The organism is Marinobacter sp. C7 (genome assembly GCF_022343555.1).
Lineage (GTDB): Bacteria > Pseudomonadota > Gammaproteobacteria > Pseudomonadales > Oleiphilaceae > Marinobacter.
The window spans coordinates 402857-459361 of record NZ_JAKQZH010000002.1 but is presented as its reverse complement, the minus strand read 5'-3'; the positions used below and the strand labels follow the sequence as shown (position 1 = coordinate 459361).

The window sequence follows — 56505 nt, the reverse complement described above, 5'->3', positions numbered from 1 at the left end:
CTGCCCGAAGTCCCGGACCACCTCTTCCGCGTGAGCGTAGATGGCATCACGGTTGGACACATCCAGCAGATAGGTGCGAACGTCCTTGCCCTTGAGTTCGGCGACGGTGTCCGCCAGGCCGGATTCATTCACGTCCGAGAGGGCCAGTTTGCAGCCACGGGCCGCCAGGGCCCTGGCAAGGGAGCGGCCGATACCGGAGCCTGCCCCGGTGACAACGGCGACTTTGTTTTCGAGATCCTTCATGGCGGAAGCCTCTTCTGGTGGTTTTCCTTGTATAGCAGAACTGCTGTGGAAAACCACTTTAGGCGGCGGACACTGCCGAGCCTATGGCAGCATTTGCTCTCTGCCGCAGGCAATGGGGTCAGTCGCCCAGAAGGTTATCCAGGGGCTGGTCATAGCTGGGGGCGAAAACCTGCAGGAAATACTGCACTTCCGGCAACCCGTCCTGTTCAAGCCGTTGCCGGATCTGGCTGGCAGCCGGTCCGAACTCCTGGTTTCCCGCCCGGATCTCCGCCTGACACTTGAGCCAGGCCGACAGCCGGTCCGCCGCCTTGATCAGCTCCTTCTCTTCCCGGCCGAGCCGGGATTCCCGAAGGTAGGGCGCAAACGGTTCCTGCAGGTCTTCCGGCAGCAGAGCCAGCAACTCCGCCTCGGCCTTGTGTTCAATGTCGCCGAAGGCTTCGCGCATGACCCTGGAGTGATACTTCACCGGTGTCGGCATGTCGCCGGTGATGACCTCGGTAGCATCGTGATAGAGCGCCGCGGCGGCAATACGATCTGCATTGACGCTGCCGCCAAACCGGTGGTTGCGAAGGATCGCCAGGGCATGGGCGAGGGTAGCCACCTCCCAGGAGTGGGTGGCAACGTTCTCCTCGATGGCATTGCGCATCAGCCCCCAGCGCTTGATCCAGCGCAGGCGAGAAACATAGGCGAAGAAGTGGCTTACCATGGCTGCCATATGCCTGATCCTTTCTCTATCAAAATTTAATAATTCTTGAAACCGATTTCAGGTATCTGCGTGTTAGCTTTAGAGCCCATGAATGTATTGCGCCCGAAAGGTAGAGTATACGTGCCTCGAATCCGATGTCTTGGCAAGGCTGTGGTCCTCGCCCTGTTGTCACTGGCTTCCCTTCCAACCGCACTTGCCGGCACGGACATCGTTGTGGGTGTCTACGATTTTCCTCCCGTCGCCCGGATCACCGAAGGCCCAAAGGTCGAGGGCTTTCTGGGAGACCTGTTCAAAGAACTGGAAAGCGTTAATCCAGATGTCACTTTCCGGGTTTTTCACACGTCGCCGAAACGCCGTTACCTGGATTTCGACGCGCACCTGTATGACGTCATCTTCTTTGAGAGTCCGGCCTGGGAATGGCAGGACAAACAGGCGCTGATCAGTCCCCCGGTGCTTATGGACGAGGATCTTTACGTCGCCCTGAACAAGCCCGGACGGGATCGGACTTTCTTCGACAACCTCAGCCAGCGCAATATTGTTGCGCTCTCGGGCTACCATTACGGCTTTGCCGGGATGGAAACCAATCCGTTAGAGCTGGAAAAACGCTTCAATATCGAATTTTCAGACAGTGTCAGCCGGAACCTCAAGCTGATCAAGGCAGACCGCCCCTCGGTGGCAGAGGTGGCGATCGTCAACGACTCCTACCTGCAAATGCATCTGGCACAACATCCGGAGGACCGGGACAGGTTTCTGATTTCAGAACAGCCGGACCAGACCTACCAGCTCAGCATCATCACGCATCCGGAAGGTCCCGTCACCGCCGGAGACATGATGGACCTCCTGGAGCCCCTGCTCGAACGCGGGCGGTATCAGAGCCTGGTGAAGAAATGGGGGCTCGAGTTGCCACCCACCCTGGTCTCCAACTCCGGCGAAGACTGAAGTAATGCTCAACGGACATCCAGGGTAAAAGACACCACCACATTGCCTTCGGCACCGACCGTCGCATTCCGGGCGGGATCCAGCAGGAACAGCTGGTCGCCCGGAACCTCCTGGGTATCGGTCAGCAACTGGCGCACGGCCAGGCCGCGATCCCGGGCCAGGTTATTGAGAGCCTCCGGCGACAGCGACCGTTCACCCGAAAGATACGCCTCACGTGCGCGTGCCCAGGCCTCCTCGGAGAGTTCCTTCTGCCCGCCATCGGTGAGCTCCTCCCGCAACAGGGCCAGGCCGTCGGTTTCCGGTGATACCGCACCCCGCACATTCAGCAGTAATTCAGGGCGCTCGCGCAGGGCATCGGCCAGCGCCGACAGCTTGGCGGCCTCACCCTCTGCCAGCTTGACGCTGCCCGGTACAAAACTGACCTGGCCAAGATCTTCCCCGCTCAGGCCAGCCATCTCCGCGATCGAACCGAGCATACTGAACGGTGAAGCGGCGGCTTTCACCAACAGATTCACGAACGCACGCATGACCACCTGGCCGACGCTGAACTCCGGATCAGACAGATCGCCACTGATCGGAAGATCCACCTCGATGACACCGTCCCGATCCCGCAGCAGTGCGAGGCCCAGTTTGACCGGCGCATTGACGGCCTCATCGCTGGCTACCGCCTGGCCCAGCTCCAGCCGGTCCATAACGACCATATTGGAGGCGTCAATCCGGCTACCTGCAATCTCGTAATCGAGGTCCAGGTTCAGCTTGCCGCTGTCAACGCCGTAGCCGAGATAGCGGCCGAAGTAGGGCGACAGCTCCGGTAGGGAGAGGTTGTCCATCGCCAGGGTGAGATCGCTGACGTCATCGGTTCCCAGCGTGCCGAGGGTGCCCCGGAACTCCAGGTTGCCGACCCGGCCTACCCTCCCTTTGAGGGAAACCTTACCCTGTTGGGGCGGAATATTGCTGATTCCGATGACCGAGCCGGAAAGCTCGTCAAAGGATGTCGTGAACGCAGGGCTCAGGGTCCGGTCGGTATAGGCCACGGCTCCGTTCTCGATCGCCAGCTCTCCGATGCGGAAGATCAGGGCGGGCTGGCCGTTTCCGGAACCGGCTGGTTCGTCTGCTCCGGGGCCCGTTGGCGCCGCACCGGCAGACACCGGAATCCGCTCGACGTTGTGGATGGCATCAGAGCCGCGAACAATGTTGGCCACCGGCTGAACCACGCTGACCGTCCCGATTTCAAGGCGGGCCGGGCTGACATTGTACTCAATGGGGGCCAGGCGTAGCGTCTGCCAGGACAGCAACCGATCCTGCTGGCCGGTCAGTCGAAGATTAAGATTGCTGACCTCGGCAGTACCGCTGAAGGTCCCGGTCATGGGCTCCTGTTGGCTGTCCAGATCCAGATTGCCATCAAAGCCCAGCTGGCCGCTGACGACATTCAGATTCGCTCCCTGCTGCAGATAGGGCTCAAAGGCGGACAAGGCGACCTCCGATCCGGACACGGCTGCTTCGAAGGTGAAGGGGGCGGCGGTAACCTGGCCCTGGAGCGACAGGCGCCCACCGCTGGCCAGGCTGGCACTGACATCATAGCTGATCGGCTCTTCCAGCCGGTGACTCAGCGTTCCTGTGGAAAGCGATAGCTCCTGTAGCCGGAGGTCTGCCTCAGTGTCGGGCACGCGATCCTGCCAGCGCACCGCGGAGCGGGCCACGCGGATGCCATCGACCGACCACCGGAACGGCCGGGTGTCGGCCGCCGCCTCAGGCAACGGTTCGTCAGGGCCGTCGCCGGGCTCGTCACCTGCCAGCGGTGCAAGCCAGTCGATCACCCCCGCGGAATCGCGGGCGATGGCCAGATCCAGGTTATCGACAGTTACCTGCCCGATCCGGGCCTCCCGGGCCGTCAGGTCAAAACCGACCTGATCAACGCCGATGCGGTCGGTCGTGAGCCTGGCAGCCTCCGACTCCGGGTCAAGCGCTACAGCCAGGTCCGCAAGCGAGAGTTCGCCGTTCTCGGTAGCCAGGTAGAACACGTCACCGGCCTGGAACTCGTAGTCGGAACGAACAGTGACACTGCCACCGCGCAGGTCGTATGGCAGGTAAGGTGCCAGGAAATGTTCGAGGGTTTCATAACTGATATCGGCAATGCGCAGATTGCCCCGGGAATAGAGTGGCGTGACGCTCAGATCACCCTGCCACTCCACTGTCTGGCTGCCGATGGCCGCCAGCAGGTAGTAGTTGCTGTCACCCTCTTCTCTCGGCCAGGTAGCCAGCTCATTGAGCGAAAGGTCCAGGGGCGTAATCCGGAACTCGGCCGGCTCTGCCTGGCTGAAATCCCGGAACAGGAGTTCACCCCCATCGATGGCCAGCTGCTGGAAAAACAGTTTCGGAGGCGCGCTGTCCTGATCAGCCCCCCCGGCTTCGGGGTCAGCCGTCTGTTCCGATTCCGGATGGGCGGCCTGCCAGTCACGGGCAAAATTGACGCTGTAGTCCTCAAGCAGGTCAACCCGGATGTAGGGCTCCTGCAAGCGGATTTCCTGGAAACCGACAATGCCCCGGAACAGCTGGAAGAAACTGAGGTTCACAAACAAACGATCAAAACCAACGACTTTTTCGCCATCACCGTCGTTGGCAGAGAATTGAGTCGCTTCCACGGTCAGGGCAAACGGATTGATGGCCAGATCGGCCAACTCTGCCTGCCATCCCATCTGCTGATCCAGCTGCTCCGGAAGGGTGCGCTTGAGCCACCAGGGCAACAGGGCGAACCCGACGAGGGCATAGATGACAACCAGAACGAGGGCCACGATTGCGAGGTTCCTCGGTAGACGACTGCTTTGACGGCTCCGGGCCACGAAACTCTCCTTTGTGATCGGCGGGAAACCGGGGCTGTAACAGCCCCCTGCCTGACACAAGGATAGTCGGCCCGGCGTCCATTTGTCAGCTTGCGGTCGTCTGGCCCGGCAAAACGAGGTCCGGGTCGGCCTTCACGTTGTCGAATCGGCCGATTTGACTGACATCACGGGGCACCATTGCCGCCCGGATCAGCTTGCGACTGGAGTTGCCGGTATGCGGGAACACCGACTGGCCGGCTCGCCAGGTCACAGGCATGGCGGGCGTTCCGATACGCTGGTCCAACTCCCGCAACCGCTTGTACATGAAGCCGTATTCCGAATCGGAGTACTCCGGAACCATGAGGAAAAAGGTACTTGCGGAGTAACGGGCCAGGTAGACCGGCTCCGGGGCCAGTTGTTTCAGTGCCGCCGAGATCTCACGGAGCACACTGTTCATGGACTCTGCCCCGAGGCTTCCCGATAGCTCGCGGTAATTGGCGATATCCAGGTAGATCAGGGCGAAGGGGTGCTCCCGGGCATCCTCAAGGGCCAGAGTAGCCAGTAGCCGCTGTTCCAGGGCCGAGCGATTGGGCAGCCCGGTCGCTGCGTCCAGGAAGGCCATGCGGGCGACGCGCGCCTCTTTCTCGGCTTTCTGCTGGACCAGCTGCCGCTGTTGTTTGACGTCGAAAGCGGCGACAAACGCACTGACTGCCAGCAACGCAGCGCAGAACAGCGCCACCGGGATTCCCATCCAGTCTCCGCGCAGCCCGTTGTCAGCCGCCGGCAGTGCCCCCTCGGGGAAAGTCATGGCGAGCATCCCGGAGTAATGCATCCCGCAGATAGCCGCCGCCATGATCAGGGCAGCACCGAACCGGGCGGCAGACACCCGGCCGCCATGAAGATTACGGATTCTGCGGGACACCGCCAGAGCGGCAGCGGAGGCGGCCACCGCGATGAAAATCGAGATCGTCAGCCAGACGCCATCGATCAGCGGGGGCGCCGACATTCTCATGGCGTATATGCCCAGATAATGCATGATCACGATGCCCGCGGACATCATGACCACGGCGGCTGTGAACACGCCGGCACCGATCTTCTCACGACCAATGATGTGCAAAGCGATCCCCGAGGCGACAACCGCGGCCAGCCAGGACACCAGGGTCATCCCGGTATCATAGGTCACGGCGACCTCCATCGGCATCGCCCGCATGCCGACAAAATGCATGGTCCAGATACCGGTCCCCATCGCGAGGCCTCCGGTCAGCAGCCACTGCCGTCTTTTGCCCTGCTCGGCCGAACCAATCCTGGCCCCGAAGAAAAGTGCCGTGTAAGCAGCCAGTACAGCCACCACGTAAGAAGCAACCACAAGTGATAGATCATAATGCGTCATCATTGTCTGTACTCGTCTCTGTTCGTGTGTAAAGGCCGCCTGCAAGCCGGAGGATTTACGCGCAAACTGTGAACCGGCTCTCAAAAAAATGTATAGATATGTAACCAGACCCAACAGATCATCTCTTCGGAGGCGACTGACACGACCGCATTAACCCGTTATCCTCGAAGGCCGTACCCGTACATGGTTACGGCAGCGGTTGGGCAAGACGAGGAGAAGTGGATGGATATCGGCGACATGCGTCGTGATTTCGAAAGTGAGGGCCTGGACCGGGAGCATCTGGACGACAACCCTGTCCGGCAGTTCCAGCACTGGTTCGACGATGCCCGGGCAGCGGGGATACTGGAGCCGAACGCCATGTCTCTGGCGACCACCGGCACGGACGGCATGCCGGACCTGCGCACGGTCCTGCTCAAGTATTTCGATGAACAGGGATTTGTGTTCTATACCAATTACGGCAGTCGCAAGGCCCGGGAGATCGACGAAAATCCCCGCGCGGCCCTGCTGTTCCCGTGGATAGGCCTTAACCGGCAGGTACGGATCCAGGGCGCGGTGGAAAAGGTCAGCAAGGCCGAGTCCCTGCGCTACTTCGCCTCACGCCCCCGGGGTAGCCAGCTTGGCGCGTGGGTGTCGGAGCAGAGCAAGGCCATAACGTCCCGCGGTCTGCTGGAACAGAAGGTCGCCGAGATCAAACGCAAGTTTTCCGACGGTGAAGTCCCGCTGCCGAGTTTCTGGGGCGGTTATCGGGTGGTTCCGGAACGGATCGAATTCTGGCAGGGGCGCCCAAGCCGGCTTCATGATCGCTTCGAGTATGTGAGGGACGGCGATGGCTGGCTCATCCAAAGACTCCAACCGTGAACAGCTTTTGACCCCGATGCCGCAGATCTGGCTTTGCCACCAGACGCCGGGCGAAGACCCGGTGATTCCCGGATGGCTTACCGACTACGAACGGAAGACGGTCGCCAAGTTCGGCGGCCCCCGCAAACGGGAATACCTGACCAGCCGCTGGCTGATCAGGCAGGCCATCAGCCGGAGCAGTGGCGAACCACTCACCGGCTGCCGTCCGGTACCGGGCCGCCCGAACCGCTCCGAGCAGCCACCGGGCTTTTACCTGTCCCTGAGTCACAGCCATGGTCTCTCGGCCTGCGTGGCCAGCCCGGAGCCCGGTCTGGGGATCGACATCGAACCCTTGCAGCGGCACCCTCAATGGCACAAGGTGGTGAAACGCTGGTTTACACCGAGGGAACAGGATTGGCTGTTCCGGGCCGATGATCCACGCAACTTCCTGGTTACCTGGACCCTCAAGGAAGCCTGGCTGAAAGCCACTGGCCGCGGCATTGCCAACAACCTGCAGACCCTGGAGGTACTGGAGGGATTCGAACTGCAGGGTGACCAGAGCAAGGGCTACTGGTCGGCCAACTGTTACGAATGCGAGGGTTTCCTGGTGACACTGGTCTGGCAGCAATCCGAGGCAACCGATCTGCCCGTCTGGCCTGCCATCCAGCTGCTGCAACCGCCGGCCGAGGATTTCAGCCTGAGCGAGGCGAAAGGCCTGGACACCTCCTGGGAACCCCGGATCCGCCGCAACATTCATCCCCCAGTCGAGACCAGGTGAGAGGAGATATGACCGAATCCGGACGCTGCCCCTGGTGTGGAACCGACCCGCTCTATGTGCATTACCACGACACCGTCTGGGGCAGACCAGAATATGACGATCGGGCCCTGTTCGAGAAACTCTGTCTGGACGGCCAGCAGGCCGGTCTGAGCTGGATCACGATTCTGCGCAAACAGGACGGTTACCGCGCCGCCTATGACGGTTTCGACCCCGAACGGATTGTCCACTACGGCGAAGACAAAGTGGCGGAATTGCTGGCAGACCCCGGGATCATCCGCAATCGCCTGAAAGTGCAGTCGATCATCCGCAATGCCAGGGGGTATCTGGCACTGCGGGAACAGGGCCGGGATTTTGCCGATTTCCTGTGGTCATTTGTGGATGGTCAGCCCATCCAGAACCGGTGGCGCACGCTCGACGAAGTGCCCGTCACCACCCGCGAATCCGAGGCCATGTCGCGGGCTCTGAAAAAACAGGGGTTCACGTTCGTAGGTCCGACCATTGTCTACGCCTTCATGCAGGCAACCGGCATGGTCAACGACCACCTGACCGGCTGTCCGCAACATCACGAATGCGCGCGCCTGGCCCGATGATCCTGTCGCGCCGGGGGTGCGTAAATACCGGGGTAACACCAACTCCGGAGAGTCATTGTGAGAATCACGCTCGAAGAACTCAGGAACACCAACGGCCTGGTCATTGACCTGCTGGAAATTCTCTCGCTGGAAGGCCAGCAGTACATGGCCAGACTCGTGATCGGCGACCAGACCCTCCTGCTGTCCGATGCCAGGGCACAAACGGCCCTGTTCCGCAGTGCCTGGGAAATCCAGGACACCCTCGGATCGTTTCATATCCGGGAAACCCACGTGGTGCATCCGTCCGCCTACCACGAGATGGTTGGCATGCCATCGACCGGCATCGAACCCATGAGAATCAGGATCCAGAGGCAGCAGCAGTGATTTCTGTGGCACGTCTTGCGATACTGGTGGGGATCGCCGGGCTGATTCCCTTCATCGCCGGTACCACCGGTCTGTTCCTGATGCCCGGAAACAGCGTGGCGATCCTGGCCTATTTCTATCTCTACAGCGCCGGCATCCTTGCGTTCATGGCAGGCATCTACTGGCCCATCTCCATGCAACTGGAGAACCGCTGCTACCCGCTGTCGCCACCGGTTACCATGCTCCTGAGCCAGGCCTTTTTCGTGACGGCCGGCATTGGCCTCCTGCTACCGACGCCGGCGCAGGTGGTGCTTTACACCCTGACCTACCTGGCCCTCTATCTGGTGGACGCCCGCTGGATGAAGGTCTATTGGCCGGCGTGGTACCGGCGGATGCGGCTGGTGCTCACTCTGGTCGTTCTGGTGTGTCAGGTAACGGTGGGCGCCTGGTTCTTCCTTCTGCACGGCGCCTGAGTTCAGGCGCCCGCTTCCGTTTCGCCGGAACCAAACCGGCTTTGCAGCTTCCTCAGCGCAGCTTTCTCGATCTGGCGGACCCGCTCCCGGCTGATACCCAGAGCATCGGAAATCACCTGCAAGGTCTCCGGGTCGGGCAGACCGAGGCCGAATCGGCGCGTCAGTATCTCCCGCTCCCGTTCACTGAGCTCACTCAGCATCCTGCGCAGTTCACTGCGCCGGTCGCGCTGGAACATCGGATGATCCGGAGCCATCTGCTCTCCGGCCGGCAGTGCATCCGCCATGGTCGCCGAGCCATCCTCCAGGATCGGGATATCGGTGGACACCTCCCGGGACGCCAGAGCCCGCAACTCACCGATCCTCGACGGCGTCGCCTCCATCGCCCTGGCCAGCTCGGACTGTGACGGTGTGCGCCCGAGCTGCTGATGCAGACCGAGCGACACCTTCTGGAGTTGGCGGATTTCGTCCACGACATTTTCCGGCGTGTGAACCACCCGCGTTCCGCGCTGCAGACAGCGTTTCACTTCCTCGCTGATCCACCAATAGGCATAGGTAGAGAAACGAAAGCCTTTGGTGGGATCAAACCGTTCCACCGCCTTGATCAGCCCGACATTGGCATCCTGAATCAGGTCCGGCATGGGAATCCCGTGCTGGTTGTACCTTCGGGCGATATGCACGGCCAGGCGCAGGTTGCTCTGGATCAGCTTGCGACGGCAGGCCATCGCCAGATGGTAAGCCCGACGGCAACGGGTCGAGAAGGCGCAGGCATCGCCGAGACTGCCGATCACCTCGCGAAAGGTCTGCGGTGTGGATTCCGGCAACCCCAGTTCGGTGCTGACAACCCGGAAGCACAGGGACAGTTTTCGGGACAGTCGACGTTCCTGAACGTCTGACATGATCTGATAACGGGACGCATCCCTGAAGTACAGCCCGACCAGGGAATCCCTTTCACCATCGTTGGGCAGAGTCGGAGACGGTCCCAGCCTGTCATCTTTTCGCATGGCTATGGTACCGGTCTGGGTCAGAATGTTCGTCAGGAGATACGTTTTGCGCGGAATGGCGGATTGGCGCTGTAGGGGTAAATGCGGAATCCGGCAGTCAGTGGGGCCAGGGGGATGGGAAGTCAGACGGTGAAGGTGATCGGCCGCGCCCGGCCATGAGAACTCACCAGGGGTGAGCCGGCCGACCGGGCGCCCGATCTGGAGGCAAGACGTCCTCCATTACCTGCGAGCGGAGCGACCGGTTCCACCCGCGGGTAATCCTTTACTCGATGGATGCCGCCACAATGGCGTATTCGTGGTTGTGAGGCTCGATCAGGGCCGCGTGCAGGGCACTGATGGACTTCTTGTAGTCGTCCTCATCCACAACGAACTGTATATCCACCTGACGCATGCACTGGTGAATTGCCAGCACACTGATGTCCTCATCTGACAGCGACTTGACCGACCGGGCCAGGATGCCCGGAATCTTCATGTCGCTGCCGATCGCGGATACCAGCGCCACCTTGCGGGTATTGATCTCGGCATTGGGGAATTCTTCCTTCAATGCCTTGACCACACGCTTGACGTGCTTGAGCGTGCTGTCCACGTAGTGGGTGATGGTGTTGGCGTTGGTGTCCTTGGACATGAACCGCACCTTGAAGCGGCTAAGGACGTCCAGGATCTTCCGATCAGAACCCGGCTCACCCTGCATATCCTGGTCGAACACCTGGATAGCAAACACGCCCTTGGCCCCGGCAATGATTTCCACCTGCGGCGTTTCACTGATGTAATCACCGGTAATCAGGGTGCCGGTATGCTCCGGTTCGAACGTGTTCATCACCCTCAGCGGAATCTCGTTCTGGCGCAAGCCCTTGCCCGCTTTCGGGTGAATGGCTTCCATCCCGAGGTTGGCCAGCTGATCGGCCACATCGTAGTTGGTCCGCCCCAGGGGGACGACCTTGTCTTCGCCCACAATGTTCGGGTCGGCGGAGCTCAGGTGGTATTCCTTGTGAATGATGGCTTCACGGGCGTTGGTAATCACCGCCACCCGGCTGAAGGTCATCTCGCTGTAGCCGCGGTCGAAGGTCCGCATCAGGCCTTCCTTGCACTGGGCATAGCCGGTGCAGATCGGCAGCTCGCGGGTCAGGTCAACGGCATCAAAAGCCTGTTTGAGCTTCTCGTCCAGCGGCAGCAGCTCGCTGTCACGCCAGCCGGTCAGATCCACAAACCGGGCGTTGATGCCTTCCTGCTGGAGCTTCAGCGCGGTATTGAAGGCGCTGTGGGCCTCGCCGATACCCGCCAGCATCTCACGGACGGTCAGCAGGTGCTCCTCCAGCTGGAACTGGCCGTAGGAACACAACCGCTGCAGGTCGATCAGGCAGCCGCGAACACCCTCGATACGATCGGTGATGAACTGGTCCGCCTGTTGCTTGAGCATGGGGTCCTCAAAAAGCTCACCGTTGATATCGGTGAGGAACTTCACCAGTTTGGTGAGGTCATCGCCCCAGGCCCAGTCGGACTCCGCATCCGCAAACAGCGCATACACGCCCGGCTCGCCGGTCTTCTTGTGCTCGAGCAGCTCGTTGGTTACGCCACCGTAGGCGGACACCACGAAGATGCGCTGGTAGAGGTCGTCCTTGCTGCGATTGCCAATAATGATATTGTCGCGAACGGCCTCGTAGTTGCTCATGGAAGTACCGCCGATCTTTTCGACGGTATGTTGTGCAGATGTCATAGGTTTGCCTTCGCTATCGTGCAGAATGAATGTCCCGGAAGTGCGGGCGCCTTACGACGCCTCGCTGACTCCTTCCTGCATGATCTCGTCAACACTTTCCGCCAGCAGGGCAGCACCTTTTTTCAGGTCCTCCTCACTGGTAGTCAACGGCATCAGGCACTTGATGACTTCGTCGTTCGGGCCACTGGTCTCGATGATCAGGCCTCGTTCGAAGGCGCGCTTGGTGATCGGCCCCGTGAGATCCGCATCCTTCGCCTCGATACCACGCATCAGACCCCGGCCTTTCATCTTGAACTCACCCGGGTACTTGTCGCAGATAGCCTGCAGGGCATCACCAAGAACCTTGGACTTCGCTTTTACTTCCTTGGCAAAGGCGTCGTCTTTCCAGTAGGTCTCGACTGCGGTGCGAGCGGTGATGAACGCCATGTTGTTACCACGGAAAGTACCGTTGTGCTCGCCCGGATCCCAGACGTCCAGCTCCGGCTTGAACAGCACCAGCGCCATCGGCAGGCCGTAGCCGCTCAGGGACTTGGACACGGTCACGATGTCCGGCTTGATACCGGCAAACTCAAAGCTGAAGAACTCACCGGTCCGGCCGTTACCCGCCTGGATATCGTCCAGAATCAGCAGGATGTCGTGCTTCTTGCACAGCTCGGACAGACCTTTCAGCCATTCGGCACGGGCCGCATTCAGACCGCCTTCACCCTGGACCGCCTCAACGATCACGGCCGCCGGCAGCTCAACACCGGAGGAGCTGTCGGACAGCACCTTGTCCATGATTTCCAGGGTGTCCACGTCCTCGCCCAGGTAGCCGTCGTAGAACATGAAGTCGACGTTGCCGAGCGGGGTGCCAACACCACCACGGTGGTGAACGTTACCGGTCGCGGCCACCGCGCCCATGGTGACACCGTGGAAACCGTTGGTGAACGAAATGATGCCGGTGCGGCCTTTGACCTTACGAGCCAGCTTCATGGCCGCTTCCACACAGTTGGTACCGGTCGGACCGGTGAACTGCATCTTGTAGTCCAGGCCGCGGGGCTCAAGGATGTACTTCTTGTAGGACTCGATGAAGTCGTGCTTGGCGGTGGTGAACAGGTCCAGCCCCTGGCTCACGCCGTCCGCCTCGATGTACTCGAGCAGCGCTTTCTTGAGGATGTCGTTGTTGTGGCCGTAGTTCAGGGAACCGGCACCGGCCAGAAAATCCAGGTATTCCTTGCCATCCTCGGTGTACAGATGTGCGTTCTTGGCACGGTTAAAAATCACCGGAAAGGCACGGGAATAAACACGTACTTCAGATTCGGTCGACTTGAAAATTTCCATTGTCTTGCCTCTTAGCATTTCAGGTTCGAGGTAGATGCGCGGGGACCTGTCGGTTAATACATTTCGGTCGCGACAAGCCCACCGTGCGTTGGTTTAAGCCTTGGTGGCAGACCTACCTCGGGTGGTCTGCCGGCTAGTCCAATTCACAGTCAGTCATTCACGATGAGAGATCGTGAGACCGGGGCTCTCAGACAGGCTTCGTGAAAGGTCCGATGCGCAGCAGGAACTCGGAGTCGTGCTTGCCACCGAAGTGTTTCTCTTTCTCGAAGTGCTCGTGGTAGGTGAGCTCGGCTCCCATATCACGGGCGAACGAACGGAACAGCGCCCATGAGGCCTCGTTGTCCTCGGTGATGGTCGTCTCCATGTGGGTGACGTCTTTGCATGCATCACGGGAAACGATCTCTTTCAGCATCCGCTTGGCGAGGCCCTGTCCACGACCTTTCTCGTGAACCGCCACCTGCCAGACAAACACGGTCTCGGGCTGTTGGGGAGGGATGTATCCGGAGATAAAGCCGACCAGATCGCCTTCCTTCTCCGCGGCCACGCCGGTCTCGGCAAAGTGGCTGCACTGCAACAGGTTGCAGTAAATCGAGTTGGGGTCCAGCGGCGGGCACTCGGCCACCAGCTGGTGGAGCCTGTAGCCATCATCCTTCGTAGGTGTGCGAAGACTGATGGCGGTGGTATTCGAACCTTCTGATGTCATAACGTGATCAATTCGCTTCTAAAAGTTAGTGCTGAATTATATAGACCACAAAATATATTTCAAGTTGCGGCCAAATTGTCCACGACAAGACGCCCGTCCCGACGTTTTAAGAATAGACCGAATTGAAGCAATCGCCAGTGACAATCGGATTAAAAACCGGAAGGAAAAATGACATCCCCGGGCTCCAGGGCGGTGCCGTTGACAAGGCGATTCCGGTAGGACGCTTCCGCATCGGAACCGCGCGGCCAGAGCGTGTCAAACCGGGCCAGCCAGCCCGCCAGGTCAAAGGCAACGGGAAGTAATGAGAAGTGCAGCCCCCGCCGCTCCAGCGACGCCACTGGCTCAACGGAGGGCCTGACTGCGCTGATGCGGGTGATCAGCCCCCGGGAGTCGCCCTTCAGGTTCCCCATGCCGGCCGAGCCATTGTTGACCACCAGCCGCGCCTGCTTTTCCACCAGCCCCGACCAGAGTACCGGCAGGCAGGTGTGGGTGCAGACGATGGCGTCGGCACCACTGAGCTTGAACCATTCCGACAGAGTCGCTTCGTTTCCTTCAGCAAAAGCCTCGTGGGCCAAACCCCAACCCGCCAGCGATTCGGGATCTCCGTGCAGCACCAAAACCTTTAGGCCTCCAAAGATCAGGCAGCGATACCGGGGCAGATCAGCCAGCTGCCTCCGGATATCGGGGCAGGCTGAGGTCACCGCCCGGAGCCGTTCGATAATCCGGTTTGAGCGCTCGACCACACCCTGATCGACAAACTCCGGGTAGGCACAGCCGCAACCGGCTCCCGGGCTCGGGTTCGCCAGCTCATACTCCACATTGCCCAGGCTGGCCGTATACCCAAGCACCCGCTCGTTCACTTCCCGGAACAGCTCGTCACTGGCGTTGAACCAGTTGAAATCCCCGTTGAACACCAGTTGCACGCGACGGCCCTCTCGCTCTTCCGCGCGGGCCATGCGCTCAATCTCGTCCAGTGCGAGGACGTTGCCATAGAGCCCGCCGATCACATACAGCACATCCGCCGAACTCTCACCGGCTTGCCGGCAGAGGTCGGCGGGAGCGTACCGGTAAGCCAGGGGGCAACTGCGACCTTCCTCCGCCATGATTCAGGCCTCACCCGCGGCCAGCGAACGCCCAGCGAGGCGCCGCAACGCCAGTGGCACGAAGAACCCGGCGGAACAGATCAGGAAGCCCCAGGCGTTGACACCCAGCAGCATGGCGTATTTGCCTTCGCCGATGGCCCAGCTTGCCGGAATCAGGCCCATGGCAAGCAGCACACCCAACCCCAGTCCGGTCCAGAAGCTCAGGTGGAAACTCCAGGGCGACCAGCGGGTGAAACCGTAGAACAGGAAAACCGGCGCCAGGCCCATCACCATGGTGCCGGAGATCGTCGTGGCCTTCAGAATGTCGGTGCCGGCAAACATCGGCAGGTTACCAAGCAACGCAAAGACCACCATGACCACCGCGCCGACCCGCATGCTCGGCAGCCTGTCTCTGGTTCGCCGGGCCAGACGGGGCAGGTCCACCGCCAGGGATTTCGCCAACGAGGTGAACGTGGAATCCAGGGTAGAACCGGCCGAGGTCATCATTACCACGCTCATGAAGAACAGCGCCGCCAGCCCCAGTGACTGCCCCACGGCCGCCGGTGCATTGCCCAGGGCCTCGATACCGTTCAGCCGGGCGTGGACCCCCACCAGGCTGAAAATAAACACCGCCACAAAGCCCAGCAATCCGGCCACCACGAAGCTCCGGAGCATGGTCTTTTCCTTGTTCACGAAGCCCCGATCGGTGAGCACCGGATCATGGAAGGGGTAGCTGAACAGTTGCAGCAGGGCCACCAGAAGCAGGTCAAAACCCGCGTCAAGCCGGAATTCGCCATTACTCAGCAAGGCGCTGGTGTCGTTGGCCGGAATGATCAGGAACAGCACCGCCCCGACAAAGAACACGAAGACGAACGCCTGGATGACATCCGTAAAGATCGACGAGCGCAGCCCGCCTTTGAGGCTGTAGGCCAGCGTAAACACGGTGAACAGCATCGCCGCCGCGTAGTATTCCCACTCCCCGGGCAGCCCGAAGTAACCGCCCACGACCGCGGTGTTGCTCCACACTTCGTTATAGAGCCGGATCAGAATCGCCGCCGCAAACGCCAGGCTGGCCAAACGGCCGAAGCGGGAGGTCAGGAAGTCCTGCAGACTCCGGGCCCCGGTCTGGGTCCGAATCAGGTAGATCACATAACCCGCCACCGGGATCGACAACCAGTAACTGGCATAGGCCAGGCCACCCACAACGCCGTAGGCGGCCCCCAGGTTTGCGGCATTGGTGACCGACTTGGCAAAGATCCAGCTGATAAAAATACTGGCTGTCAGTGACCACTGACCCACCGGGTTACCCTGGTCATCAGCGCCCTTGTAGAACGAGTTCGCGTTTTTGCTCTTCGGCGACAGTACGTACATCACTACGCCGTATACCAGGAGGAATCCCCAGAACAGGGAGGCTTCAGTAAAGTTCATCTTTCTTTCCGGTCTGTTGTTTGATTGGTCCGGGGCTCTTTCCGGTGGCTTTTATACTGGTGGCATCGGCGCTGGCACAGGCTGCCAACTCCCGGCTACCAGTCCGACAAGAGAACTAACCCGGAGCCGAGCAGCTAGCCCCAAACCGATAACAGGAAAAACACCGGTGATGCCGCAACATGATCCGCTCATCCATGCTCTCGGCCAGAGACCCGCCCAGGTCATACTGCGGGTCGTCATCCACCAGCGTGCAGGCGTAGACCCGCACTGCATCCTCTTTCTTCACCAGCATCCGGGTATAGGTACACATGAAATGCGCGCGCGATTCCCGGGTCGGATACTTCTCCATGCAGGTCTCGGTAATCTCCGGACTGCCATCCTCGGAACCGGGCGTGCCCAGGTCCGGAAACGCGGTGAACGCCAGGTTTTCGGGAATATCCCATTCCCGGAAAATCTCCCGGAACGCCGCTTCGACCTCCGAGGGAATCTCCTCCGGGTCGGTCTGGCGGGCAATGGACACCTTGAAGCCCTGCTCGATCAGCCAGCGAATGCCCTCCAGGGCCTGATCGAAGCTACCCTCGCCACGATCCTTGTCGTGCCGTGCCCGGTCCGGGAAATCGAGGCTGACACGGAAGTGGATCGGGTAGGGGTTGTCCAGCAGCGGGAGTACCTGATGCCGTCGCTTCAGCAAAGGCTCGGTCGCGTTGGTGAGCACAAAGCAGGGCCGGTGCTGGCTGGCGTAGTCCAGGATGTTAACGAAGTCCCGGATGACAAAGGGCTCGCCCCCGGTGAACGAGAACTGCTCCACGCCCATGTCAATGGCTTCATGGATAAACGGCTTCACATCGTTCAGTTTCATGCCGGGAATGCGTCCGTCGCCGGGGTGGGAACCCTCCAGGCAAAACGGACAGGCCAGGTTGCAGGCCGTGCCGGTGTGAATCCAGAGCTCCCTCAACCTGTCCGAGTCAATATAGCCCCGGGGATCGCCATTGCGGGTATGGGTCCAGCTGTCGAACGCCCTGGGTTCGAGCACTTCCACGGCCGGAATGCGTTTACTGCGGGCCGGTCGGGTTTCGGTCAGGGGCATAGGTGCTCCTTGAGATTTTTTTGGTATTTGGCACAGACACGGGTTCGGCAGCGATGTTACAGCTGTCGTTTTCAGCCCGTCGTCACTTCTTTGCGTTTCTCCTGCTCGCCGTGGCCTTTACCACGACGCCAGCCATGCAATTTTTCCAACAGTTTCAGAATCCGTTCCGGTGCATGGGTACGTTTCCACTCACCAGCGGCGTATTTGGCGGACTCGTTCCAGGTCGGGTAGGGGTGGATCGTACCCAGGATCTTGTTCAGTCCGAGTCCATGCTTCATGGCCAGGGTGAACTCCGCCAGAATCTCACCGGCGTGGGCGCCGACAACCACCGCACCGAGTATCTTGTCCTTACCCGGCGGCGTAAGCACCTTGATAAAGCCATAGTCCTCGCTCTCGGCGATCGCCCTGTCCAGGTCATCCAGGCCATAACGGGTAACCTCAAAGGCGATACCCCTCTCTGTGGCCTCGGCTTCGCTGAGCCCCACCCGCGCCACCTCCGGTGAGGTGAAGGTCACCCAGGGCATCACCCGATAGTCCACCCGGAAACGCCTGAACTGGCCGAACAGCCCGTTCACCGCGGCATACCAGGCCTGGTGGGCCGCGGCATGGGTGAACTGGTAGGGCCCGGCCACGTCGCCACAGGCGAACACGTTCGGATACCGCAGACTCATGTCCTCATCCACGGGCACGGTGCCATTGGGCAGGGTGTCCACACCAATTCGTTCCAGGTTCAGGCCGGCCGTATTGGCGACGCGACCAACGGCCACCAGCACCTGGTCAAAGGGGATCCGGACACGTTCTTCCCCATGCTCACAGTAGGCGACCTTTTCACCCTCTTCGGTGCGGAACTCCACGGCAGAGTGATTCAGCCGTACATCGATACCGTCGGCCTGGAACCGTTTCAGGATCACCGATGCAACATCGGCATCTTCCTTCGGCAGCAGGCGCTCACCCCTTTCCACCTGGATCACTTTGCAGCCCAGGCGGGCAAACGCATGGGCCAGTTCGGAGCCGATCGGGCCGCCACCAAGCACCAGCAACCGTTCCGGCTGCTCCTGCAGGTTCCACAGATTCTCCGAGGTCAGCGGCTGCATGTTGTCCAGACCGGGAATCGGCGGCATGGCCGGCTTGCCACCAGTGGCAACGACGATACTCCGGGCCGTCAGTCGCTCGCTGCGACCATCACTGTGTTTTACTTCCAGCTCCCAGGGAGATACGAAACTCGCCTCACCGGAGATGCAATCCACACCCAGTTTACGGTAACGCTCGGGAGAATCGTGGGGCTCCACCCTGGCAATCACATCCTTGACACGGCTCATGATGCTCCTGAATGAGCCTGTCACCGGCACCGAATCAAGGCCGTAACGGTTGGCATGGCGCAACGTGTCGGCGGCCTTGGCGCTGCGGATCAACGCCTTGGACGGGACACAACCGGTGTTGAGGCAGTCGCCCCCCATCTTGTGCTTCTCGATCAGCGCGACTTTTGCCCTGACCGCCGCCGCAATGTAGGCAGAGACCAGACCCGCGGAACCGCCACCAATGACCAGCAGGTTATAGTCAAAATGCGCGGGTTTCCGCCAGCCGGCATAAACCCGACGCCGGCGGATAAAGCCCACGACAAACTTTGCGATCAACGGGAACAATCCGAGCAGGGCAAAGGACAACAGCAGATCGGCGGAGACGATATCGGCAGTGGACTGAATCTGCCCGAGCTGGGTGCCGGCATTCACGTAAACAAAGGTTCCCGGCAACATCGCAAGCCAGCTCACCAGAGCGTAGGTGCGCAGTTTCATGCCTGTCAGGCCCATGGCCAGATTGATCAGGAAAAACGGAAATACCGGCACAAGACGGAGTGTTGCCAGGTAGAACACGCCATCTTTCTCAATGCCACGATCAATCTTCCCGATGGTGGCCCTGTATTTGCTCAGCAGCGTGTCTCGCAGCAGGAAACGGGCAATCAGAAACGCCAGCGATGCGCCTGCCGTTGAGGCGATGGAAACGGTGATCAGACCATACCAGTTACCAAAAAACGCCCCGCCCGCCAGCGTCATGACCGCTGCCCCGGGTAACGAAAGAGCGGTCACAAACACGTAGGCGATTCCGTATATCCCGAGCGCAAACACAAGGTGCTCGCTGATCCACTGCTCCAGGGCCAACCGATTCGTTTTCAGGGCGTCCAGCGTAAGCCACTCATTCCCACCCAGGCCCCAGAATATGGCGATCGCCACAACGATCGTTCCGATAAGGACCAGTTTGCCAGTGTTCATCACTTTCTCCATGAATGGTGTGTCTGTAGGCTGAACACCCCAAGCGCCAATATGTTACATGCGAGGCGGTTCACATCATCAAGCCTACCTCATACCTACGCCATAATTTGTCACAGAGTTCTATATATTCAGTAAACCCGCGATAACTGCGACAGCCGGGATTCCGGTTCAGGCTCCGACATCTCTCGCCCAGTCGTGGGCCTGGCGCTGCCCTCTGGTGTGGATTACACTTTTTGAGTGTTCACTCAACTTTCAGGAACTTCTCCTTTCATCCCGGGACTATCAAGCATAAATCAACGAAGACGGGGCACGGGAACCATGGGCATGCCAGTCAGGGACGGTTCGGAACAAGACCTCATCATGTTACTGAAAGCGCAGGATGATCAGGCATTTCATGAAGCGGTCTCAACCTATACGCCAGGCATGCTGGCGGTCGCACGGTTCTACCTCGATCCTTCAACAGCTGAGGAGGTGGTCCAGGACTGCTGGGTAACGGTCGTTGATGCGATCGGGAAATTCGAGGGCCGCTCCGGCCTGAAAACCTGGTTGCACCGTATCGTCGCCAACCGGTGCAAGAACAAGCTCCGTTCAGGCAAGCGGGAAGTGGCGACTGATTTCTCTGAAAGCCTGGAGCCGGAGCTTGCCGAGCGTTTCAATGCCACCGGACGCTGGGATGTTCCGCCCAGGCTGCAGTTTCACGAATCCGCCGATACCCTGATGGAGAACGGCGCCCTGAGCGATTGCCTGGACAAACACCTGTCGGCCCTGCCGGAAACCCAGCGCTCGGCCCTGATACTTTACGAAGCCCACCAGCACAAATCCGAGGATGTCTGTAACATTCTGGACGTCAGTGCCTCTAACCTTCGTGTACTTTTGCACCGTGCACGGCAGAAGATCTTTCTTATGGTGGAAACCTTCCAGGAGACAGGCGAATGCTAATGTGCCGGGACCTGGCCGTAATAGCCAGCGACTACATCGATGGCGAACTCACCGGCCGGCAGAACCTGTCTGTGAAGATGCACCTGATGATGTGCAAGGCCTGCCGGACGTTTATCGGTAACCTGCGCGCCAGCACCGAGCTGATGCAGGCGCATTCCTCCGGCCATCCGAATGAGGATCTGCTGCGCCGGATCGATCAGCAGGTGGCAGAGGCGCTCAGGACGCGAAAATCCCGAAGCGGTGATCAGGAATGAGGAACGGCCTTAGCGCGCCGGAAATGCCTCAGAGGATGTCATCAATAGCCTTCTCCCGGCTAACCGGGAGACTCGCCAGTTCGGGCATACGAAGTTCAGTCATTGCCTGCTATCTCCTTTCCGCGCGGCTCCGGACGTTTCCGGAAGCCGCGCTCGTCCAACGGATCTGCGCCTCAGGCAGCGGCATCTGCCAATCGTTTCCCGGCACTGACTGAACAGGGATTCTTGGTCGCGCACGGATTCTTCGTCGCGCAGGGATTTTTGCCGGCGCACGGATTACAGGCACCGCATTTACCTCCCTTCAGGGCACAGGGATTCGCTGCAAGTTGTTTCTGGACCTTCGCCATGTATGCCGTGAGCGCCGCCAGCTCTTCTCCGCTCCAGTCCAGAGGCTGTGCCGCCATGGGCTGAACCATGCAGACCTGGATCATCTCGTCCAGATGCACCGATTCCATACCAAACATATCCCGGGCCATGGCTACGGAGTGCGGATAGGCCTTGGCAAAGGTGGCGTTGTAGCCAGCACCATCGTTATGGCAACTGGCGCAGGACAGGCCGTTACTGCTGAGAGAGGTGTCGTTGAACAATTTCTTACCCAGCGCCATCAGCTTGCAGGGATTCCCCTCATAAGGTTGATAGTCGGCAGGTCGGGTGACCCTTTGGGCGGCACAGGGATTGGGCCTGGCCCCACACTTGCCTGCGGCCGCACAGGGGCTACAGCTTTTGGTGGCACAAGGATTACAGCCCTTGCCGGCACAGGGGTTCTTTACGGCGCAGGGATTTTTGGTGGCACAAGGATTCTTCGCAGCGCACGGATTGCACCCGGCTTTACAGCCGGCCCTGCAAACCTGCCCCGCCTTGCAACTGTTCTTGCACGGAGAACAGGGACTACAGGCTGCAGCTGCGAGCCCGCCGGTGCCCAGCATGGCCGACATGAGGGCCGCAGACCACCAGGTGGCACGGCGATGTTCGAACGACGTCCGAATCGCTTTTCTCAGAGGGTGTATTGTGGACATGGTCTCTCTCCCTGATCATGGAATTACACGTTGGAGCCTTCGGAGCCCGCCACCGCCGGGAAAGGCGGTCAGGTAAGAGACACATGAGTTCCGGAACTATTACATCGATCCGGAAAATCTATCGTCATGTGCATCACGAAGCCTTTGTACCTTCGCCCTCAACCTTGCCGTCCAGATGCAGCCAACGGGCCAGCCGTGAATGGGGGCGCTGGCGAAGATACAGGGGCAGGGTACTCATGATCACAAGGATCATGGCTGCGGCGACCACCGTCAGCACGGGGTTGAGTTCGAAGCTGTGGCCGAGCCCGGCAAAAACGAAGGTCATTGGCAACATGCCCAGAGCGGTCGCCAAGGCGTAGCGCCAGAGCTGGATGGCCGTGACGCCGGCGGCGTAACTGATCAGGGCGAAGGAAAACAGGGGAATCAGGCGGGTCAGCAACACCGCAACAAACAGAAACCGCTGGGACCCCCGCGCCGAGAACACCGGGTTGTGGTCCAGCTTGCGCTGCACTGCTTCCCGTCCGAGGATCCGCGCCAGGTAAAAGGCGATGAGGGAGCCGGCAAGCGCCCCGGCCACCGCAATCGCCGTACCGGTGAACATGCCATAGACCAGACCGGCAGCGGCACTGATGGGCAGAGTGGGAATCGGCCCGACAACCACGGCAAGAATCATCATCAGCATCAGGAACAAAGGCCCGTGCACGCCCTGATGTATCAGCCAGTCTGACAGGGCTGCGGGCGCCAGACTGGCGGGCATGCCCAGCTGCCGAAGCATCAGCCAGATAGCGGCCATCAGTAACGCAACGATGGTCAGGAAGGAAAGACGGAAAAGCCACTGTGAACGGATCATCGGGGTATTCTACCCGTCACAGGGGCATCGGGAAGGTAAAAGAACGCTGGCAGGCCGTATGGCGCCAACCACACGGCCTGAACCGGCCGGTTTACTGCTTCTTGCTCCAGGCAAACTTCTGGAACGGCTCATCAACCGGCGTCTGGGCAATGTGGTTGATGTAGTTGCTCATGGTCTTCTGGGACAGGGTCAGAATAACGTCCAGCACCTGCCGGTGACCGTACCCGGCGTTGAAGAAAGCATCCAGGTCTTGCTGGCTGACGTTCCCCTGCTTGCGCATCACCGCCAGGGTGAAGTCACGAAGCGCTTCGAGCTTTTCGTTCGGAAGCGGCGTTTCGTTACGCAGCGGCTCAATGATGTCGTCGGACACCTCCATCATCTTGGCGATGCCGGTATGTGCCGGCACGCAGTAATGGCAGGCATTCTCGACATTGATGGTCTGCCAGACCACGGTTTTCTCGTCGTTATCGAAACTGCTGTCCAACACCAGCTGGTGCAGCGTCTGGTAGGCCTCCAGAACCTGGGGGGATTCAGCCATTACCGCGTGCAGGCCCGGAATCATGCCGAAACCTTTTTGCGACTTCTCCAGGAGTGGCTTGGCGCCTTCCGGAGCAGATTCGATGTCATGCAACTTGAAATCAGCCATGGTTTATCTCCGTTATTGAATGTTTGCTCAACAACGCAGAAGCTAACTGTTATTGAACAATCACTCAAGATATAATTGAGCGAACATTCAAAGTGACGACAGATGGTATTGGTATGCCCAGACCTCCAAGTTATGACCGGGAATCCGCCCTCGCGAGGGCCGTCAGCCTGTTTTGGGAAAAGGGCTACCACGGCAGTTCGATGAAGCAGATCGAGCAGGCCCTGGATATGCGGCCTGGCAGTATTTACGCCACCTTTGGTAGCAAGGATGGGCTTTATTCGGAAGCCCTGGCCCGCTATGCCGAGGCAGGCGGCGCGGAGCTGGCCGAGCACATGGCCGGTTACGATTCAATCATTGACGGGCTTCAGGACTATATTCGCAAGATCGCTCAGGGATGCACCAACAAAGGTGTCAGTCCTTCCCGGGCCTGCCTCATCGTCAAAACCCTGCTCGAGTCCAGTAACACCCACGTCGGGCTTTCCGAACAGGCGCAGGGAATCCTGGGAGCGATTGAGCAGTCCTTCGCAGACTTGCTGGAGCAGGCGAGGAAACGCGGTGAACTGAAGGATTCAGTCGATTCCGGGCGTCTTGCCCGGCTGCTGCAAAGCCAGATCATGGGCATCCGTTCCATTGCGGAGCGCAACCTTTCTGATAAAGAACTGAAAGCACTCGGCGATGATATGGCGGGAATTCTCGAAGCCTATCGGGCGGATTCCTGAAAGAAGAAAATCCCCTGCCTACAGGGAACGCCCCCTGTTCTCGTGTGTCTATATTCTGGGAGCCGCCACTTGCAGCTTGTCCGCAGGACATCCAGGTGGCGGACCCTCGGTCACACGGAGGATACGACCATGAAAACCCTGACCCTGCTCGGTATGCTGTTCGCTTTTGCCATGGGCGCAACTGCCCTGGCTGAAGGTGTCAGCGAGGAAGATACCAAATGCAGTAACAGGCCGACCTGCCTGCAAAGCCCGGCGGATGAAGACCATCGCTCAGCCAGCTAGGCGGTTCACCTGCTCCACAAACCCGGCCGGTACGCGGTCGAGCACTGGCCGGGCATCTCCGCATACCTCCGGGTGCGGTACCTCCGGCTCCACGGCCAGTACCGACGGAGACTCGGACCAGTGCAGCAGCTCCAGCTTCCCGTTCTCCCGCTCCACCAGCGCCGTGCAGTGTTCCACCCAGTCACCGTCGTTGCAGTACAGACCGTCTTCACTGCGCAGGAAGCCCGCCGAATGAATGTGGCCACAGATAAAGCCATCGTAATGCCCCTTTTCCGCGACAGTCAGCGCCGCCAGCTCGAACCGGCGGATAAAGGTGCGGGCCCTGCCGATCCGGCTCTTCAGCCAGGCCGCCAGTGACCAGTACGGCTTGCCCTGCAGCCGGCGCAGAGCGTTGAACCAGCGGTTCAGGCGCAGCAACAACCCGTGGGCCCGGTCGCCGACCAGCAGCATCAGCGGGCTGCAACGCACCACCTGATCAAACTGATCCCCATGACACACCAGGAACTGCCGGCCATCCGCAGTGGCATGGACAGCCTTGTACTTCAATTCGATACCGGAAAGGGTCTGGCCGCAGAAACGCCGGAAGAACTCATCATGGTTGCCGGGAATGTAGATTACCCGGGTTCCCGAGGCAGCCAGATCGATCAGCTTGTGGATAACCTGCCGGTGGGATTCCGGGAAATGGGAGCGCCGCTGCATGGCGATCAGGTCGACGATATCGCCGACGAGGTAAAGCGTCTCGCACTGGAGATTGTTCAGGAAATCCAGCAGGTAATCAGCCTGGCAGTCGGCCGTTCCCAGGTGGACATCGGAAATGAATACACTGCGGTACTGTCGCACGGTGCCTCCCATTTGCTCAGGGCCTGCGGTCAGGGTTCCTTGAAGGAACCATGACAAGCCCCGGTGACAGCCGGGTGACACTGGCGCGACAGTTTGATTACCCGGTGGTATCAGCGAAGATCGGGATTCAGGGTGTAGGTTCCGGTCACCCGGGCGCTGTCCAGGACATGACCCTTCATGGCTTCCCGGACATCGTTACCGTCGAACTCCCCCTCAAGGCCCAGGCTTTCCACATCCAGTGCATGGACCTCAAAATGGTAGTGGTGGATAATTTCATCGTTCCACGGCGGACAGGGACCGTCGTAACCGGCATAAGTGCCTGCCATATCGGGATTACCGGCCAGGAACTGGGTGTAGTTGTTGACGCCACGGATGCCAATCGGACCGGGGCCGTGGTCCTTGCCCTTCGGGCTTACGCCATCGCTGTCCTCGCCTTCGGGAATCCGGTTCACATTGGCGGGGATATCCACCAGCAGCCAGTGGAAGAAGTCCACTCGGGGCAGGTCCTTCGAGACCGTCTTGCCCTCCTGGTTCACATCATCCGCGACACTTGGCACATCCGGGTCAAACATCATGATCACAAAGCTTTTGGTTCCCGCCGGAGCATCCGCCCAGGTAATCTCGGGGTTCTTGTTGGGACCGAAGCTCATGTGGTCCTCTTCGCTGTAGACGCCGAACGCGAATTTCTCGGGAACCGGCTGCCCTTCTTCAATTCCTCGGACCTGCAGTTTCACAGCAATGCCTCCTGTTGCTCATTGATCTCGACCTGGTTGATTTTGCCAGTTGGCGACCAGACCTTTGATAAGAATGGTTTTAACAGTGGTGTCGACTCTATGTCCAGATTAGCAGAGGATGACCGACGCCATGTTCGGCCCTCACCCACGCCCCAATCGACGGAGATTCAGTAACCATGAGCGACCAGAACCCAGGCAGTCCGCAGAAACCCGAAAACCAGAAGGATGAGGACGCCATCGCCCTTGCCCAGGGCTTATTCGATCTGGCCCGCAATGGTGGCACCCGCATGCTCCAGCCACTGCTGGACGCCGGGGTACCTGTGGATCTACGGACCAGTGACGGGAACAGTTTGCTGATGCTGGCAACCGACCATGGTCGTGCCGAGACAGTCCGATTCCTGCTGGAGCGCGGCGCCAACCCCGACCTGGCCAATAATCTCCTGCGTACACCACTGATGTCCGCAGCCACAGCCAATCGCGTGGATATTCTGGAGCTTCTGCTGGAGGCCGGCGCCGATCCCCGGGCCGCCGATACCGACGGTGCCAGTGCGCTTGACCTCGCGAAAGCCCATGGGGCCGAAGATGCGGCGCAGCGGCTGGCCGCTGCGGAGGACGAATGACCCGGATCAACCCCCCGGTCGAATGGCCTTGATCATGGCGCAGGATCATCCATAGTTATTATCAACAAGCCCACTTCAAGGAGAGCAAGCATGAGTGAAGAAGAGGACTACAAGAAACTGCACCCGATCCTGAGCTCAGTGACCCAGACCTACGTGGATCTGTACACCAACAGACCCAACGAGAAGAATCGCGAGCAACTGATCAAGCTGGAGAAACTGCTCCACGAAAAACTCGAGGAGCTGAAAAAAGCCCGGGGCGAACCCGGCACCTGACCTGATTCGCCACCAGCCCTATACCGGAGCCACCCTCATGTCCATTTCTCATGGGGTGGCCGGTAGTGCTCGAAGGCCTCAACCACGGCTTCCGGCGTCTCCGCCCGGATCACCATGTCGATATACTCCCGGTTCAGGAAACCGTTTTCCTGCATGGTCTCCACCATGGCCAGCAGCGGATCGTAGAAGCCGTTGATGTTGTACAGCCCGCAGGGTTTCCGGTGAAAGCCCAACTGCCCCCAGGTCCAGGCTTCGAACAGTTCTTCCAGGGTTCCAATGCCACCCGGCAGGGCAAGAAAACCGTCCGCCAGCTCCGCCATCCTGGCCTTGCGCTGATGCATGTCACTCACCACATGCAGTTCGGTCAGGCGATCATGGGCCAACTCCCGGTCCCTGAGGCTCTCCGGAATCACTCCGTAGACCCGCCCGCCCGCGGCCAGGGTCGAATCGGCCACAATGCCCATCAACCCGACGTGTCCGCCACCGAAAACCACATCGATGCCGTGGCTACCAAACCAGGAACCCAGCTCCCTGGCCTTGTCCGCAAACACCGGGTCGGTGCCGGCCCTGGACCCGCAATAGACTGCCACTTTCATCCGTTTCTCCCATGTCCTGACTGCTCGAATGCCCGATATTATGGGCGTTGAACCAAAGCAGTAAAATGTTTCGACGGATGGAAACCCGCCTTCCGTGTAATTGTGCCGGCAGCCAACCCCGCGTTAAGATTACTTCGGCAGCATTAGCACCCTACCTTTACCCGTGCCTTTCCCAGTGAGGACAGCCAAGCGTTTTTGACCGGAAGAGCGCTTGGCTCTCTTCACTTAAAGGTCTGATTGTTATGGATAACCTTCCTCATATCGTGGTAGTGGGTGGCGGCGCCGGCGGTCTGGAGCTGGTCACCAGCCTTGGCAACAAACTGGGCAAGAAGCGCAAGGCCAGGATTACCCTGGTCGACGCGGGCCTGACCCACGTCTGGAAACCCTTGCTGCACGAAGTCGCGTCGGGCTCCCTGGACGCCAGTGCCAACGAGATCAACTACCGCGCCCACGCCAGGAAACACCACTACGAATTCCAGCTGGGTCGCATGAGCGGGCTGGACCGCAGGGCAAAAAAGCTGGTGATCGCCCCATTCCACGATGAAGAGGGGATGGAAGTGGTACCGGAGCGCCACATCCGTTATGACACCCTGGTGATCGCCGTGGGCAGTACCGCCAATGATTTCGGCACTCCCGGGGCCCAGGAGAACTGCCTCTTCCTGGACAGCCTGAAACAGGCCCGACGTTTCCATAACCTGATGCTGAATGCGTTCCTGCGCAAAAATCACGAGGCCCTTCAGGGCAAGGAGCACACCCTCAACATCAGTATCATCGGGGCCGGCGCCACCGGGGTGGAACTGGCCGCCGAGCTGCGGCTGGCGTCCCGGGAGCTGCCGGTCTACGGCATGAACCACCTGAAGTCCTCGGATGTCTCGATCAGCGTGATCGAAGCCGCCGAGCGGATCCTGCCGGCCTTGCCCGGACGCCTCTCGGCGGCAGCCACCCGGGAGCTCGAGCGCCAGCACGTGAAGGTACTGACCGGACAACCGGTGAGCGAGGTCCGTGAAAACAGCGTCATTATGAAAGACGGCACCGAGCTGCCATCTGAAATGACCATCTGGGCCGCCGGGATCAAGGCACCGGCCTTCCTTGCCGAGCTGGATGGACTTGAGGTCAACCGGGGCAACCAGCTGGTGGTGGAGCAGACCCTGCAGACCACACAGGATGTGGATATCTTCGCCCTGGGGGATTGTGCCGCCTGCCCGCAACCCGATTCCGACCGGCCTGTGCCACCCCGGGCCCAGGCCGCACACCAGCAGGCCGACGCCCTGTTCAAGACGCTCTGCAATCGTCTGGAAGGCAAGGAAGACGTGCCGTTCGTGTACAACGACCACGGTTCGCTGATCAATTTCAGCCGCTACACCACGGTGGGCAACCTGATGGGCAACCTCTCCGGACGCAGCATGTACATCGAGGGCAAAGTGGCGAGACTGTTCTACGTCTCCCTGTACCGCATGCACCAGGTGGCCCTGCATGGGGTTGTACGGACCGGCATCATCTGGCTGATGGACAAAATCAGCCGTGCCATGCACCCGCGTCTGAAACTACACTGAAGACAACCGGCCACGGAAGCAGGTTGGAGCGGGTGAAGGGAATCGAACCCTCGTATGCAGCTTGGGAAGCTGCCGTTCTACCATTGAACTACACCCGCAAACGCATTGGCCGCGAGTGAAATATAAGCAGACGGCCCGCTGTTGGGCAAGCCTTATGTCTGGAGACTGAATGGACCCCACCCTCACCCTTGTCGGAGCCCTGATGCTGGTGATCAGCATCGTGCTCAGCCCGCTGTCCAGCCGAGTCGGCATGCCGGTACTGCTGATCTTCCTGGTAGTGGGCATGATGATGGGCGAGGATGGTCCCGGCGGCATCGAGTTCGACAACTTTGAACTGGCCTTCCTGATCGCCAATCTCGCCCTGGGGGTAATCCTGCTCGATGGTGGCATGCGTACCCGGGCGGAAACCTTCCGGGTGGGCCTGAGACCGGCACTGGTACTGGCAACCCTGGGCGTGTTCATGACCGCCGCCGGTGCCGCAGTGGTCGCCCGATGGGTTTTTGAACTGGAATGGCTGACTGCCCTGCTGATCGGGGCCATCATCTCCTCTACCGACGCCGCCGCCGTGTTCTCGCTGCTACAGGGCCGGGGCCTGCATCTGAACGAACGGGTCAGCGCCACCCTGGAGATCGAATCCGGCAGTAACGATCCGATGGCGATTTTCCTGACCCTTCTGCTGGTCACACTGATCGCCAATCAGGGCGAGGGGGCGACCTGGTCAGTGCTGGTGATGCTGGTCAAACAGTTCGGCATCGGCGGTGTTGCCGGCCTGCTGGGGGGCTTCGCCGTGGTCGAGCTCGCCAATCGCATCCGCCTGACCCCGTCCTTGTACCCGCTGCTGGTTGCCGCTGCCGGAATCGCAGTCTTCTCTGCCACCAACGCGCTTGGCGGGTCTGGCTTCCTGGCAATCTACCTGACCGGTGTGGTCATCGGTAACCGCCCGGTGCGCATGATGCCGATGATCCTGCAGGTGCATGACGGCCTGGCCTGGCTCGCCCAGCTATGCCTGTTCCTGATGCTGGGCCTGCTGGTCTCACCCTCCGAGCTTCTGCCCTTGGCCGGTAGCGGCCTGATCCTGGCCCTGGCCCTGATCTTTATTATCCGGCCGGCAACCGTCTTCGCCACCCTGTGGCCATTCGGTTTCAAGCGCCGGGAACTCGGCTTTATCGGCTGGGTGGGCCTGCGCGGCGCCGTGCCAATTGTCCTGGCCCTGTTTCCGATCATCGCGGGCCTGCCGGAGGCTCAACAGGTGTTCCATGCGGCATTCTTCATTGTACTGGTCTCACTGCTCGTTCAGGGCACCACCATGGCGCCGCTGGCCCGCAAACTCAGACTGGAGGTTCCGGCCGGCGACGACCCCTACCGGCGGCTGCCCCTGGACGCCCCCGCTGCCGGAGATCACGAACTGATGCTGTTCCCCCTGCGCGGGAAGAACTGGGAAACACCCCGGCGCCTTGGCCAGCTGCGGTTCCCGGAGAACACGGCGGTGGCGGGCGTTTTCCGTAACCGCGTCTGTCTGCAACCCAAATCCGATCTGGAAGTTTCCAGCGGCGACATGGTCGCCATGTTTGCCACACCCAATGTCCTTCCTGAGCTGGGCAAAGCCCTCAGCGGCCGCCACGCCCCGGAATATCTGGCAGAGCGTGCCTTCTTCGGTGATTTCGTGCTGAACGGGGATGCACTGCTTGGGGATGTGGAGCAGGTCTACGGTATCGAATTTGATGAACTGTCGCCGGATATCAGCCTGGCGGAGTGCTTCTCACGGCGAACCAAGGGTCACCCCGTGGTCGGTGATACGGTGACGCTCGGGCCGGTTACCCTGGTGGCACGGGCAACAGAGGCGGACCAGGTCACCAAGGTGGGCATGAAAATGGACAGTTCACAAAATGACTGAGGGACGAAGCGGATGGCCATAAAACTTAACAAAACCCCTTAACAGGCTCACGCTGAGCTATGATATAAACGGCGCTAAAGAAACATTAATATTTGGTAAGTCAGGGTTATGAGTTTGCTGAGAGCCGCGTTCCGTTGTCTGTTCGTGATTATGGTGCTGGTGCCGGGCATTGCCGGGGCCGAGGAGCTGCTTGCGAAAGCCGATGTTCGCATGCCTGAGCCGCTGCAACTGGCACCGGAACGCTTTGATATCAGCGAGGTACTGGTAAAGAAAGCCGAACGCCGCCTGTACCTGCTCGACGGTGAGGACATCGTTCGCAGCTACCGCATCTCCCTCGGTGATAACCCTGAAGGCCACAAACTCTACGAAGGCGACGAGCGCACGCCCGAGGGCGAGTACGTCCTGGACTGGCGCAACGAGCAGAGCGATTTCTACAAATCCATCCACATCTCCTATCCCAGCCCGCGGGACCGCGAGCTGGCCGAAGCCTGGGGGCTCGATCCCGGCGGCAGCATCATGATCCACGGCATGCCCAACGACGCGGGCGACCTGGCGTTCGCCTTTGTCGGGCTGGACTGGACCGACGGCTGCATTGCCGTGACCAACGATGCCATGGATGAGATCTGGCAACTGGTCTCCAATGGAACCCCAATTCGCATTCTTCCGTGAATAAGGTATGACACCACGATTAAGTTGTTGTCATAAGCTAGGAAATTTTGCGTATCCTTAGTTAACATTTCGTCTCGGAGTGTTTTACACTGTTTAACGACTCCGATGGGAAACAAACCTTCCGTCGGACCCGGTTTTGCGGGAAGTGGTCTATACTCACTTCCGACACTCAGGACATAAAACGACCAATAAGGGGATTTACTATGCGTAAACTGATGATCGCTGGGTTTGCAATGGCTACTGCTCTGACTGCCGGCTGTGCCAGCAACCAGGCTGCCATCGACGAAGCCAACGCTACTGCAACTTCTGCAGAGCAGACCGCTGAGAACGCACTGAACACTGCAAACAGCGCTGCCGCTGACGCACGTACTGCCCAGCAGACTGCAGAAGAAGCTCTGGCCGCTGCCCGCGCTGCCCAGCAAGCTGCAGACGAAGCAAACGAGCGTGCCAAGCGCATGCTGCAGAGCGCCAGCCAGAAGTAATTGGCTCGCTCAAGCAGAAAAAGGCCGGGAACCCCGGCCTTTTTTTATGCCTGACGATCAGGTCAACCCTGATGTGCTGGCGAACATGGGGTCAGAAGAAAGCCTTCTCCTGACCCCATTTTTATGCCCGAAACCCAAGTAGCGCAGTCGCCGAAACTCCGGGGTCAGAAGAACGCTTTCTTCTGACCCCTTTGTCTCAAGTCAGCCCTGATCTCCGTTCTGCGGAGCCTTCGCCTGCTTCTCCATGAAGGTTCTCATCAGATCCATCGGCATCGGAAACACAATGGTCGAAGCATTGCTGCTGCTCATGTCCGCCATGGTTTGCAGATAACGCAGTTGCATGGCCCCTGAATTGGCGGACATCACCTGGGCAGCTTCGACCAGTTTCTTCGAAGCCTGCAATTCACCTTCCGCGTGAATCACCTTGGCCCGACGCTCACGCTCCGCTTCGGCCTGGCGGGCGATTGCCCGGATCATGGATTCGTTCAGGTCGACATGCTTGATTTCCACATTGGCGACCTTGATGCCCCACTCCTCGGTCTGGGCATCAATAATCTCCTGGATATCGGCGTTGAGCTTGTCGCGCTCGGAAAGCATCTCGTCCAGGTCGTGCTTGCCGAGCACCGAACGCAGGGTTGTCTGAGCCAGCTGGCTGGTGGCCGAGTTGAAGTCCTCAACCCGGATGATGGCCCGTTCCGGGTCCACCACGCGGAAGTAAAGCACGGCATTCACCCGAACGGTGACGTTGTCCTTGGAGATCACGTCCTGGCTGGGCACATCGAGCACAATGACCCGCAGGTCCACTCTGACGATCTGCTGGATTCCGGGAATGACAATGATCAGGCCCGGCCCCTTGACCCCCTGAAAACGCCCCAGGAAAAACACCACGCCACGCTCGTACTCGGGCAGGATCTTGATCGCCGATCCGAGGATCAGCAGCAACACCACCGTCGGTGCGAGATAGGGAATCAGATCACCAATCATATGGCCTCCTTGTTCGCCGTGAACTGTTGAACGCCGGGTCAGCCCTCTTCTTCGATGACCTCGACGGTTACCGTCAATCCTTCGATGCCGGTAACCCGCACAGGGTCACCAGTATTCACCGGTTGCTCACTGCGCGCATTCCAGCGCTCGCCACTGATACGCACATGACCAGTATAGTGGTCGTGGCCGCGGGTGAAGTCATCCAGGGCTTCACCCTGCTCGTGGGTAATCTGCTCGGAACCGCTGACCGGATGCTTGCGTCGCAGGCCGATAAAACGGGTTACTGTCCAGAGAATGAAGCCCGCTGCCACAATGGCGGTACCGCCAATTGTGGGTAATGAGATATCCCGGTGACTGCCGTCCATCAGGATCACCGAGCCGGCGACAAAGGCGACAATGCCCCCGACCCCCAGCATGCCGAAACTCGGCACAAACGCCTCACCGACGATGAAGGCCAGCCCGAGCATGATCAACGCCAGGCCAGCGTAGTTCACCGACAGCACCTGGAAGGCGAAAAGCGCGAGGATCAGGCTGATGGCACCGATGACGCCCGGCACAATGGCACCGGGGTTGGCGAGTTCAAAGATGATGCCGTAAAACCCGATGATCATCAGGAAATAGGCCACATTCGGGTCGGTAATCACCGACAGCAGGTTGGTGCGCCAGTCCGGCTCCGCTCGTACCAGCTCCAGATCGGCCGTACTGAGTACCTGGTCGCCGGACGCCATGCGGACCGTCCGGCCATCAATCTGTCGGAGCAAGTCCCTCAGGTTGGGCGCCACCACGTCGATCACATTCTGCTCAAGGGCTTCGGATGCGCCCAGATTGACCGCCTCCCGCACGGCCTGCTCGGCCCAGTCGGCATTCCGGCCATGACGTTGCGCCAGCCCGCGAATATAGCTGACCGCATCCTCCAGCACCTTGCGCTCCATGGCGGTGTCTCCGCGGCGCTTGCTGTCTTCCTGTTCATCGGCGGACCCGTCCGACTCAGGCGCCTGTTCCGTGGGCTCCGTGCCGGGCATTCCCCCCATCTGGACCGGTGTCGCCGAGCCGAGATTGGTCGCCGGCGCCATGGCGGCGATATGACTGCCGTAGAGGATGTAGGTACCGGCACTGGCTGCGCGGGCGCCTTCGGGAGACACATAGGTTGCCACCGGCACCTCGGAGGCGAGGATGGCCTTGATGATCTCCCGCATGGAGTCCATCAGTCCCCCTGGCGTGTCCATCTCGATAACAACGAGAGACATGCCCTCGGACTCCGCGCGACGGATCCCGCGGGTGACGTAATCCATGGTGGCCGGGCCGATGGCCCCCTCGACGGTGAGCACCAGGGCGCGGCCCTCACTGGTCTGGGCAAGAAGCTGGTGCGAGAGCGAGAGACCGGCAAGCAGGGCCCCAAGCAGAAAAACCGCCGCGAACACGCTCAGACGCCGGGACTGGCCCGCTCTGATGACTGGCTTTCCTTGCATGGCACCTCTCCTCGTCAGTGATCAGAAGTAGAGTTTCTGCTCCTGCTCACCCTGGCTGGCAGGGGATTTGTTCTCGACACTCTCATCTGTGGCCACCCGGGTGAGCCTCTCACCAATCATGGTCGGAATACCGTCGGCCTGATCCACGGCCAGTTCGATGGCGCGGCGGTTCACTTCCACCTCCGGATTCTGCTCACGAAATGCTTCCACTTCCGAGAAGACCCGCTGCCAGAGCTGATCCCGGTCCTCCTGCGGATAATCTTCGCCGGGGCGGTGCACCTCGAGCCACACCTCACCTCCGGATATACCGATCTTGACCGGATCCCGGATCACCTGAACCGGCGTTCCCTTGTCGACCTGATAGATAAACCGGGAGATATCTTCATTGTACATCCGGAAGCAGCCATGGCTTACCGGCATGCCAACCCCGAACCGCTTGTTGGTGCCGTGGATGAGATAGCCTTTCTCGCTCAGTAACAGGGCGTGGGTTCCCAGCGGGTTCCCAGGGCCGGGCGGAATCATCTTGGGCAGGTATTCGCCGTTCGCTTCGTATTCTGCGCGGATGCTGGCCGGGGGATACCAGGCCGGGGACTCCAGGGGCATGGTCACTTCAGCGTCGGTCAGCGGAGAGGGATTCTCCTCAGTGCCGACACCCACGGGATAGACCTGCACATCACCGTCCCCGGTGAAGTAATACAGGCGGTATTCCGCGAGGTTGATGACAATGCCCTTGCGGCGCGCCTCATCGGGAATTACGTACTGCCGGGGCAGGGTAATGGTGGTGCCTTCCCCCGGCAGCCAGGGGTCCACGCCGGGGTTGGCCTTCACCAGCTCAAGATAGCCCAGGGCGAGCCGGTTGCCGAGCTGGGCAAAGGTGTCCTCATAGCGGGTGGTGAAAGCCTGCAGCTCGCCAGCCAGGTCCCCGTTGAGCTCGAACGTGGGCACCCGCGGGCTCCGGTCGGGCGCTTCGTCGGCCTCAGCCTCGGGAGCCTCCGGCGCCGCCCACACCGGGGCGTTGACCAGAGCCAGCGGCACCAACAGCGCGAGAATGTTCCAATACTTTCCAAGCGGCATAATTCAGTTCCGAAATTCAGTGTTCACCCAGACGGTGACAGCAAAGCCAATCAGGAGTTCATGGCGGTCGTCCAGACGGTGACGATCGCCAGCAAGACAAACAGAACGCTGGCGCTGATCCTGGCCGTCGCCAGGGGCATGCGCTCCATCAACCAGCGACCGGCCATAATAACCGGTATATTCGCCAGCAGCATCCCCACCGTCGTACCCATGATAACCCAGAACGTGTCAGTAAACTTCGCTGCTAGTACAACGGTGGCCACCTGGGTCTTGTCACCGATCTCGGCCAGGAAAAACATGATCGTGGTGGCCATGAAGGCGCCCATACCCAGGAACTTGGAGTCCTCGCTGTCATCCTTGTCCGGAATCAGCAGCCACAGGGCAATGGCAACGAAGCTCCCCGCCAGGATCCAGGGCAGCCAGGTTTCCGGAATGAAGCTGGCAATCCAGGCACCGAGCCAGGCCGAGAGCGCGTGGTTCAGGATGGTGGCGATCAGGATACCGAGTATGATCGGCGTTCGCCTGGCATAGCGGGCCACGAGGAAAAGGGAAAGCAGCTGGGTCTTGTCGCCGATTTCGGCAATGGCAACGGCGGCGGTCGAGGCGAGAAAAGCGTCCATCAAACAACTCCAGGGCGGATATCGAAGACATGAGACAGCCCACCTTCCGCCCATCGGAGGTGATCTGCCTCAGGTCTTGCCAATCCCCACGCAACGGGTGCGGGACACGGTAGCCATGGAGATTGAGCCCCAAGTATGTTGACTACCGTCCGGCCGGATCGTCCGGCGCGGAGGCTACTCCCCTGAAGGAGAGAGCATGCTATCCAATTGCGCCCCGGATCGCAACTATGCCCGCATCCGCCACACCGGAAGGGCGGCCAAGGCAACGAACACCGCGACCAGCCACCAGGCATTATGGAAGGCATTAATGGTGGGCAGACCACCACTGTGCTCACCGAACTCCACCGTCAGAGCCACAATGTTGACGCCGAATGCGCCGCCCAGCTGGCGGGTAAAATTGATGGTGCTGGAAGCCGCGCCCAGCTGTTCCGGCTTGAGCGGGTTGAGCGCGCCGGTGGACAGTGCCGGCAGCATGAACCCGATACCGATACGCCCGAGGATGGTCCAAAGAGCCAGCCAACCGAACGCCAGCGACACATCCGAAACCGCAAACAGGACGGCCGAGGCGGCGAATATGGCGATCCCGAACACCACCAGGGAGCGGGCACTCTGCCGGTCGGCCAGCCGGCCGGCAAGCGGAAAGGTAATGCCGAGGACGATACCGGCCGGTAACATCAGCAGGCCCGCCTCGGTGGCGCTGAAACCCAGGGCACTCTGGACAAAGAGCGGCACCAGGTAGGTGGACCCGAACAGCGCCAGCCCCAGAGCCATGGCGCCGAGATTGGCGTAGACGAAGGCGGGGGTCCGCAGCAGCGCGATGTTGACCAGGGGATGGCGGGCGGATCGTTCCCGGAGAACGAACAGGACCAGCAACGCCGCCACGGCCAACGCCTGGATTCCGATCCGAAGCTCCGATCCGGTCAGTTCCTGCATCCGATTCAGGGTATCCAGAGCCAGACCGATTGTTGCTCCGAGCAGAAACAGGCCCGGCAGATCAAAGCGGTAGGGTTCCGGACGTGACGGCGGCAACGGCAGGAAACGCCAGGCCATGAACACCCCGAACATCGTGACCGGCGCCGGCGCAAACATGACATAACGCCAGTTCAGCTGGTCCACCAGAAAACCTCCCAGCACCGGGCCCAGCGCCGGCGCCAGGATGACTCCCATGCCATAGATGCCCATGGCCTGCCCTCTGCGTTCCCTGGGAAAAATCCGGAACACCAGGTACATGCCCATAGGCTGCATCAGTCCTGCCATGGCACCCTGGCCGATCCGGGCCGCGATCAGCTGGCCCGGCGTTTCGGCAAAACCGCCGGCAATGGAAATCAGGGTAAACAGGGCCATGGCGCTGGCCAGCGTTTTCCGGACCCCGAAATGGTCCAGCAACCAGGAGGAAGCCAGCATGGTCGTGGTCATGGCGGCTATGAAGCCGGTGGCGAGCCAATGCACCTGGCCCTGACGGATACCGAACTCGAGCATGATGTCATGCAGCGCCACGTTGACCACGGTGGCACTGAGCACCGTAGCCATGGTGCCCAGCATGACCGTGCACACCGCCAGCCAGCGCCAGCGGTCGCCGTATCGGGCCCGGAGTCCGTCGACCGTGTTATCAGCCAGGATCAGACTCCTACTTCTGCTTTTCGGCGTTTTCCATGATCTTCTGGAAGATCTTCAGCGAACTCTCGATCTCTTCATCGCTGATACCTTCCAGCATTTCCTCACGCAACTTGGCCGCCCGCTCGGAGAGGTCGTCCATAAATGCCCGGCCAGCGTCGGTCAGGTGCAGGCGGCGGGCCCGGCGGTCGTTGGGACAGGGCCGGCGCTCGATCAGCCCTTGCTGTTCCAGACTGTCCAACAGGCGCACCAGGGTGGGATTCTCGATTGCCATCAGGCTGGCAAGTTCACGCTGGGTGAGCCCTTCGCCGCCCTGCTGCAAGTAAACCATGGTGCTCCAGCGTGCCTGGGTGACGCCAAGATCCTTCAGGCGTTCATCCAGCATCTTGCGCCAACGGCGTGTAACCCGGGCAACGGCAAAGGGAAACTGTTCTCTCATGGGTTATCGCTCCTGTCCGGTGGCCGCACCGCGACCCTGCAGGGCCCCGGGCGTTCGGCCAACAAAACTCACATTATGGGAAAGTTACCAATAGTATGCTAACCATTGAAAGAAAAACAGATATCAGATTAAAAATATATCGGGAAAACCCGAGGAACCCGGTTCAGCCGGCCCGGCGCTCCTCTTCCCGCATCTCTTCGACCTCGGGAGACTCATGGAATTCGGCATTGCGCGGGTCAAGCTCGGTCAGCACCGGTGAGGTCTCAGGCATAGCCGGCACATAATGTTCCTGTTCTTCCACGGGGACATCCTCGGTGTGACTGATCCGGTAACTGGTGATCAGGGCAAGGAGCACCAGGAACCCGGCGTTGCCCAGGAACAGGCCTTCGGGGCCCAGAAGCCCGATCAGCTCCGCCATGGCAATAGGGCCAATCACACTACCGACACCATAGCTGAGCAGCAATGTGGCGCTGGCAGAGACAATACGACTGGTTTCCATCCGATCATTGGTGATGGCCACGGCGATGGGATATATGCTGGCTGACAAGCCGGTAAACAGTCCCACCAACAGAATGAGAGGAACCAGATTCATCGGCTCCAGTACACCCACGACTCCGGCCGCTGCGGCTGCAGTCAGCGCCACCCAGAACATCACCCGACGACGATCAAACCGGTCACAGACGCGCCCCAGCGGCCAGGCCAGGATCATGGCCGCGACAATGGCACTGGCCATGAAGGTGGAGGTCTTTGCGACATCCAGGCCCATGAGAGTGGCATAGACCGGCCCCAGGGCATAGAAACCGCCGATCATTACGCCACAGACCAGCGCACCAGCCATCCCCGTAAAGGACTGCCGGGCCAGTGTAAAAATGGACATTCGGGAGGCCTGCTCGATGGGAGGCGCTTCCATTTGTGTCAGGGACAGGGGAACCAGTGCCAGCGTCAGCAGGATGGCAGCAAGGGAGAAGGGCATGAAGTTGGCCGGATCGCCCACATTAACGATCAGCTGACCGCCTGCGGCCGACAGGTAGAAGACAATCTGGTAGACCGCAAACAGGGCGCCACGGTTGGCGTTGGTGGCGCGGCTGGAGAACCAGCTCTCAATTACGACCAGGACACCGGCAATGCTGAAGCCGGACAGCACCCTCAGGAACGCCCAGAACACCATCGATACAGCCACGGGGTACATCAACGACGCCACCGCCGCCAATGCCGCGAACACCGCAAAGGCACGGATGTGTCCGACCCGGCCGATCACCCGATGCACGTAGAGAGTGCCGAGGACAAAACCGATGGAGTAGCACACCAGCACCCAGCCAATGACGTCCGGAGCCACCTGCTCGATACTCAGCCGGATACCCAGCAGGGTCATCAGGAAGGCATTACCGCTTACCAGCAGGATAATGCTGAGAATCAGGGCGGACAGGGAAGTGACCATTCGGGTCATGGCAACGGCTCCGGGCAACGGACAGCAGACGTTCGGTGTTTGGGCACCAAGATAGCACCAGCCTCGGGACTGTGCCGGAGCGGCATTAGATCAGTGGCACCCGGTGCAGGCTACTAGGGACTTCCCGAAACTCCCGGGAAGGCATTTCCGGGTCGTGCGAATGCGCCGTAAACCGTGATTCTGAAGATTTTTTTACATTAATGGGTCGTAACAGACCCTCTGACTGGGAGCAGGTAACATAAATTCAGGTTTTTCAATGGATCCGTGAGCGCCTGGATATGAAAAAGACGGACTGGCCCATCCGCTGGGATTTGCTACTACGCTATCGACTGATTGAGACTGTTGCCCTGTGGGAAGGTCGACTGACCACCAACCACATCTGCCACAGCTTTGGCATCGGCCGCCAGCAGGCCTCCAAGGACATCAACACCTACCTGCGTGAGCTGGCTCCGGGCAACCTTCAATATGACCGCCACCTCAAGGGGTACGTACCGGCCCCCCGGTTCCGGCCGGTGGTCACGCGCGGCGAGGTCGGCGAATATCTCGACCTCCTTGCCCGTCAACAGAGCCTGAGCGATACCTTCGAGGCACTGGATCTGGGCCTGCCCGACAGCCATGTTGTGGCGGGTCCGAGCCGGGTGATCGCTCCGGAATCCATGCGCGCCGTGGTAACCGCAACGCGCAACGGCAGACAGCTTCGGGCAAGCTACACCTCGTTGAGCCGTCCTGAGCCGGTGGAGACCATTCTCGAACCCCATACTCTGGTATGCACCGGCAACAACTGGCACCTGAGGGCATGGTGTGACTCCAACCGGGAATTCCGGGACTTTGCCCTGAGCCGCCTCCGAACGGTGCCGGAGGCACTGCGCCAGCGGGCACGCCACACCAGCCAGCATGACGAGGACTGGAACCGGCAGGTCACCCTGGTCATCACACCGGATCAGCGCCTGACCGAAGCGCAGCAGGACATCATCGCCCGTGACTACGGCATGAGCGATGGTCGCCTGACCATCCGGACCCGGGCAGCCCTGACTCCCTACGTGCTGTCACGCATGGGAATCACCTTTGACAATGAGCACCCCGACCCCCTGGTGCAACAACTGGAGCTGGCCAATCCGGACGAGTTGGGTTTTGGCAGTCGCCGGGAACAGGCACTCAAAGCGGTGGCAGGGCTCTGCTAGACTGGCCGGCGTGAAATCACTCGCGCTGTTGGCTGCCAGAAGCCTCGTCCTGTTCCTGCTGACGCCTCTCGCCTCGGCAGGCGGCTCCTGTGGTGAAGCCTCCACGCCGATTGCCCGGGTCCAGGGTGACGGAGAAACATCCCCCTTGACCGGCCAGACAGTCACCGTCGAGGGCATCCTCACCCTCGATGCCCGTGGCGAGGAAGGCTTCCGGGGATTCTACCTGCAGCAGCCTGACGACGAAGCCGATGACAATCCGGCCACTTCCGAGGCGCTGTTCGTCTACACCCACCGCCGGCAAGGCACACAGGGACAACGGCTTCGCCTCACCGGTGAGGTTCGGGAGTTCCACGGTCTCACCGAACTGGTGAAGATCCGGAACCTGATTGTTTGCGGCCCGGGAACCCTACCCAAGGCAACAGTCATCGAACCCTCGGCTTCGGTCCCATACGAAGCCCTCGAGAACATGAGGGTGACCGTTGCCTCCCCGCTCACCGTGATCGACAGTTACAACCTGGCACAGTTTGGCGAACTCACACTGGCACCGGGCGATCAGGTCATTGCCACCGAATACCTGCCGCCCGGCCCAAAGGCCGGCAAGCTCGACGATTCCGTCAGCGGCCGGATAACCCTGGATGACGGCCGTGGCAACCGCAATCCCCGCCCGGTTCCCTGGCCTCCGGGCGGCCTCAGAATCGACAACACGGTGCGCATGGGAGACACCCTGCGCGACATCGCCGGCGTGCTGGATTTCCGGTTCGGGCAATGGCGGGTTCAACCCGAATCGCCGCCCGAGTTTATCGCCAGCAATCCCAGGGAACCGGCACCGGTACGTCCGGACGGGGCAACACTGCGGGTGATGACCCTCAACCTGGCCAATCTGTTCAACGGTGATGGCCGGGGCGGTGACTACCCGACGCCCCGGGGCGCGACCACCGAGTCCGCGTACCGGCAACAACAGGCACGGCTGGTATCGGCCCTCACGGCCCCCGATCCGGACATCCTCGCAGTCAGCGAACTTGAGAACGATGGCTATGGCCGGCACAGCGCCATAGCCGCCCTGGCCCGGGCGCTGGGGCCGCAATGGCGCTACATCCGGACACCCGGTCAGGACGGCACCGATGCCATCCGCACAGCCCTGTACTACCGCCAGGACCGGGTAATCCCGGTGGGCAAGGCGGGGCGGCTGACCAGCGGACCGTTTCGTACAAGAGGCCGGCCACCGCTGGTTCAGGCGTTCCGGTTAACAAACCGTAAAGAGTCACTCCGGGTGGCAGTTCCCCACCTCAAATCCAAATCCTGTCGTGGCGCCACCGGCCCCGACCGGAATCAGGGCGATGGCCAGGGTTGTTACGCCCACCGACGGATCAGGGCAGCCGAAGCAATTGTCGACTGGCTGGCGGGCCTGCCCGGGCAACCGGAACTGGCCGGCACCCTGATTACCGGCGATTTCAACAGTTACACCCGCGAAACGCCTCTGGACGTGTTCCGTCAGCGGGGCTACACCAGCATGGTGGCGAGCCATCACCCCTGCACTCCGAGGAACTGCCAGCACTACAGCTACCGGTACAAGGGTCAGAAGGGATCGCTCGATCATGCCCTGGCTTCCGACCGGCTGGCGCCACGCGTCGTCAATGCCGTTACCTGGCGCATCAATGCCGACGAACCCAGGGCACTGGGTTATCAGTCCGCGATCGCGCCGGATAGTACCGGCCCCTGGCGCTCTTCGGATCACAACCCCGTCATCGTCGATCTTCGACTCTGACTCAAGCGCCCGCACTGCGGGGCAGTGCAGCCAAGGTTGACGGATCCCTGACCGGTAAACTGGACAGGTGTCTGATTGCCACAGGACCTGTGATGAGAATTCCCGCCCCGAATTTCTGGCCTGCCGCCCGCACCGGGCAGCGCTGGCTACTGAATGCCCGACGCCGGGTTGCCACCGTTGACGGCCACCGCATGGTTTACCTTGAGCGGGGCGAGCCCGGTCCCGACCGTCCAACGGTCCTCCTGATCCATGGTTTCGCGGCGATGAAGGAAAACTGGGGCTTCTGGCTCCAGCGCCTGCCCCGCCACTGGCACCTCCTGGTCCCGGACCTGCCCGGGCTTGGTGAGAGCGAATACCGGAAAGATGCCAGCTACCGGTATGTGGCGCAGGCTCTGCGCCTGAGGGACTGGCTGGCCGAGCTGCCCACGGACAACATACATCTGGCGGGCAGCTCCATGGGAGGCGCCATCGCCGCAGTGCTGGCCCATGAGATGACGCAGGCGCCACGCTCGCTGACCCTGCTCAACAGCGCGGGCATTCCGGAGCACCCCGACGTGGATCCGGACGCTCCCTTCAAGACGGATCGCGACGACATCCTGATTCCCCGAGACTGGAAGGGCGTCTACCGCATGTTCAACAGTGTTGGCAACGGCAGACCCACTGCCACCGGAATTGCCATGGCCGGCCTGCTGGGTCCTGACCTGCTCAGCCGTACGGACGCCCTCCGGCACATATTCACCGACATGGTCTCGGACGCTCTGGCTCCGGCCCGGTATCTTGGATCGGATACGCCACCGCTGCTGGTCCAGTGGGGTGACCGGGACGTGATCACTCCGACCCGTTGCGTCCGATGGTTCGAGACCGCCACCCCCGATGCAGAGGTGCATGTATTCCCCCGGGTTGGCCACTTGCCCATGCTTGAAACCCCGGGCAAGTCAGCGGCCGTGCTGGAACGATTTGTTGAACGCCACACACGCTGATACCGGAGCTGCCGGTGAATCGGGCCAATTGGCCCGACAGGCCTTCCACCCCGTCATACCAGCCATGGGATTGATCAGCCATGGCGGCATAATTCGTCAGTATCACCGACCCATTACATAACAAAAACGGTACAGAACGAGGAAACCCATGCGCGCCTCCGTCTCGACTGCTCAGGATCTGGGTATGCCGGCCATATACCTGCATACCCTGGCCGGTCTGCTTCACTCGATTGGCGTCGACGAACAGGATCTTCTGCTCCGCGTCGGCCTGGACCCCTCCCGACTAAACTGTCCGGAACTCCGGGTCAGCCAGGCGCAGGCCAGCGAATTTGTCACCCGCGCCATCATCGAGAGCGGGGAACCGGGTCTGGGCATCCTGCTGGCCCGAGAAATGAAACTGCCCCTCCATGGCACACTGGGCACGGCGGTCATGAGTAGCAGGACTTTGAGGGATGCCCTCGACCTCGTGACCCGTTACCTGACCCTGCGGGCGCCCCACCTGAAGGTGAGCCGTCACAAATTCGAGGGGCATGCGCGCTATACGATGTCCTGCGGTGTCGATATGGGCCCCCTGCAAGGCTTCATTCTGGACGCCACACTGTTCGGCTGTGTCTTCATGGGGGCCCAACTGACCGGGTCTCCGGTGGATGGCACGCGTATCATCAGGCGAGGTCCGGAACCCCACTATTTCCACAGGTTCCGCCAGGTCATTCCGGTACCCGTGGACTACGAAGCCGGCGAGGATGCCCTGATCATCCCCGAGAGCCGGCTGGCCCTGCCAATCCGGTTTACCAATGACCAGCTGGCGGCCGATTCCCGGGCTCAATGCGAAGAAGCCCTGCAACGCCTGACTGAAGATGCCTGCTTCTCCAGCCGGGTGCGGCGGGTGATCGAGACCAGCCACCCCTTCCCGCCAAAGCTGGCTCGCGTGGCAGGTACCCTGTTTGTTTCGGAACGCACCCTCAAACGACGCTTGCAGGAGGAAGACGCCAGCTTCCAGAACCTGGTGGATCAGGTCCGGCTGGATCGGGCGGGGGAGCTGCTCACGGGTACCGGCATGAACCTGAGCCAGATTGCCGACGCCCTCGGCTACGCCGACGCCGCCAATTTCACCCGCGCCTTCAAGCGCTGGACGGGCATCAGCCCGAGTCAGTACCGCAGCGAGGCGTTACGGCCGGCAGCCACCGCCTGATCAGTCGATGCCAATGATCTTGTGCATTTGCAGGGTCAGGCGCCAGCGCGGGTGGGCGAGGCAGTAGTCGGTTGCCTTGCGGGTGTTGCTCTGCTTGACCGGATCCTCACCGGTTGCCGGCAGGCTGGGCGAGGCCATGGGGGACAGGAAATAGTGCCCGGCCCGAATATGCTCGAACCGCTCCGGCATTGCCAGTGGCTGGGGATACACCAGCTTGAGTTCATCGCAGGCTTCGATCACGACCGGCGCATCGGCCTTGGGGCTGACACACAGCCAGTCGATGCCGGCGGGCGCCGGCAGGGTTCCATTGGTCTCCACACCGACTTCAAAGCCGGCGCGGTGAAACGCCTCGATCAGCGCCTCGTCCAGCTGCAGCAGGGGCTCCCCACCGGTACAAACGACATAGGGCCGGCCCGGGGCATCAGGCCACAGGCTCCGGATGTGCCGGGCCAGGTCGTCTGCCGCCTCAAACTTGCCACCGTTCTGGCCATCGGTACCCACAAAATCGGTGTCACAGAAATTGCACACCGCGCCGGCACGGTCCCTTTCCCGGCCTGTCCAGAGATTGCACTTGCTGAACCGGCAGAATACGGCCGCGCGGCCGGCCTGGGCGCCCTCGCCCTGAAGCGTGTAGAACGCCTCCTTGACTCGGTACATCAGGCCTGCCCCTCGTATTCCAGTGGATCGGTCACACCATTGGAGGCAAAAGCTTCGAGCCGCTCCACGCAGGAACCGCAGCGGCCACAGGCCTTGTCCCGGCCGTTGTAACAGGTCCAGGTCAGGCTGTAATCGAGGCCGAGCCCAAGGCCTTCGGCCAGAATCTCTCCCTTGTCCATCCTTATGAACGGCGCCTCGATACCCACCGGCTCGTAGTTCGCGACCCGGCAGACGGCATCCATTTTTTCCACAAACTCCGGGCGGCAGTCCGGATAGATGGCATGGTCGCCACCGTGGGCTCCGAACCAGACCTTCGAGGCACCGGCAGTCACAGCGTAGCCGGTGGCGAGTGACAGCAGGATCATGTTGCGGTTGGGTACCACCGTTGCCTTCATGCTGTCCTCTTCGTAGTGGCCTTCCGGCACTTCCAGGTCGGACGTCAGGGAGGAACCACCCATGACCTCGGACATGGCGCGGATATCTATCTCCTTGTGGGGAATCCCCAGATCGGCACACACCTGTCGGGCACAATCGAGCTCCCGGACATGACGCTGACCGTAATTGAAAGACAGGGCATGGACCTGATAACCACGCGCCCGGGCCAGGTGCAGCAAAGTGAAGGAATCCATGCCTCCGGAATAAATTACAACCACGGTGTCAGTCATTCAGGCTCCCGCAAGGTTCTTGGACAACAACGGTGTGTCATCGGGGTTTTACATTGAGTGGACATATTGTAACAGTGGACAGACAGGTTGGGTTCGCGTCTCGGTTACGGGGCGGGTAAACTCAACGAAAAACAACGCAGCAATGACCCTGACACCATGACCAGCGATTTCACACCGGCATTCATTGATTTCGAGGCCTCGAGCCTGGATCTGATTGCAAGCTACCCGATCGAGGTGGGTATCTGCATGCCGGGCGGCGAATTGCACAGTTGGCTGATTCGACCCCACGTACTCTGGCAGGACTGGTCACAAAGCGCGGAACAGATCCACGGAATCTCCCGGGACACCCTGAGCGAGGAAGGCAAGGCGGTGGATGAGGTGGCCCACCACCTGAACCAGCTACTGCCGGAGCAGGTGTTCTGTGACGCCTGGACGTTCGACAGCTTCTGGCTGCATCGACTGTTCCGGGCCGCCAGCGTGCAGCCCGAATTCCAGCTGGAATCAATTTCCATGCTACTCAACAGTCACCAGGTCCGGCAATGGTCGGGCGTGCGCCAGCAGGTGATTTCGGAACTGGGGCTACCCGTTCACCGGGCTGCCAACGACGCCCTCATCCTGCACAAGACCTGGCGGCGGGTTATTTTCCAGGACGAAGCCGCAGTGCAATGAACTGCAGGCCATCCTTGAGGGTATGCAGGGTCCAGTAAGTCGCCACCGCCATCAGTGCGGCGCCGGCCACAGTGAAGCTCAGGTCATCCCCTACGGTCTTGTCCTGGGCCAGCACCATGTAGACCGCCAGTGCGACGATCAGTGCAATTTCAACGATAAAATCTGAACGGAACTTGTTTCTGGCAGATCCGGGTTCGTCGGGCATTTGCTTAGGTTTCAACCTCTGTGGTCAGAATCGGTGAATCAACAGGTTAGTGTGCAAATTATCGCCAATTCCGGCCACCCATTCTGTACGAAGTAGTGGCTACGAACTTTCCGAGATGCCAAAAAAAACGCAGCCAAGACGGCTGCGTAGAAAGGAGAGATCCATTGATACCTGCTCGGCAGGTATCGCGGATTGCACAACGTAAAAACACGTGACGCCGCGAATTATGGGCGTTCACGGCCCGGGCGTCTGTACGGGTTTGCCGAAGCGGATGGACTCTTGCAAACCGCCCGATAGCCTATACACTGAGTGATGAACCGAAACCAAAGAGCCGGTATGACCAGGATGATTTTACAGTTCATTGTTTACCCAGCCGCTGATTGCCAGAACGGGCAGTCCGCGCACGCCATGGTGAAAGACATCTAACGGCTTTCGGTCAGTCCCGGGAGCCTTCGCAGCGACCGGGTCAGGTTCTCCGCCAAACCCCGGTTGCCCTTGGCTCCGGGGTTTTTGTTTTTGCAGCCCGCAAAACGACAAGGAGAACATCATGAAAAGACATCCGACAACACGTGCGGCAAACCAGCCAATGGGCAACCGCCAGGGTCCGATCAAGCGCCCGGAAAAACTGCCGCTGCTGGATGCGATCTGCAAGAAGCTGAACCAGCGCGTCAACCTGGACGATGAACAGCGGGTGCTTGGGCTGTATGAACGAGGCTGGATTTTCAACGGTGTACTGGCCAGCCTCAGTGGCGCCGAGGCTCGGTATGTGCGGGCGCTGGCGACCCGTTACAACTCCTGGATTGCCCGCCAGGTGGCCTGAGCAGGCTACCAGCCCGAAACGCAAAGGCTGGACCGGTCAATGTGGCCGGTTCAGCCCCTCCAGAACGGCCCCTTCACCGCCGTGAACCACCGCGTAGTTATTGATCACATCGTGAATCTTGTCCTGGGAATAGGGCTTCACCACATAACCGTTTGCACCGGCGCTGATCGCGCGCTGGATGCTCTCGATCGAATCGTCCGCAGTCACCAAGACAATATGCTGGGCTTCCCGGCGCTCCTTGAATTCCTGCATCAGCGCATGGCCATCACCATCCGGTAACCCCAGATCGAGCAGGATGATGTGGTACTCCCGGGCGTCAAAAGCCTTTCTCGCCGAGGCGACATCCACAGCCTCGGTCACTTCGGTGGCACCGGCGCGATGCAGCATTTCTACCAGGCGTTCCCGCATCAGGGGCTCGTCTTCCACAACCAGAACTTTCAGATCTGTCATCGGTTTTCTCCACTGATTCCTTGGCTGTTCCGCATCTCGAATGCCCCCGATTACAGCCGGTCACCGCCGGTCCGACGGGGCAGGTCCAGGGGTGCCGGCCGGGGCCGCCCATCCTGCTCTGCCCCTCCCGCCAGCTTGCCATCTTCCTGCTCCACCGCCAATGCTTCGGTACCGAACCGGGTCAGGAGGTTGCTGATGCTCACCGCTGTGGTGTACAGCGAAATGGCGATGATCAGCAGGACCGGCTGCACAAAGGCAACAAATCCCGGAACCTCTTCATGACCGACGATGCTCAGCATCAGGATGATGGCCGGGCCAAGCACCACGAACAGGGTCAGGGCAATGAAGAAGACAATCCGCTCCTTGTAGCGCCCCAACTCCCGGTTGGTGACCAATCCCAGCACAAATTTGCCGATTGCGAGGCCTGCCAGAATCGCAGCGGCAATACTCAGGTCTGCCTGCATGAGGGTGTCGTACAGGCGCCCGTCCCAGAGCCGTTGCATGCCGATCACCAGAAAAGGGAAGAGCACAAACAGGATATCGGCGTAGGTGCCGTACATCATGCTCAGGGAATATTGTTCACTGCGTTGGGGTGACCTGTCTGTCATGGCATTTTCCTGTTTTCATTGTTATCAGATACGCAGGCTGATGTGGTCGCAGCCGCAGGGGCACGGTCTATCATTTCATCGAGTACCGCCAGCTCACTGCGAACCCGGTCCCAGTCCGGCTCATCCTCGCCCTTCAACAAGGCCTCGAGGATCCCGGCCTGTCGGGTCATGGCAGGGTACCCCATCGCGCCTGCCGTGCCCTTGATCTGGTGAGCTTCTGTGCGCAGGACACTGGCCTGACGGCGGGCCAGCGCTTCGGCCATGGTCTGTTTCCGCTGTGTCAGGCCCTCGAGGAAGCGGGCCACGAGCTCATCAATTTCCCGGTCCTCGGCCGATTCCGGAGTCTCACCACCGGCGCTGGTGAGATAGCGCGACAACAGGGTTTCCAGTCGGGACTGGTCTATCGGTTTATTCAACACCCCGTCGCAGCCAGCTTCAAGCAGGGCATCGGTTTCCCGTTGATCACCGGCAGTGAAGGCAATGACCGGGCGCCGGAATCCGGCCTGACGGAGCAACTGTGTTGCGGCCACACCATCCAGCCCGGGCATGTGCCGGTCCATCAGCACCAGGTGTACCGTGTCGGACAGCGCCGTGCGCACCGCCTGGTCTCCGGCACTGACTGCAATAACCTCCAGCCCCAGCCGTCGCAGCATGCGCTCCACCAGCTGCCGGTTCTCCTCGTTGTCCTCCGCGACCAGAACCCGCCCCTGATAACCCCGGCGCCGGTCCGGCATCGCATCCTGTCGAACCACCAGGTAACGTGCCAGCACCTCGTAGAAACGCTGCTTGTCGATGGGCTTGGCCAGATGTTCGTTACAGCCAGCCCGGTGGTAATCGGCAATATCCTCGGCCATGACATTGGCAGTCAGGGCAATCACGGGCGTGTTCACTCCCGCCTCCCGGAGAGCCGCCGTGGCATCCCGGCCATTCATGACCGGCATCTGGATATCCATCAGGATCAGGTCAAACGGCTCCCGGATCGCCAGTTCCAGGGCCTCGGCACCATTGACCACATGCACCAGCTCTGCACCGGTACGCGAGACCAGCAGTGACACCAGGCGACGGTTAACCTCGTTGTCCTCGGCACAAAGAATTCGCCCGGTGAGCCGGGGCGCAGCCACCCTGGCAATCCCGCGCCGGCGCTGACTAAGTTCGGAGGCGTCCCGGAGGAAATGGACCTGGTCCAGCGGGCCGGTCCGGATTGTCAGCTCGAATTCACTGCCCTCGCCGTAGGTGCTGGCGACCGTTATATCTCCGCCAAGCAGTTCCGCCAGCCGCCGTGAAATGCTCAAACCCAGGCCCGTACCGCCGTATTGCCGGGAAATGGCAGAGCTGCCCTGGGCGAAGGGATCGAATAACCGGCGCAACTGTTCCGGCTTCATGCCAATCCCCGTGTCGACCACCCGGGCCATCAACATCCCGGCTTCCCGGTCACAGCGTATATTCAGGGAGATTGACCCTTTTTCCGTAAATTTAAGGGCGTTTCCGCACAGATTAATGATTATCTGCCGGAAACGTGTGGGATCCGTCCGGATCTGCTCAGGCAGTGGAAACTCGCAGATGATGGAAAAATCCAACCCTTTCTCCCGGGCACGGGGAGTAAAGAAGGCGCGGATCTCAGCCAGCAACTCGGGCAGGTTGACGGGAATCACATCCACATCCAGCTTGTTGGCATCAATCTTTGAATGATCGAGGATGTCGTTGACCAGATCCAGCAGGTGACGGCCACTGCGCACCACGGTCTCGGCACTGCTCTTTTTCTCCGTGTCGGTCAGGTCAGGATCCAGCAAGGTCTCGCCGTAACCGATGATTGCCGCCAGCGGTGTGCGGATTTCGTGGCTCATGTTGGCCAGGAACTGGCTCTTGGCTTCGGCGGAGTTGCGTGCCAGTTCCTTCTCCAGCCGTTCCTGCTCCCGCTCCCGCTCAATCCGCTGGCGCTGGCGACTTTCGGTCACATCGATGCAAGTGCCTTCGAGATGCGTGGGCTCACCGTCAGGATCATAGGCGGTGTGCAGGGAAATTGTGGCCCAGCGTTCTTCCCCGTCCCGGGTGAGGTAACGGGCTTCAATACCCTTCACGGTGCCCCGCGCCTCCAACTGCTCCACCACCAGGCGCCGGAGCCGGTCATCGGCAATACAGGTTTCCAGCACGTCCGGATTGCGCCTCAGCAGTTCCCGGCTGCTGTTGTAGCCAAGCATCGTGGCCATGGCCGGATTGGCAGTCACAAACTGCCGATCCAGGGACATCTGGAACACCCCCTCCACCGCGTTATCGAACAGCGACTGGTAGCGCCGGAGGTTGGCCAGGGCCCGCTGACTCCAGCCAAGGGCTTCGCCCTGCACCTGCTTGATCCGGTCCGCCAGGGCAAAGGAAAACAGGATAATCTGGGCGGTAAGGCCAAACTGGGGGGAATAGGCCGTGAAGGTATTGAGCGGCAGGTAGCCCATGACCGTCATGGCATAAATCCCGAACCCGATCAGGGCCAGGGTCCAGGCAAAGAAATAGGACCGGGCCGCCGGATTGTAGTAACGCCAGGAAAGGTAACTGACGACGATCATGATGAAACTGAGCAGAATGGAACCGAGCACGATCCATTCCATGGCCACGTGGTAGGGCAGGAAGAAACAGAGTACAAAGGTGGCCCCGACCGAATACAGGCACAGGCGGACGACCTGGTCGAGGTCCCGTGAGCGTTCCCGGGTTTCCAGCAACGAGCGGGCCATCAGCAGCCCCCAGAACCAGGTCAGGACAATCTGGAAGTGCAGGTATTCCTTGTTGAACAGGGCCGGGCGGCTGTCCAGCAGCTGCACGCCGTGGACTTGCTCGGTGAAGATGAATATGGTCGCCGACACCAGGTACAGAACGTAATAGACGTTGCTACGTTCACGGACCGACACGGCCACGAACAGGTTGTAGGCCAGAATCGCCAGCACTGCCCCAAGCAGAACACCCCGGACCGCCTCGTCGACGGACACCTTCTCGATATAACTGTCCGGATGCCAGAGACTGATGGGCAGACGGAAAGTATTGGTGTTGGTAATCCGCATGTACACCGTACTGACGGTGTCCGGCGCCAGCTTCAGGCGAAAGGTCGGGTTAGGGACCGCCAGGTCCCGTTCCTGCCAGTTGTCCGTGTAACCGGCCTGGCGTTGCTCCACCAGTTCACCGTTACGCACCAGGAACAGGTTAACCTGATCCACCAGGGGTAACGCCAGTTCAAGGATCCAATCGGTCCGGGCCGCACCGGACCGGGGCTCGAGCTCCATGCGAGTCCAGTAGGCGGATTCGGTATAACCGAAATTGAGCACACCGCCCTCATGGCGGATGAAGGCCCCGGGCTGCAGCTCCCGGACTTCCCGGAAGGTCAGTGATTGCTCCGGGTCTTCGAGATAGGAGACACAGCTGCCCAGGTTCCGGATGCTGGTGGTGTTACGGTCGAGAACCAGCTTGCCGTCGCGACAAAACTCTTCCGCCGGCGCCTTCGACGGCAGCAAAACCAGCGCCAGCAGCACCAATGCCAGCAGGGGCGAGGCCGAAAGCAGGTTTGGGAGCCGTTGCTGCAAAATGTGATCTCCGCGAGGGCAGATGCCGGTGTTATGTTTTATTGTCAGCATTCGGGCCGAAGCGGGCCCCGCGCGTAACCACTTTAGCCGTAAATGATCCGAAACGCATCTCAGGGCCTGTTGAAATGAGACATTCCTGCATTTTCGCTGCTGTTTCCCTCGCCTTGGTGAACCTTGGCGGCTGTGGCCTTGAGGATACCGGTCCCTCAGCCCTCAACCCGGCCACCAATGTGGACCCCGTCTTCTCCAGTTTCACCCTCACTGAACAGACTGCCACGACCCTGTTCCATGACCTCTCCCTGGCGATCGAACCGGCCTCATCAAACGACGCCGACGCCAGCGCCATGGCCCGTGACATCCGCCGGCAGCTGTCGGCCTTTCTGGCCATCGTCTACAGCGACGCCACGCCTCCGGCGATCACCTCGGTGCGTAACCCCCTGGATCTGATGCGCCGGGTCATCGGCGAGAACGAGATTGCAAACTTCGTGGAAGCCCGCCAATACATCAGCGCCCGAATCGACGCCGGTGAAGCCGGCGAGTACAGCAACACCACAAACGGTGTATCTGTCCGCTTCACCGACCAGGGTGCGTTCGACGAGGGCCAGCCGGTGGCGGATTACGAGTGGCGTTATCCCATCGTCAAATGGGTATATACCCCGGACACCTCCAACCGGGTGACCCGGGTGCTGACCTGGGCTTCCTCGGGCACCTTCCCGGAGGGCAGCACCCGGCCCAGCGCAACCCTGGGCACCGAGTTTCTGCCTCGGGATTTCCAGACCACCGGTTACAACGACCAGGCCCGGCTGCACAGCGAAGGCAGTATTGTGATCGCGGGCGAGAGAGAAATGGCGTTTGTCCGCGAGTATGACGGTCTGAACACGGACACCATCAACATCGACGGCACTTACCTTGGCACCAACCAGGGCACCACGGGTGGTCCCGAATTCGGGTTTGCCGGCGAAACGGTGGATTGCCTGAAGATACGGATGCATTACCCGGAGAAGCGTGTCGAGGTGTTTACCTCACTGGATCAGCCCCCGCGTGTGGAAGACCCCGACAATCCCGGTGAGCTCATGGCCAACCCCGATTACTGCCTCAACCAGGACGCCGCAACCAACAGCTATCAGACGGTGGACACAGGGCTGCGCGGCTGACTGGTGCTCAACGGGGGCCACCGTCTTTCAGGTTCCAGCTTTGCAGGAAGCCCTTCTTGCGATCAAGCAACCGCTCGTAGGTCGAGATCAGAATGGCCGCGTGGGGTGCCCGGCTGAGACGCAGGCTGGCAATCCGGCGCTCCAGATGTTCGACTTCCGAGCTTATGCGCTCGTGCACATGGCTGCGGACGCTATCGTGATGGTCCAGTTTTACAGCCCGGCGGATGGGTTTTTCGGGGGGAGCAGGCTTGTCCATATTCGACCTCGTCCGTTGAGTCATGAATGATCCTTCTTCCTTTAGCGGGAGTTTGCCGCTTTATCCGGTCGCCTGCAATAAAAATGAATACAGTTTCACTTTTACCATGTCCGGACGGCAGAACCACGCCGGCCAGCTCTTAACACGACGGATCCCCTGCTATAGTTCCTTTTAGCAGCAAACCCCCGAATCGGCCAATTCCGGCCCGTGATCAATCGAGTACGCCATGACCCAGACCACCATTGCCGACACACTGCGCGAATACCAGTCCCTGCTGGAGCTTCTGGACGACGCCTACTGGGAAGCCGGGACGATCCAGCACAAAGACATGCTGTACGACATCATCAGCGTTCTTAGCCAGGAGATTGCGGAGATCAACAAACTGAATACCCAGGATCACCACTACCCCTACGAAGTCATCACCGAAGGGATGCGGCGGCTGGTGCCCAAGCTGGAGCGGCTTGACGAAATGCGCGAGGACGTTATCCAGCGCACCCAGACGCTGACCGATTTCCGGGACCTCCTGTCATCGGTGCTGGGCATTCTGGAAGCGCAGGTACAGACCCTGTAATCAGGCGGCCACCAAAGGCCGCTGGGTCTCCGGAATCAGCGGGAACTGCCGGCAGACGGTATATACGAACTTCGCCAGTGCCGGCAGGTGGTGCGCAACAATGGGCAGTCCGGTGTTGAGCAGGCTGACGGAAATATCCCGGGCCGGATCTGCCCAGCACAGCTTGTTGATCAGTCCGATGTGGCCGAAGGCATAACGGCTGTTCGGCCCCCACAGACCCACCGGATTGCCGCCCAGCATCATGCCGGCACTGAATCGCATCGGAACCAGCATGGTACGGTCTATCTGCAACGACCCGAACTGCTGGATCGCACGCTTCACTGTGATCTCACTGCAGACCCTGCGGCCATTCCAAAGGCCGCCGTTGAGCATCATCTGGAAGAAACGCCCCATTTCCTCGGCGGTACCGCACAGGTTCCCCGCCGGAATCACCGCTTCCTGGAAGCGCGGATCATTGGTCACCGACTCCACTGTTCCGATGTCGCCACCCAGGGCCCGGCGCACTACCCAGGAAACCGGGAAGTGGGGCGTCGGTCCGGTGGCATAATTGACGGCCAGGTCACTGAGATGTTCCGGCGCAATACCATAGGTGAACCATTTCATGCCCATCGGCTTACGCAGATGCTTGTCCAGATAGTTCTCGATCGTATCGCCGGTGACCTTTTCCAGGACCCTCTGCAACACGAAACCGCCGGTAATCGCATGGTAGGCAACTTTTGCGCCGTCCACCTCCACCGGTCGGGCCTGGCACAGGATTCGCCATATCTCGTCCCGATCCCAAAGCACTTCGATCGGCGTCTCCCGTGGAATGGCAGGAATACCGCCCCGGTGGGACAGAATCTGGTGCACGGTAATGGTCCGCTTGCCTCGACGGGCAAATTCCGGGCAGTAGTAGGACACCGGATCCATCAGGTTCACCAGACCCTGCTCCGACAACATGTGCATCAGCAGCGCTGTCACCGCCTTCGAGGCCGAGAAATAACAGACCGGGGTATCGGTCGTCATCGGCACCCGAACCTCATCGGGGCGGTCGTGGGGACCGTTGCCACTGGCATGACCGATGGCCCGGTGCAGAACCTGGTGCCCCCGATGCCGGACCGAAACCTGGATACCCGGATGGACCCCCGTACGGTACAGCGCCTCCACGCTCTGCCAGACGGCCTCGACGGTGTCCCGGCTGATACCCGCTGCATCCGGGTGTTCCCCGGCGGCGTCCGTGCAGGTCACAGAACTCAGGTCTTTGGGAATCAACGATGTATTCAGGGCTCGACGGGCAATAGGGATCATGGCTGGTACTCTGGCATCCTGGGCGTTTTTTTATTGTAGTGTGGACAGTCGGGCGGACGGGGGCATTGGCCCAAGTTGAACCGGGAGCGCGTCACTGGTTGCACTCAGCCGCCGGCGCCTCTCTGTTCATTATGATCCGCATCGGCGTCCGGCGCCATGACGACACAGTTCCGGCCGCGGCGCTTGGCCTCATACATGGCCCGATCAGCTGCCGCACAGAGCATGGCCGCATCGGCCCCATGATCCGGATAGACCGCCACACCGACGCTGATGGTCATGGGAACCGGTGCGCCCCCATCCAGGGGATAGCGCTGACCACTGACCCGTTGGCGGAGACGCTCGGCGGTTTCGTGGGCTTCCCGGACCGCCATTTCCGGCAGGATGATGACGAACTCCTCACCGCCGAACCGGCCCACAGAATCAACGCTCCGGACGCTGTCCTCCAGCAATTGGCTGACCGACTTGAGCACCGAGTCACCGGCAGCGTGGCCATGGGTGTCGTTGATTTCCTTGAAGTGGTCGAAATCAACCCACAGAAGGGCCAGGGGGCGATTATAGCGACGCGCCCGCTCCAGCTCCTCCTCCAGCAGCCGGGAACTTTCCCGCCGGTTATAGAGCCCCGTCAGGGGGTCGCGGGTAGCCAGCTCCTCCAGTTCATCCTCCAGCGCCTTGCGGTCGGAAATGTCCAGGATGATCCCTTCGAGCAGCATTTCTCCGTCATCATCCTCGACCCCGCGACCACGTTCCCA

Annotated in this window: 58 protein-coding genes and 1 tRNA gene (2 of these 59 only partly in view); 24 read left to right on the top strand and 35 right to left on the bottom strand. The window is 60.5% G+C overall.

What is annotated here, in order from left to right; all coding sequences use genetic code 11:
• Positions 1-243, bottom strand: partial view of an SDR family NAD(P)-dependent oxidoreductase gene (locus MD273_RS12005; protein WP_239038029.1) — the 5' portion only. The gene continues 573 nt to the left of window position 1, outside the view; 243 of the gene's 816 nt are visible here — the first part of the coding sequence; the start codon lies at positions 241-243; the stop codon falls past the left edge of the window.
• A gap of 118 nt (positions 244-361) precedes the next feature.
• Positions 362-958, bottom strand: coding sequence for a 5'-deoxynucleotidase (yfbR, locus tag MD273_RS12000; RefSeq protein WP_239038028.1), 597 nt, complete (start codon positions 956-958; stop codon positions 362-364).
• Positions 959-1069: 111 nt separating this feature from the next.
• On the opposite strand from yfbR, the gene MD273_RS11995 reads away from it, so the two are divergent.
• Positions 1070-1888 (top strand): substrate-binding periplasmic protein, encoded by an 819-nt coding sequence (locus tag MD273_RS11995; protein WP_239038027.1) that lies wholly within the window; start codon positions 1070-1072, stop codon positions 1886-1888.
• An 8-nt stretch (positions 1889-1896) separates the two neighbouring features.
• Here the strand turns inward: MD273_RS11995 and MD273_RS11990 are convergent, their stop codons facing one another.
• A complete protein-coding gene (locus tag MD273_RS11990; protein ID WP_239038026.1) occupies positions 1897-4728 on the bottom strand; it encodes a DUF748 domain-containing protein in 2832 nt (943 codons plus the stop codon).
• An 85-nt stretch (positions 4729-4813) separates the two neighbouring features.
• Positions 4814-6100, bottom strand: a complete 1287-nt coding sequence (locus tag MD273_RS11985) for an MHYT domain-containing protein (protein ID WP_239038025.1) — start codon at positions 6098-6100, stop codon at positions 4814-4816.
• Between the two features lie 219 nt (positions 6101-6319).
• On the opposite strand from MD273_RS11985, the gene pdxH reads away from it, so the two are divergent.
• From pdxH to MD273_RS11960, 5 genes are read left to right on the top strand one after another with little or no spacing between them, the layout of a single operon-like run.
• Complete coding sequence (gene pdxH / locus MD273_RS11980; RefSeq protein ID WP_239038024.1) at positions 6320-6955, top strand: pyridoxamine 5'-phosphate oxidase; 636 nt, start codon at positions 6320-6322, stop codon at positions 6953-6955.
• Positions 6924-7712, top strand: a complete 789-nt coding sequence (locus tag MD273_RS11975) for a 4'-phosphopantetheinyl transferase family protein (protein WP_239038023.1) — start codon at positions 6924-6926, stop codon at positions 7710-7712. The genes pdxH and MD273_RS11975 overlap by 32 nt, the downstream gene beginning before the upstream one ends.
• A gap of 8 nt (positions 7713-7720) precedes the next feature.
• Positions 7721-8302: a DNA-3-methyladenine glycosylase I gene (locus MD273_RS11970; protein ID WP_239038022.1), complete on the top strand. Its 582-nt coding sequence runs from the start codon at positions 7721-7723 to the stop codon at positions 8300-8302.
• 57 nt (positions 8303-8359) lie between these two features.
• Positions 8360-8665, top strand: coding sequence for a DUF6482 family protein (locus MD273_RS11965; protein ID WP_239038021.1), 306 nt, complete (start codon positions 8360-8362; stop codon positions 8663-8665).
• Positions 8662-9117, top strand: a complete 456-nt coding sequence (locus tag MD273_RS11960; RefSeq protein WP_239038020.1) for a DUF3429 domain-containing protein — start codon at positions 8662-8664, stop codon at positions 9115-9117. The genes MD273_RS11965 and MD273_RS11960 overlap by 4 nt, the downstream gene beginning before the upstream one ends.
• A gap of 2 nt (positions 9118-9119) precedes the next feature.
• Here the strand turns inward: MD273_RS11960 and MD273_RS11955 are convergent, their stop codons facing one another.
• The 8 genes from MD273_RS11955 to MD273_RS11920 form a co-directional block, all read right to left on the bottom strand.
• Positions 9120-10118 carry a sigma-70 family RNA polymerase sigma factor gene (locus tag MD273_RS11955; RefSeq protein WP_239038019.1) on the bottom strand — a complete coding sequence of 333 codons (999 nt, stop codon included), beginning with the start codon at positions 10116-10118 and terminating at the stop codon, positions 9120-9122.
• Positions 10119-10380: 262 nt separating this feature from the next.
• Positions 10381-11832, bottom strand: a complete 1452-nt coding sequence (locus tag MD273_RS11950) for an aspartate kinase (protein ID WP_239038018.1) — start codon at positions 11830-11832, stop codon at positions 10381-10383.
• Positions 11833-11883: 51 nt separating this feature from the next.
• Positions 11884-13152 carry a diaminobutyrate--2-oxoglutarate transaminase gene (ectB, locus tag MD273_RS11945; RefSeq protein ID WP_239038017.1) on the bottom strand — a complete coding sequence of 423 codons (1269 nt, stop codon included), beginning with the start codon at positions 13150-13152 and terminating at the stop codon, positions 11884-11886.
• Between the two features lie 187 nt (positions 13153-13339).
• On the bottom strand, positions 13340-13855 hold the full coding sequence (gene ectA / locus MD273_RS11940; protein WP_091998752.1) for a diaminobutyrate acetyltransferase: 516 nt from the start codon (positions 13853-13855) through the stop codon (positions 13340-13342).
• 149 nt (positions 13856-14004) lie between these two features.
• Complete coding sequence (locus MD273_RS11935; RefSeq protein ID WP_239038016.1) at positions 14005-14958, bottom strand: metallophosphoesterase family protein; 954 nt, start codon at positions 14956-14958, stop codon at positions 14005-14007.
• 3 nt (positions 14959-14961) lie between these two features.
• Positions 14962-16365 (bottom strand): sodium:solute symporter family transporter, encoded by a 1404-nt coding sequence (locus MD273_RS11930; protein WP_239038015.1) that lies wholly within the window; start codon positions 16363-16365, stop codon positions 14962-14964.
• A gap of 115 nt (positions 16366-16480) precedes the next feature.
• The gene (locus MD273_RS11925; protein ID WP_239038014.1) at positions 16481-17452 is read right to left on the bottom strand and encodes a radical SAM protein; all 972 of its coding nucleotides are present in this window, start codon (positions 17450-17452) and stop codon (positions 16481-16483) included.
• Positions 17453-17523: 71 nt separating this feature from the next.
• Entirely contained in the window at positions 17524-19719 is a 2196-nt protein-coding gene (locus MD273_RS11920) for a dihydrolipoyl dehydrogenase family protein (protein ID WP_239038013.1), read from the bottom strand.
• A gap of 324 nt (positions 19720-20043) precedes the next feature.
• On the opposite strand from MD273_RS11920, the gene MD273_RS11915 reads away from it, so the two are divergent.
• Positions 20044-20658 carry an RNA polymerase sigma factor gene (locus MD273_RS11915; protein ID WP_239038012.1) on the top strand — a complete coding sequence of 205 codons (615 nt, stop codon included), beginning with the start codon at positions 20044-20046 and terminating at the stop codon, positions 20656-20658.
• Positions 20652-20912 carry a zf-HC2 domain-containing protein gene (locus tag MD273_RS11910; RefSeq protein ID WP_239038011.1) on the top strand — a complete coding sequence of 87 codons (261 nt, stop codon included), beginning with the start codon at positions 20652-20654 and terminating at the stop codon, positions 20910-20912. Before MD273_RS11915 ends, MD273_RS11910 begins: the two co-directional genes overlap by 7 nt.
• 173 nt (positions 20913-21085) lie before the next feature.
• Here MD273_RS11910 and MD273_RS11905 read toward each other — a convergent pair whose 3' ends face one another.
• The 3 genes from MD273_RS11905 to MD273_RS11895 all read right to left on the bottom strand — a co-directional run bounded on the left by MD273_RS11905 (position 21086) and on the right by MD273_RS11895 (position 23424).
• On the bottom strand, positions 21086-21517 hold the full coding sequence (locus MD273_RS11905) for a cytochrome c peroxidase (RefSeq protein WP_239038010.1): 432 nt from the start codon (positions 21515-21517) through the stop codon (positions 21086-21088).
• 544 nt (positions 21518-22061) lie between these two features.
• Positions 22062-22778 carry a TVP38/TMEM64 family protein gene (locus MD273_RS11900; protein ID WP_239038009.1) on the bottom strand — a complete coding sequence of 239 codons (717 nt, stop codon included), beginning with the start codon at positions 22776-22778 and terminating at the stop codon, positions 22062-22064.
• Positions 22779-22869: 91 nt separating this feature from the next.
• Positions 22870-23424 carry a carboxymuconolactone decarboxylase family protein gene (locus tag MD273_RS11895; RefSeq protein WP_239038008.1) on the bottom strand — a complete coding sequence of 185 codons (555 nt, stop codon included), beginning with the start codon at positions 23422-23424 and terminating at the stop codon, positions 22870-22872.
• Between the two features lie 113 nt (positions 23425-23537).
• Between MD273_RS11895 and MD273_RS11890 the strand changes: the two genes are divergently transcribed.
• A complete protein-coding gene (locus MD273_RS11890) occupies positions 23538-24143 on the top strand; it encodes a TetR/AcrR family transcriptional regulator (RefSeq protein ID WP_239038007.1) in 606 nt (201 codons plus the stop codon).
• A 129-nt stretch (positions 24144-24272) separates the two neighbouring features.
• On the top strand, positions 24273-24425 hold the full coding sequence (locus MD273_RS11885) for a hypothetical protein (RefSeq protein WP_239038006.1): 153 nt from the start codon (positions 24273-24275) through the stop codon (positions 24423-24425).
• Here MD273_RS11885 and MD273_RS11880 read toward each other — a convergent pair.
• A complete protein-coding gene (locus MD273_RS11880) occupies positions 24414-25265 on the bottom strand; it encodes a UDP-2,3-diacylglucosamine diphosphatase (protein WP_239038005.1) in 852 nt (283 codons plus the stop codon). The genes MD273_RS11885 and MD273_RS11880 overlap by 12 nt on opposite strands.
• Positions 25266-25375: 110 nt before the next feature.
• Positions 25376-25999 (bottom strand): YbhB/YbcL family Raf kinase inhibitor-like protein, encoded by a 624-nt coding sequence (locus MD273_RS11875; protein ID WP_239038004.1) that lies wholly within the window; start codon positions 25997-25999, stop codon positions 25376-25378.
• 176 nt (positions 26000-26175) lie between these two features.
• Here MD273_RS11875 and MD273_RS11870 point away from each other — a divergent pair, with 176 nt between their 5' ends.
• Positions 26176-26619, top strand: coding sequence for an ankyrin repeat domain-containing protein (locus MD273_RS11870; RefSeq protein ID WP_239038003.1), 444 nt, complete (start codon positions 26176-26178; stop codon positions 26617-26619).
• A 90-nt stretch (positions 26620-26709) separates the two neighbouring features.
• Entirely contained in the window at positions 26710-26892 is a 183-nt protein-coding gene (locus tag MD273_RS11865; protein WP_239038002.1) for a hypothetical protein, read from the top strand.
• Positions 26893-26927: 35 nt separating this feature from the next.
• Here the strand turns inward: MD273_RS11865 and MD273_RS11860 are convergent, their stop codons facing one another.
• The gene (locus tag MD273_RS11860) at positions 26928-27488 is read right to left on the bottom strand and encodes an LOG family protein (RefSeq protein ID WP_239038001.1); all 561 of its coding nucleotides are present in this window, start codon (positions 27486-27488) and stop codon (positions 26928-26930) included.
• A gap of 242 nt (positions 27489-27730) precedes the next feature.
• On the opposite strand from MD273_RS11860, the gene MD273_RS11855 reads away from it, so the two are divergent.
• Complete coding sequence (locus tag MD273_RS11855; RefSeq protein ID WP_239038000.1) at positions 27731-29041, top strand: NAD(P)/FAD-dependent oxidoreductase; 1311 nt, start codon at positions 27731-27733, stop codon at positions 29039-29041.
• Between the two features lie 24 nt (positions 29042-29065).
• Here MD273_RS11855 and MD273_RS11850 read toward each other — a convergent pair.
• Positions 29066-29139, bottom strand: a tRNA-Gly gene (locus MD273_RS11850).
• 71 nt (positions 29140-29210) lie between these two features.
• On the opposite strand from MD273_RS11850, the gene MD273_RS11845 reads away from it, so the two are divergent.
• From MD273_RS11845 to MD273_RS11835, 3 genes are all read left to right on the top strand, one after another.
• The gene (locus MD273_RS11845) at positions 29211-30935 is read left to right on the top strand and encodes a potassium/proton antiporter (RefSeq protein ID WP_239037999.1); all 1725 of its coding nucleotides are present in this window, start codon (positions 29211-29213) and stop codon (positions 30933-30935) included.
• A 108-nt stretch (positions 30936-31043) separates the two neighbouring features.
• The gene (locus tag MD273_RS11840) at positions 31044-31604 is read left to right on the top strand and encodes a L,D-transpeptidase family protein (protein WP_239037998.1); all 561 of its coding nucleotides are present in this window, start codon (positions 31044-31046) and stop codon (positions 31602-31604) included.
• A gap of 203 nt (positions 31605-31807) precedes the next feature.
• Positions 31808-32086, top strand: coding sequence for an Lpp/OprI family alanine-zipper lipoprotein (locus MD273_RS11835; protein WP_239037997.1), 279 nt, complete (start codon positions 31808-31810; stop codon positions 32084-32086).
• A 201-nt stretch (positions 32087-32287) separates the two neighbouring features.
• Here MD273_RS11835 and MD273_RS11830 read toward each other — a convergent pair whose 3' ends face one another.
• The 7 genes from MD273_RS11830 to MD273_RS11800 all read right to left on the bottom strand — a co-directional run bounded on the left by MD273_RS11830 (position 32288) and on the right by MD273_RS11800 (position 39733).
• Positions 32288-33070, bottom strand: a complete 783-nt coding sequence (locus MD273_RS11830; protein WP_239037996.1) for a slipin family protein — start codon at positions 33068-33070, stop codon at positions 32288-32290.
• Between the two features lie 38 nt (positions 33071-33108).
• Entirely contained in the window at positions 33109-34539 is a 1431-nt protein-coding gene (locus MD273_RS11825; RefSeq protein WP_239037995.1) for an NfeD family protein, read from the bottom strand.
• 21 nt (positions 34540-34560) lie between these two features.
• Positions 34561-35613 carry a L,D-transpeptidase family protein gene (locus MD273_RS11820; protein ID WP_239037994.1) on the bottom strand — a complete coding sequence of 351 codons (1053 nt, stop codon included), beginning with the start codon at positions 35611-35613 and terminating at the stop codon, positions 34561-34563.
• Between the two features lie 50 nt (positions 35614-35663).
• Positions 35664-36233, bottom strand: a complete 570-nt coding sequence (locus tag MD273_RS11815) for a TMEM165/GDT1 family protein (RefSeq protein ID WP_239037993.1) — start codon at positions 36231-36233, stop codon at positions 35664-35666.
• Between the two features lie 225 nt (positions 36234-36458).
• Positions 36459-37850 carry an MDR family MFS transporter gene (locus MD273_RS11810; protein WP_239038479.1) on the bottom strand — a complete coding sequence of 464 codons (1392 nt, stop codon included), beginning with the start codon at positions 37848-37850 and terminating at the stop codon, positions 36459-36461.
• 10 nt (positions 37851-37860) lie between these two features.
• Positions 37861-38286: a transcriptional regulator SlyA gene (slyA, locus tag MD273_RS11805; protein ID WP_239037992.1), complete on the bottom strand. Its 426-nt coding sequence runs from the start codon at positions 38284-38286 to the stop codon at positions 37861-37863.
• A 163-nt stretch (positions 38287-38449) separates the two neighbouring features.
• A complete protein-coding gene (locus MD273_RS11800; protein WP_239037991.1) occupies positions 38450-39733 on the bottom strand; it encodes an MFS transporter in 1284 nt (427 codons plus the stop codon).
• Between the two features lie 278 nt (positions 39734-40011).
• On the opposite strand from MD273_RS11800, the gene MD273_RS11795 reads away from it, so the two are divergent.
• From MD273_RS11795 to MD273_RS11780, 4 genes are all read left to right on the top strand, one after another.
• Entirely contained in the window at positions 40012-40914 is a 903-nt protein-coding gene (locus tag MD273_RS11795) for a helix-turn-helix transcriptional regulator (protein WP_239037990.1), read from the top strand.
• A gap of 10 nt (positions 40915-40924) precedes the next feature.
• The gene (locus MD273_RS11790; protein ID WP_239037989.1) at positions 40925-42679 is read left to right on the top strand and encodes an ExeM/NucH family extracellular endonuclease; all 1755 of its coding nucleotides are present in this window, start codon (positions 40925-40927) and stop codon (positions 42677-42679) included.
• Positions 42680-42771: 92 nt separating this feature from the next.
• Positions 42772-43659: an alpha/beta fold hydrolase gene (locus MD273_RS11785; RefSeq protein WP_239037988.1), complete on the top strand. Its 888-nt coding sequence runs from the start codon at positions 42772-42774 to the stop codon at positions 43657-43659.
• A 148-nt stretch (positions 43660-43807) separates the two neighbouring features.
• Positions 43808-44851 carry an AraC family transcriptional regulator gene (locus tag MD273_RS11780; RefSeq protein ID WP_239037987.1) on the top strand — a complete coding sequence of 348 codons (1044 nt, stop codon included), beginning with the start codon at positions 43808-43810 and terminating at the stop codon, positions 44849-44851.
• Here MD273_RS11780 and queE read toward each other — a convergent pair whose 3' ends face one another.
• On the bottom strand, positions 44852-45508 hold the full coding sequence (gene queE / locus MD273_RS11775) for a 7-carboxy-7-deazaguanine synthase (protein ID WP_239037986.1): 657 nt from the start codon (positions 45506-45508) through the stop codon (positions 44852-44854).
• Positions 45508-46173, bottom strand: a complete 666-nt coding sequence (gene queC / locus MD273_RS11770) for a 7-cyano-7-deazaguanine synthase QueC (RefSeq protein ID WP_239037985.1) — start codon at positions 46171-46173, stop codon at positions 45508-45510. Before queC ends, queE begins: the two co-directional genes overlap by 1 nt.
• Positions 46174-46329: 156 nt before the next feature.
• On the opposite strand from queC, the gene MD273_RS11765 reads away from it, so the two are divergent.
• Entirely contained in the window at positions 46330-46842 is a 513-nt protein-coding gene (locus MD273_RS11765; RefSeq protein WP_239038478.1) for a 3'-5' exonuclease, read from the top strand.
• On the opposite strand, the gene MD273_RS11760 is transcribed toward MD273_RS11765, so the two are convergent.
• Complete coding sequence (locus MD273_RS11760) at positions 46811-47047, bottom strand: hypothetical protein (protein WP_239037984.1); 237 nt, start codon at positions 47045-47047, stop codon at positions 46811-46813. The genes MD273_RS11765 and MD273_RS11760 overlap by 32 nt on opposite strands.
• A 547-nt stretch (positions 47048-47594) precedes the next feature.
• On the opposite strand from MD273_RS11760, the gene MD273_RS11755 reads away from it, so the two are divergent.
• The gene (locus MD273_RS11755; RefSeq protein ID WP_239037983.1) at positions 47595-47867 is read left to right on the top strand and encodes a hypothetical protein; all 273 of its coding nucleotides are present in this window, start codon (positions 47595-47597) and stop codon (positions 47865-47867) included.
• A 36-nt stretch (positions 47868-47903) separates the two neighbouring features.
• On the opposite strand, the gene MD273_RS11750 is transcribed toward MD273_RS11755, so the two are convergent.
• From MD273_RS11750 to MD273_RS11740, 3 genes are read right to left on the bottom strand one after another with little or no spacing between them, the layout of a single operon-like run.
• A complete protein-coding gene (locus MD273_RS11750) occupies positions 47904-48317 on the bottom strand; it encodes a response regulator (RefSeq protein ID WP_239037982.1) in 414 nt (137 codons plus the stop codon).
• A 50-nt stretch (positions 48318-48367) separates the two neighbouring features.
• Entirely contained in the window at positions 48368-48925 is a 558-nt protein-coding gene (locus MD273_RS11745; protein ID WP_239037981.1) for a hypothetical protein, read from the bottom strand.
• Positions 48922-52539 (bottom strand): response regulator, encoded by a 3618-nt coding sequence (locus MD273_RS11740; protein WP_239037980.1) that lies wholly within the window; start codon positions 52537-52539, stop codon positions 48922-48924. Before MD273_RS11740 ends, MD273_RS11745 begins: the two co-directional genes overlap by 4 nt.
• A 74-nt stretch (positions 52540-52613) precedes the next feature.
• Between MD273_RS11740 and MD273_RS11735 the strand changes: the two genes are divergently transcribed.
• Positions 52614-53642 carry a hypothetical protein gene (locus MD273_RS11735; RefSeq protein ID WP_239037979.1) on the top strand — a complete coding sequence of 343 codons (1029 nt, stop codon included), beginning with the start codon at positions 52614-52616 and terminating at the stop codon, positions 53640-53642.
• 7 nt (positions 53643-53649) lie between these two features.
• Here MD273_RS11735 and MD273_RS11730 read toward each other — a convergent pair whose 3' ends face one another.
• Complete coding sequence (locus MD273_RS11730; RefSeq protein WP_239037978.1) at positions 53650-53898, bottom strand: hypothetical protein; 249 nt, start codon at positions 53896-53898, stop codon at positions 53650-53652.
• 226 nt (positions 53899-54124) lie between these two features.
• Between MD273_RS11730 and MD273_RS11725 the strand changes: the two genes are divergently transcribed.
• Positions 54125-54469 (top strand): hypothetical protein, encoded by a 345-nt coding sequence (locus MD273_RS11725; protein WP_239037977.1) that lies wholly within the window; start codon positions 54125-54127, stop codon positions 54467-54469.
• Here MD273_RS11725 and MD273_RS11720 read toward each other — a convergent pair whose 3' ends face one another.
• A complete protein-coding gene (locus MD273_RS11720; protein ID WP_239037976.1) occupies positions 54470-55756 on the bottom strand; it encodes a serine hydrolase domain-containing protein in 1287 nt (428 codons plus the stop codon).
• 104 nt (positions 55757-55860) lie between these two features.
• Positions 55861-56505, bottom strand: partial view of a sensor domain-containing diguanylate cyclase gene (locus MD273_RS11715; protein ID WP_239037975.1) — the 3' portion only. 594 nt of this gene lie beyond the right edge of the window; only the last 645 of its 1239 coding nucleotides appear in the window; the start codon falls outside the window, past its right edge — the gene reads right to left on this strand; the stop codon is at positions 55861-55863.

Excerpts from the sequence above, each read along its gene's own strand:
- MD273_RS11865 (WP_239038002.1), top strand. The coding sequence starts at position 26,710 with ATGAGTGAAGAAGAGGACTACAAGAAACTGCACCCGATCCTGAGCTCA.
- yfbR (WP_239038028.1), bottom strand. The coding sequence starts at position 958 with ATGGCAGCCATGGTAAGCCACTTCTTCGCCTATGTTTCTCGCCTGCGC.
- ectB (WP_239038017.1), bottom strand. The coding sequence starts at position 13,152 with ATGGAAATTTTCAAGTCGACCGAATCTGAAGTACGTGTTTATTCCCGT.
- MD273_RS11785 (WP_239037988.1), top strand. The coding sequence starts at position 42,772 with ATGAGAATTCCCGCCCCGAATTTCTGGCCTGCCGCCCGCACCGGGCAG.
- slyA (WP_239037992.1), bottom strand. The coding sequence starts at position 38,286 with ATGAGAGAACAGTTTCCCTTTGCCGTTGCCCGGGTTACACGCCGTTGG.
- queC (WP_239037985.1), bottom strand. The coding sequence starts at position 46,173 with ATGACTGACACCGTGGTTGTAATTTATTCCGGAGGCATGGATTCCTTC.
- MD273_RS11720 (WP_239037976.1), bottom strand. The coding sequence starts at position 55,756 with ATGATCCCTATTGCCCGTCGAGCCCTGAATACATCGTTGATTCCCAAA.
- MD273_RS11890 (WP_239038007.1), top strand. The coding sequence starts at position 23,538 with ATGCCCAGACCTCCAAGTTATGACCGGGAATCCGCCCTCGCGAGGGCC.
- ectA (WP_091998752.1), bottom strand. The coding sequence starts at position 13,855 with ATGACATCAGAAGGTTCGAATACCACCGCCATCAGTCTTCGCACACCT.
- MD273_RS11935 (WP_239038016.1), bottom strand. The coding sequence starts at position 14,958 with ATGGCGGAGGAAGGTCGCAGTTGCCCCCTGGCTTACCGGTACGCTCCC.
- MD273_RS11750 (WP_239037982.1), bottom strand. The coding sequence starts at position 48,317 with ATGACAGATCTGAAAGTTCTGGTTGTGGAAGACGAGCCCCTGATGCGG.
- MD273_RS11755 (WP_239037983.1), top strand. The coding sequence starts at position 47,595 with ATGAAAAGACATCCGACAACACGTGCGGCAAACCAGCCAATGGGCAAC.
- MD273_RS11820 (WP_239037994.1), bottom strand. The coding sequence starts at position 35,613 with ATGCCGCTTGGAAAGTATTGGAACATTCTCGCGCTGTTGGTGCCGCTG.
- MD273_RS11725 (WP_239037977.1), top strand. The coding sequence starts at position 54,125 with ATGACCCAGACCACCATTGCCGACACACTGCGCGAATACCAGTCCCTG.
- MD273_RS11765 (WP_239038478.1), top strand. The coding sequence starts at position 46,330 with ATGACCAGCGATTTCACACCGGCATTCATTGATTTCGAGGCCTCGAGC.
- MD273_RS11915 (WP_239038012.1), top strand. The coding sequence starts at position 20,044 with ATGCCAGTCAGGGACGGTTCGGAACAAGACCTCATCATGTTACTGAAA.
- MD273_RS11740 (WP_239037980.1), bottom strand. The coding sequence starts at position 52,539 with ATGCTGACAATAAAACATAACACCGGCATCTGCCCTCGCGGAGATCAC.
- MD273_RS11760 (WP_239037984.1), bottom strand. The coding sequence starts at position 47,047 with ATGCCCGACGAACCCGGATCTGCCAGAAACAAGTTCCGTTCAGATTTT.
- MD273_RS11920 (WP_239038013.1), bottom strand. The coding sequence starts at position 19,719 with ATGAACACTGGCAAACTGGTCCTTATCGGAACGATCGTTGTGGCGATC.
- MD273_RS11930 (WP_239038015.1), bottom strand. The coding sequence starts at position 16,365 with ATGAACTTTACTGAAGCCTCCCTGTTCTGGGGATTCCTCCTGGTATAC.
- MD273_RS11800 (WP_239037991.1), bottom strand. The coding sequence starts at position 39,733 with ATGACCCGAATGGTCACTTCCCTGTCCGCCCTGATTCTCAGCATTATC.
- MD273_RS11825 (WP_239037995.1), bottom strand. The coding sequence starts at position 34,539 with ATGCAAGGAAAGCCAGTCATCAGAGCGGGCCAGTCCCGGCGTCTGAGC.
- MD273_RS11950 (WP_239038018.1), bottom strand. The coding sequence starts at position 11,832 with ATGACATCTGCACAACATACCGTCGAAAAGATCGGCGGTACTTCCATG.
- MD273_RS11745 (WP_239037981.1), bottom strand. The coding sequence starts at position 48,925 with ATGACAGACAGGTCACCCCAACGCAGTGAACAATATTCCCTGAGCATG.
- MD273_RS11885 (WP_239038006.1), top strand. The coding sequence starts at position 24,273 with ATGAAAACCCTGACCCTGCTCGGTATGCTGTTCGCTTTTGCCATGGGC.
- MD273_RS11860 (WP_239038001.1), bottom strand. The coding sequence starts at position 27,488 with ATGAAAGTGGCAGTCTATTGCGGGTCCAGGGCCGGCACCGACCCGGTG.
- MD273_RS11910 (WP_239038011.1), top strand. The coding sequence starts at position 20,652 with ATGCTAATGTGCCGGGACCTGGCCGTAATAGCCAGCGACTACATCGAT.
- MD273_RS11975 (WP_239038023.1), top strand. The coding sequence starts at position 6,924 with ATGGCTGGCTCATCCAAAGACTCCAACCGTGAACAGCTTTTGACCCCG.
- MD273_RS11955 (WP_239038019.1), bottom strand. The coding sequence starts at position 10,118 with ATGCGAAAAGATGACAGGCTGGGACCGTCTCCGACTCTGCCCAACGAT.
- MD273_RS11845 (WP_239037999.1), top strand. The coding sequence starts at position 29,211 with ATGGACCCCACCCTCACCCTTGTCGGAGCCCTGATGCTGGTGATCAGC.
- MD273_RS11840 (WP_239037998.1), top strand. The coding sequence starts at position 31,044 with ATGAGTTTGCTGAGAGCCGCGTTCCGTTGTCTGTTCGTGATTATGGTG.
- MD273_RS11815 (WP_239037993.1), bottom strand. The coding sequence starts at position 36,233 with ATGGACGCTTTTCTCGCCTCGACCGCCGCCGTTGCCATTGCCGAAATC.
- MD273_RS11905 (WP_239038010.1), bottom strand. The coding sequence starts at position 21,517 with ATGGCGCTGGGTAAGAAATTGTTCAACGACACCTCTCTCAGCAGTAAC.
- MD273_RS11830 (WP_239037996.1), bottom strand. The coding sequence starts at position 33,070 with ATGATTGGTGATCTGATTCCCTATCTCGCACCGACGGTGGTGTTGCTG.
- pdxH (WP_239038024.1), top strand. The coding sequence starts at position 6,320 with ATGGATATCGGCGACATGCGTCGTGATTTCGAAAGTGAGGGCCTGGAC.
- MD273_RS11895 (WP_239038008.1), bottom strand. The coding sequence starts at position 23,424 with ATGGCTGATTTCAAGTTGCATGACATCGAATCTGCTCCGGAAGGCGCC.
- MD273_RS11735 (WP_239037979.1), top strand. The coding sequence starts at position 52,614 with ATGAGACATTCCTGCATTTTCGCTGCTGTTTCCCTCGCCTTGGTGAAC.
- MD273_RS11780 (WP_239037987.1), top strand. The coding sequence starts at position 43,808 with ATGCGCGCCTCCGTCTCGACTGCTCAGGATCTGGGTATGCCGGCCATA.
- MD273_RS11900 (WP_239038009.1), bottom strand. The coding sequence starts at position 22,778 with ATGATCCGTTCACAGTGGCTTTTCCGTCTTTCCTTCCTGACCATCGTT.
- MD273_RS11925 (WP_239038014.1), bottom strand. The coding sequence starts at position 17,452 with ATGCCCCTGACCGAAACCCGACCGGCCCGCAGTAAACGCATTCCGGCC.
- MD273_RS11835 (WP_239037997.1), top strand. The coding sequence starts at position 31,808 with ATGCGTAAACTGATGATCGCTGGGTTTGCAATGGCTACTGCTCTGACT.
- MD273_RS11855 (WP_239038000.1), top strand. The coding sequence starts at position 27,731 with ATGGATAACCTTCCTCATATCGTGGTAGTGGGTGGCGGCGCCGGCGGT.
- MD273_RS11985 (WP_239038025.1), bottom strand. The coding sequence starts at position 6,100 with ATGATGACGCATTATGATCTATCACTTGTGGTTGCTTCTTACGTGGTG.
- MD273_RS11730 (WP_239037978.1), bottom strand. The coding sequence starts at position 53,898 with ATGGACAAGCCTGCTCCCCCCGAAAAACCCATCCGCCGGGCTGTAAAA.
- MD273_RS11795 (WP_239037990.1), top strand. The coding sequence starts at position 40,012 with ATGAAAAAGACGGACTGGCCCATCCGCTGGGATTTGCTACTACGCTAT.
- queE (WP_239037986.1), bottom strand. The coding sequence starts at position 45,508 with ATGTACCGAGTCAAGGAGGCGTTCTACACGCTTCAGGGCGAGGGCGCC.
- MD273_RS11870 (WP_239038003.1), top strand. The coding sequence starts at position 26,176 with ATGAGCGACCAGAACCCAGGCAGTCCGCAGAAACCCGAAAACCAGAAG.
- MD273_RS11970 (WP_239038022.1), top strand. The coding sequence starts at position 7,721 with ATGACCGAATCCGGACGCTGCCCCTGGTGTGGAACCGACCCGCTCTAT.